Here is a 55,679-nt window from a genome sequence, read left to right on the forward strand (position 1 = left end):
GAACAGCCCAGTCGAGCACATTCCCCGCAAGCCGCCCGGCGCGACGAGGCGGTTTGCCTCCCGCCGCCGGTGGTAGCCCCTGGCCGATCGACCGGACCCAGCAGAGGTGGCGAAGCAGCATGACGGACAACGGCGTGGCCCAGACCACCGACCCGGAGGAGTTCGCCGACGAGGCCGGGGTGGACCCCACCCCGCAGCAGGTCGACCAGTACGTGGAGCTCGCGCAGGAACAGCCTCCGTGGTCGGACCCGGACGAGCGCTGAGCGAGGAGGACGTCCTGGGTCCGGACCACCGGGCGCAGGGGCGACGAAGAGGCCGGGCCGGGCGGGAACCGCGGCGGCTGAGCCGGGTTTGCCGCGGGGAAATCTTGGTACTCCCTCGCGCATGAGATCCTCCGGCCCGCTGTCCGTCGCGATCATCGGCCTGGGGCCACGAGGTCTTTCGGTCCTGGAGCGACTGATCCTCCGGCTCCGGGCCCGCGGCGGTGCGAACCCGGTGACGATCTGGGCGGTGGACACCGACGAGCACGGATCCGGGCGGGTGTGGCGGTCGGGCCAGCCACTGTGGCTCGCGGCGAACGCGACGGCGAGCGAACTCACCGCCCACTCCCCGGACAACCCCCTGCTCGACGGCGACGGGCCGTACGCGCTGAGCCACTGGTCCGCCGGCGACCCGGCCGGGCCCGCGCTGGCTCCGGACGAGTACCCCGGCCGGGCCCGCTACGGGGCCTACCTGCACGAGTTCTTCAAGCAGCTCTGCGCTCTCGCACCCGAAGGCGTGCGGATCCGCCCGATCCTCGGCCGCGCGATCGGGCTGTTCCGCGCCGTGCACGGCCTGCGCCTGCGCGTCGACGACGGCGGCCCCGACCTGCACGTCGACAAAGCCGTACTGACGACAGGGCACAGCGCGCTCGAACCCACCGAGGAGGAGCTGGCGTTCCAGCGGCACGCCGACCGGCACCCCGGGCTGCGCTACCTCGGCCGCGGGATCGCCGCCGAGCAGCCCCTGGACACCATCCCCGCCGGAGCCACCGTCGCGGTGCGCGGGCTCGGCCTGACCTTCTACGACGTCGTGCGCTCGCTCACGATCGGGCGCGGCGGCCGGTTCGAACGGGACTCCGGAGGCCGGCTGCGGTACCTGGCCGGCGGGCGGGAGCCGCGGATCGTCGCCGGGTCCCGCAGCGGGCTGCCGTTTCTGGCGCGGGCCCAGGTGCACGAGCCGGAACTGGCCCCGCGGCCGGTGGTCCTCACCGACGAGCGGGTCGAGCGGCTGCGCGAGCGGGCCCGTGCCGAGCGCGGCACACCGAAGCTCGACTTCGCCGCGGAGGTCGAGCCGTTGCTGTGGGCGGAGGTCGAGCACGCCTACTACCGCTGCACCGTGCGGTTGCGCGACGGCGACCAGGCCGCGCGCGAGTTCACCGCGGCCTTCGGCGGGATCGTCGACGCGCAGACCGGGATCGACGTCCGCCGCAAGGACAAGGTGCTCGCGGCGTACGGCCTCGGCGACGTGCCCGCGCTGCGGGCGGACCTGCTCGCCCAGCCCTTCGCCGGCAGCACCTTCGCCGATCCCGCGGCGTTTCGCCGGCGCCTGCTGGAAGTCCTGACCCAGGACGTCGAGTCCGCGCTGCTCGGTCCGGAGGGCAGCCCGGTCAAGGCGGCTTTGGAGATGATGCGGACGCTACGGCCCGCGCTGCCCGGGATCGTCGACTTCGGCGGCCTGCTGCCCAAGTCGCACGAGGACTTCCTGACCCGCTTCGCGCCGATGAACTTCCTGCTCTCGGCGGGACCGCCTGCCGAGCACGGCGCACAGCTGGCGTCCCTTGTGGACGCCGGGATCGTGGACGTGGTGGGCCCGCAGGCCTGCTACGGCCGGGGCGAGGGCTGTTTCCTCGTCGAGTCGCCGGTCGTCGCCGGTTCCCGGCGGGAGGCGCGGGTACTGCTCGACGCCCGGGCGCCCGCCCCCGACCTGCACCGCGAGCGGGATCCCCTGCTGCGGCAGCTGCTCGCCGACGGCATGATCAGCGAGTACGTCAACACCGACCCCGGCACCGGCGAGCGCTTCGCCACCGGCGGTCTCGCCGTCACCGACGCCCCGTTCCACGTCCTCGGCGCGGACGGCGAGCCGGATCCGGACCTCTACGCCCTGGGCGTGGTCACCCAGAACACGCGATGGTTCACGCAGGTCGGCACGGGGCGGCCGGGCCAGGACAGCCCGTTCCGGCGGGACGCGGACGCGATCGCGGAGGCTGTGCTGGGACCGGAGGCGGCATGAGCGAGGAGCACACCTTCGGCGTCGAGGAGGAGTTCCTCCTCGTGGACGCCGACGGCAGACCGGCGGCCGCGGCGCCGGCCGTTCTGCGCGACTCGCCCGAGGAGCTGCAGCCGGAGATGGTGACCTGCCAGGTCGAGTCGGTGACGCCGGTGTGCGAGCAGGCCGACGAGCTGCTGGAGCACCTGCGGGCCCAGCGCGCCCAGCTGGTCGACGGCGCCCGCGCGCGTGGCCTGCGGCTGCTGGCCAGCGGCACCTCGCCGGTCGAGGACACCGCCCGGCTGACCCCGGGGGAGCGCTACCGCCGGATCGCGGACCACTTCCGCGGCCTGATGGACACGGTGAACGTCTGCGGCTGTCACGTCCACGTCGGCGTCCCGGACGCCTCGGTGGGCGTCGAGGTGCTCAACCACCTGCGGCCGTGGCTGCCGGTCCTGCTGGCGCTCAGCGCGAACTCGCCGTTCGCCGACGGCGCGGACACCGGGTACGCGAGCTGGCGGTACCTGTCGATGTCCCGCTGGCCCTCGGGCGGCCCGCCGCCGTACGTCGAGTCCGTGGCGCACTACGAGAGCCTGGTGGGGGAGCTGGCCGAGTCGGGCGCCGTGCTCGACGCGGCGAACCTCTACTGGGACATCCGGCTGTCGCCGCGCCATCCGACCGTGGAGGTCCGGGTGTGCGACGTCGCGGTGACGGCGGAGGAAGCCGCCCTGCTCGCCGTGCTCGTGCAGGGGCTCGCGGCGTCGGCCCGCAGCCGGATCGCCGCCGGGGAGGCGGCGGAGCCCGTGCCCCAGGAGGTCCTGCGGGCCGACCTGTGGCGGGCCGCGCGGGACGGGCTCGGAGGCCGGTGCGCCGACCCGCTGACCCGCACGCTCCGCCCGGCGCACGAGACGTTGCGGGGGCTGTTCGACGAGGTGCGGCCGCAGTTGCGCGACGGTGCCAAGGAGTTCGCCGAGCAGACCGTGGGCAAGGTGCTCGCCGACGGCGGGGGAGCGGCCCGGCAACGGGCGGCGTTCGCCCGCCGCGGCGACCTGTCGGAGGTCGTCGCTTTCCTCGCCGGGCAGACCGAGCCGTAGCCGGGCGTGTGCGGGGGGTGCGAGTGGGTACCTCCCGGCCGTCAGCTTCCGCTCGACGAAAGGGGAGAACACCATGGCGACCGGAGAAACCGGTTTCGACGACGTCAGCTTCGACCTGATCTCGGTGCAGTACCACGCACTCAAGGCCGGGCACGACTACGGCCAGTACGTCCGCGACGCGGACAACGCCGGACGCAAGGACATCGCCGACTTCTTCCGGCGGGTGATGGAGGAGGACTCGGCGCGGGCGAAGCAGTGTCACGAGTTCCTGAAGGAGCTGTCCGGCACCTCGCAGTCCGGTCCGGCCGTCAGCTGAGAGCGCTGCCGCGAGGCGCGCATCCGGGGTTCCGGATGCGCGCCTTTCCCGTGGTTGGCCGGGCAGTAACCGGGCATTCCAAGGACTTGGTCATGGGCAGGGCCACCGAGGAGATCGGCACGTGGAGATGCTCGCGAGGATGGTGGCGCGGTCGCTGGAGGGCGCGACGGCGACGGCGGAGTCCGGTGAAGGATCCGTGATGGCGGCGGTACTCAGGGCAGCAACGGCACGCCGTGGAACGGGAAGTACATCGTGGCCGGCGGGAACCTGCTGGCGGACTTCCGGGCGAACGCGGCGGCGGAGGCGAACTCGAAACCGACGGACCGGAGACCGAGGTGGCCCCGAGCGCGTTGTTCGACGAGGAGAACCAGGACCACAACCACACCATCTGGCACCTGTCCGACGGGCAGGACGGCGACAAGGGCGGCTGGACGCGGGAGCTCGACTATCTGATGGAACCCCCAGCCCCTCGGCGGCCCGGCGACGGCGCCGAAGCCGGACCCGGCCCTGTACGCGACGTATGCGCCCGCTACCCCGCAGACCGCGAAGGGTGACGTCGAGACGCTCTACCGGGACGGCCGATGGAAGAACCAGGTCGAGGGCAACAGCCGCGCTTCGAACACGAGCGACACCAAGGCCGAGGCGCAGGCGGAGGGCCGCCGGATGGCGATGGACCGCGGGGTGACGCACGTCGTGCGCAAGAAGGACGGCGAGATCGCCGAGACGCACGACTACTCGAACCGCTCCGGCGGCTGAGGACGCGCACCCTGGCTGCGCTCGGCCGCAGACCTTGACTTCCCGCAGCTGACATCTAACATGTCAGTTGTGCTCGAACCTGTCGGACGTCCGCTCCTGCGTGACACCGCCCACCGGCTGATCCGCGAGGCCATCGTGCGCGGGGACATCCCGCCCGGCACCGTCGTACGCGATGCCCAGCTCGCCGAGCAGCTCGGGCTCTCCCGCGCCCCCGTGCGCGACGCGCTCGCCCGGCTCGCCGACGAAGGGCTCGTGAAGACCAAGCCGCAGAGCCACACCCGGGTCACCCCGATCGACGCCGCCGAGGTGCGCGACGCCGCAGCCGTCGTGCGCGCGATGCACGAGCTCGCCGCGCGGACAGCCGTTCCCCTGCTCACCGCCGAGCAGCTGACCGCCATGACCGAGGCCAACCGGCGCTTCGCCGCCGCGGTCCGCGCGGCCGACGCCGACGCGGCGCTCGACGCGGACGACGAGCTGCACGACGTGCTGGTCCGCGCCTGCGGCAACCGCGCCGTGGCCGCCACCATCGGCCGCTACACCCCGCTGATCCGCCGCCTGGAGCGCCTGCGGTTCAGCGTCCCCGCCGCCCGGGACTCGGTGACGCTGCACGAGCGGCTCATCGAGGCGTGCCGGGCCGGTGCCGCGGACGAGGCCGTTCGGGTCACCACCGAGATCTGGCACGAGCTCGAACAGCTCGCCGACTGACGAACGGAGCCCCATGACCCTCGACAGCTTCCAGCGCTACCCGCTGCTGTTCGGCCCTTCGCCGGTCCACCCGCTCGAACGCCTCACCGCCCACCTCGGCGGCGCCGCCGTCTGGGCGAAGCGGGAGGATTGCAACTCCGGGATCGCCTTCGGCGGCAACAAGACCCGCAAGCTGGAGTACCTCGTCGCCGATGCGCTCGCCCAGGGCTGCGACACGCTGGTGTCGATCGGCGGCGTGCAGTCCAACCACACCCGCCAGGTCGCCGCCGTCGCCGCGCGCGCCGGGCTCAACTGCGTGCTCGTGCAGGAGAGCTGGGTCGACTGGCCCGACGCGGTCTACGACAAGGTCGGGAACATCCTGCTGAGCCGCCTCGCCGGTGCGGAGGTGCGGCTGGTCGAGGCGGGCTTCGGCATCGGCTTCAAGGAGAGCTGGGAGCGGGCGCTGCGCGAGATCACCGAGGGCGGCGGGAAGCCGTACGCCATCCCGGCCGGCGCCTCGGACCATCCGCTCGGCGGGCTCGGCTTCGCCCGCTGGGCCCGCGAGGTCGCCGAGCAGGAGCGCGAGCTGGACGTCTTCTTCGACACGGTCGTCGTGTGCTCGGTGACCGGCAGCACCCAGGCCGGCATGATCGCCGGGTTCGCCGCCCTGGACGGGCGGGCCCGGCGCGTGCTCGGCATCGACGCCTCCGCCGAGCCAGGCGAGACCCGTGCGCAGATCGCCCGCATCGCCCGGCGGACCGCGTTGAAGATCGGCGTGGACCGGGACCTGCGCGACGACGAGATCGAGCTGGACGAGCGCTACCACGCCGGGACGTACGGCATCCCCGACGAGTCCACATTGGACGCGATGCGGCTGGCCGCGCGCACCGAGGGGATGATCACCGACCCGGTGTACGAGGGCAAGTCGATGGCGGGCCTGGTCGACCTGGTGAGCCGGGGCGAGATCGGCCGCGACTCCACCGTGCTCTACGCCCATCTCGGTGGCCAGCCCGCGCTCAACGGCTACAGCGCGCTGTTCTCCTGATCCGCGGCCACGGCGTGGTGCGGATGTTTCAGATGCTGGACGGTTTTGACCGCGCTCGGGAGCCGTTGCTCTACTCGGCGGTATGCCGGACAACCCCTGGATCCACGAACCCCTGAAATTCGCCTACTGGGTGCCCAACGTGAGCGGTGGCCTGGTCACCAGCGACATCGAGCAGCGCACGGACTGGGGCTACGACTACAACAGGGAACTGGCCGTACTGGCCGAGAACAACGGTTTCGAGTACGCGCTGAGCCAGGTCCGCTACACCGCCAGCTACGGCGCCGCGTACCAGCACGAGTCCACCGGGTTCAGCCTCGCGCTGCTGCTCGCGACGCAACGGCTGAAGGTCATCGCCGCGATCCACCCCGGCCTGTGGCATCCGGGTGTGCTGGCGAAGTTCATCGCGAGCGCGGACGTCCTCTCCGGTGGCCGTGCCGCCGTCAACGTGGTGAGCGGCTGGTTCAAGGACGAGTTCACCAAGCTCGGCGAACCCTGGCTCGAGCACGACGAACGCTACCGCCGCTCGGAGGAGTTCATCCGCGTGCTCAAGCGGCTGTGGACGGACGACCACGCCGAGTTCGGCGGCGACTTCTACCGGATCCACGACTTCGACATCAAGCCCAAGCCCGAGCTCGCCCCGGGCCGCCCGCATCCCGAGATCTTCCAGGGCGGCAACTCCACCGCGGCCCGCAAGCTGGCCGGGCGTGTCTCGGACTGGTACTTCAGCAACGGCAAGGACTTCGACGGCTTCACCGAGCAGGTCGAGGAGGTCCGCGGCTACGCGGCGGAGAACGAGCACACCGTCCGCTTCGGGCTCAACGGCTTCGTGATCGCCCGGGACTCGGAGAGCGAGGCGAAGGACGTCCTGCGTGAGATCGTCGCGAAGGCGAACACCGACGCGGTGGAGGGCTTCCGCAGTGCGGTCGCGCAGGCGGGCAGGTCCACTTCGGACAGCAAGGGCATGTGGGCCGACTCGGAGTTCCACGACCTGGTGCAGTACAACGACGGGTTCCGGACCGGTCTCATCGGCACCCCCGAGCAGATCGCCGACCGGGCGATCGAGTACAAGCGGCGCGGCGCGAACCTGCTGTTGCTGGGCTTCCTGCACTACCTCGAGGACGTCGAGCACTTCGGCCGGCACGTGCTGCCGATCATCCGCGAGCGCGAGAAGGAGCTGGACGCGGGCTCCGCCACGCCCGAACCGATCGGCATCGTGTCCTGACCGCCACGACGGAATGCGCGGCTCGCCGATTCGCGTTGACACTGCTGTGGACGAGCGCACGGCGATCGAGTCGATAGAGCGGGCGCGGGCGGAGACCCTGCGGTTGGTCGACGCCCTGACGCGCCAGCGGGACGCGATCGTCGAGGCGTCGGCGTTCACCAGCAATGACGACGAGCATGATCCGGAGGGCGCCACGATCGCCTTCGAGCGGGCACAGGTGCTGGCCATGCTGCGGCAGGCGCAGGACGACCTGGCCGACCTGGATCGCGCCACGCAGCGGGTGCGCGCGGGCAGCTACGGGGAGTGCGAGCGCTGTGGCGGCCCGATCGCGGACGGCAGGCTGGCCGCCCGCCCGGCCGCGCGCACGTGCATCAAGTGCGCTCGCTGACCAGCTGCCGCGGCATCGTCGCATGCGGCCAACCGTCGGCGGCCGTCACGTACCGGGGTCCGCGATCCTGATCCAGTAACGTCGCACCGGCCCGTGCCGGGTGTGCCGGGCCTCCTCGCGCGAGGCCCCCGCTCGGCATGTGCTTCGAGCCAGGCGCTGTGCGGCCGTGCGGTGGGCGCGAGTGAACAACCAAAAGGTTGTGCAACGCTCTGGTTGTAGATAGGCTTCCCGCATGGTGGTTGTCGAAGACGAGTTGAGCCTGGTGTTCTCGGCACTGGCCGATCCCACCCGGCGCGCGATCCTGGCGCGGCTGGCCCTCGGCGAGGCGACGGTGAACCAGCTCGCGGAGCCGTTCGACATGACGCAGCAAGCGGTGTCGAAGCATCTGAAGGTGCTGGAGCAGGCGCGGCTGATTTCGCGCACGCGTGCGGCGCAGTCGCGACCGTGCGTGCTGGAGACGGTGCGCCTGGACGCGGCGGCGGAGTGGATCGAGCGTCATCGCCGGGTCTGGGCCGATCGGCACGACCGCCTGGCAGAGCACTTGGCCGCGCTGCGGCCCCGGGACGACGAGGAGAAGGCGGAATGACCGACACGGGCGAGCTGACCTACCGGCGGGTGCACGCCGCATCGCCGGAACTGCTGTTCGACTGCATGACCGACCCGGAGCACCTCGCGCACTTCTGGGGGCCGGCCGGGATGACCACGCCGGTCGAGAACATCGTCGTGGACCTGCGCCCCGGCGGAGTGTTCGAGACCACGATGGTCAACGACGCCGACGGCAGCACGCACACGATGCGCGCGGTGTACGGCGAGATCCGCCGCCCGTCGCTGCTGGAGTGGGTCGAAGCCGACGTCCAGGGCGGCATGCGCACGAGGGTCACGTTCACCGACCTCGGCGACGGCCGCACCGAGGTCGTCACCCACCAGACCAACGTGCCGGAGGCCTACCGCAGCGCCCAGGCGCGGGCCGGCTTCGCCACCAGCCTGGACCGGTTCGAGCACTATCTGTCCACGTTGGACAGCAAACGACGGTAGGGCGCTGGGAAATCTCCGCTCAGTAGGGGTTCTTGCGCAGCCCGAAGTGGACCTGGGCCAGTTTCGCCGCCGTCCACTGGTACTGCGCGGAGATGTGCCCGCGGTACATGGCGACGTCGCGGAAGTAGCGTTGCATCGGATGGCCGGCCTTGGCGGCCGACGAGCCCGCGGAGCGGTACAGCAGCTCGACGGCCTCGCTCGCGAGCTCGCCGGCCCGCTGGACGATCCCGTACAGGCGCACGTCCTTCTCCATGGTGAAGGGGACTCCGCGCTCGACAAGTTCGGTGCAGTGCTCCAGGTACTCGTCGCAGGCCCGCAGCACGATGGCCTCGGCGGCGTCGGTCATCGTCATGGCCATCCCCAGGTCCGCCTGGTGGTGCGGGTCGTCCCGGCGGGGACCGAAGGGCGGGAACAGCATGGGCCGGGTGCTGATGATGTCCTCGTACTCGTCCAGCGCCGCCCTGGCCGCCCCGATGATCGGGGTGACCAGCGCGAGGTGGAAGAAACACGCGACGGGGCCGAGGTACATCGGGTTGCCGTGCAGGGAGTTGCCGGCGGACGGGGTGTCGTAGTCGTGCTCCATCCAGTCGAACCGGCAGGTCAGGTGCCCGGGCACGAACACGTCCTCGAGCACGATCGTGTTCGAGCCGCTGCCGCGCAGGCCCAGGGTGCGCTCGCCGCCCCAGTCGTCGAGCACCTCGAACTCCGTGCGCGGCACGATGGCCGAGATGATCTCGGGTGCGCCGTCCGGGCCGGCGCTGTCCTTGACGATGGCGTTGACCGTGCCGTAGGTGGCGTAGGGAACCCCGGACTGGTACGGCGAGGACCCGGTGAGCCGGTACCCGTCGTCGGCGGGGACGGCCTCGACGGCGCCCGCGACACTGTGCGAGGCACGGAAGTATCCGGCGGGATGGGTGAACACCTCCTCCTGCGCCCGGACCGGCCAGTGCGAGGCGGTGGTCAGGTTGTGGTTGTGGCCGAGGCTGTAGCACCAGCCGGTCGACGGGTCACCGCGCGAGATCTCGATGACCACCCGGGCGTAGGTGGACAGGTCCAGTTCCAGGCCGCCGTAGCGCTTCGGGGTCAGGATCCGGTACAGGCCGGCGGCGACCAGGGCGTCGTGCACGTCCTCGCCGTAGTGCCCGCGCGCCTCCGCCGCGTCCTGCTGCGCACGCAACATCGGCCGCAGCGCGACCGCCCGCCGCACCAGCTCCCGCCCGTCCGGCTCGCTGTCCGCAAGGTCCACGCCGACCTCCTCGACTCGCCGGGCCCACCGCGAGGCCCGATTTCCCGCGCTGAACGGATCATAGGAGCCGCCCCGGCCGCTCGTCCCGAAGTCGCCGATCCTTTCGACATAGCGGAAATCGCGGCTACAGTGGCGGATTCGACGTGCGAATGCGTGCCCGACCAGTTTTCGGAGAAGGCCATGAAGCTTCCGATCGAGGCGAGTCACCTCCCGGTCCGGATCGTGACCGGTGCGTTCATTCTCAACTCGGGGCTCGACAAGCGGGTCGCCGACCAGCAGACCGCCGCCCGGCTGCACGGGTTCGCCGCGGGCACCTACCCCGTGGCCGGGAAGATCGCCCCGGAGAAGTTCGTGCGGCTGTTGTCGGCCGGTGAGATCACGCTGGGTGCGGCGTTGCTGCTGCCGGTCGTGCCGAGTCTCGCCGCCGGTGCGGGCCTGGCCGCGTTCTCGGCCGGGCTGCTCGGCCTGTACTTCCGCACGCCCGGTATGCGCCGTCCCGGCAGCGTGCGTCCCACCGAGCAGGGGGTGGCGCTCGCGAAGGACGTCTGGATGCTCGGCGCCGGGCTGGGACTGGTCGTCGACGCCCTGACCCGCAAGGGCCGCTGAGCTTCGCCGCGCCGACCCGCTGCCGCCGGCGCGTGTGCGGCGGCGGGGTCAGCCCAGTGCGGCGACCGCGCGTTCCAGGACGCTGACCGGGCTCGGCTGGATGGCCATCCCGGCGCTGACCTGCTGCGCAGCGGTGCGGAACGAGTCCTCGGCAAGCAGCCGCCCGACCAGGGCCCGGACCGTGGGGACATCGACGGTGGCCGGGTCGTGCGAGAGGCCGACACCGCGCTCGGCGACCCGTTGCGCCGAGAGCGGGTTGTCGGCGAAGGAGGGCAGCACGAGCTGCGGGACCCCGTAGAACAGCGGCGTCGCCGTGGTGCCGGATCCGCCGTGGTGCACGATCGCCGAGCAGGTCGGCAGGAACACCGACAGCGGCAGGAAGCCGACCGGGCGCACGTTGGGCGGCAGCTCGCCGAGATCGGTCAGGTCGGTCCTGCCCGCGGCGAGCACCACGTCGACGTCCATCCCGCCCAGCGCCTCGACCACGACGGTGAAGTTGCTGACCCCGGTCATCGCCGGCACGACCGTGCCGAGCGTGACCGCGATCCTGGGCCGCTCCGGGCGCTGCAGCGCCCACTCCGGGACCACGCTGCCGCCGTTGTAGGGCACGAACCGCATCGGCCACCACGGCGCGCCGTCGCGCTCGTCGGACTGTTCCTCGCCGGCGGCGAGCCCGCCCATGCTGGGTGCGCGCGGGTCGATCCTCGCAATCGTTTTCGCCCTGGCAGCGCCGATGCCGAGCTTGTCCCGCATGAGGTCGCTGATCTCGTCCTCGCCGAAGACGTGGTGCTCGGAGCGCCAGTCCACGTCCCGCACCGACCACGAGATCCGGTTGCCGACCTCCAGCGCGGGCGCACCGAGCGCCGCGGCGGCGAGCATGCCCGCGGCGTGGTCGGAGGTGTACACGACCAGCTCGGCACCGAACGCGCGGCCCGCCGCGATCGTCCCCTCGGTCATGGTGACGGTGAACAGCCCGAACGGGTTGCCGGTCCGGCCTGCCAGCCGGTACTCCTCCGGCAGGTCGTCTCGTGGGCCGTCCTTCGACGTGATCGAGGACATCAGGTCGCTCCACACGTCCCGCTGCGGGAACACGTCGTAGACCGGCAGCCCGGCTCGCGCGCCGACCTCGGTCATCTCCGACGTGGTCGCGAGCAGCACCTCGTGCCCGGCGGCCCGCGCCGCCCAGATCAGCGGTATCAGCGGCAGCGTGAGCCCGTACCCGGGCGCGGAGGCGAACAGGATCTTCACCGCCCGAGCCTTTCAGATCCCGTCCGCCCGCGCAGCCGAATTCCTGTCGCGCTCATTCACCTGGGCGGAGCGCCTCGAGAATCGTGTCGCGCAGCCAGCGTTGCGCCGGATCGGCATCGAGCCGGGCGTGCCAGAGCAGCCGCACCGCGACGTCCGGCAGGTCCGCGGCGACGGGAAACCAGCGGATGCCGAGAGTGCTGCCGTACTGCTCGGCCAGGCGTTGCGGGACGAGTCCGACGTAACGGCTCGACGCGACCAGCAGCGCGGCGACGGCGAAGGTGGGCACGACGGCGGCGACGTGACGGTGGAGGCCCGCGGCGGCGAGCGCGTCGTCGAGCGGCCCGCGCGCGCGGCCACGGCGGGAGGCCGAGACGTGGGGATGGCGGCACAGCTGCGCCAGGGTCGGCCGGCGGTGGCGGCCCAGTGAGCTGTCGGCGCGCACGATCCCGACCAGTCGTTCGCGGTACAGCACAGCGGCCCGGATGTCGGGAGCCGTGACGCCGCCGACGCCGATGTCGAGATCCACCGAGCCGTCGCGGAGGGCCTCGGTGCTTTCGCTGCCCTCCGCGACGAACCGCAGCGTCACGCCCGGGGCGGCCGCGGCGGTGGCTTCGACCGCCGCCGTCGCCAGGGTCGCGGCCACGCCGTCGTTGATGCGGATGGTGAAGGTGCGCTCCAGCTCGGCGATCGTGACCTGGCGGTCGGCGCTGATCAGTGCCGACGCCTCGTCGAGCAGCGACCGCACCCGCGGCGCGGTCCGCAGCGCGAACGGTGTCGGGGCCAGCCCGCGCCCGGCCCGCACCAGAATCGGGTCGTCCATCGCCCGCCGGAGCCGGCCCAGCGCCCGGCTGGTCGCCGGGATGGACAGGTGCAGCCGCTCGGACGCCGCGGTGACGCTGCCTTCCTGGAGCAGCGCGTCGAACACGCGCAGGAGGTTGAGGTCGAGCTGCTCGGGCATAGTTGCATCATACGCAAGGACCTCTTGTGAAAGTTGCGTGGAACGGAGGCCGTCGCCGTCCCTAACGTCGTCGCCATGCCATTCAACCTCCTGACCCGCGCCCCGGCTCCAAGCGTCTCGCAGCGCGGCCTGCTCGTGGTCATGTGCGCCTGCGTCGTGCTCGTCGTCGGGATGGTCGCCGCGATCAACCTCGCCGTCCCGATGCTCGCCGCGAGCGCACTGCACCCGTCCGCGTCGGCACTGGTCTGGATCGTCGACACCTATGTGATCTTCTTCGCCTGCCTGGTGATTCCCGGCGGGGCCGCGGGGGATCGGTTCGGGCGCAAGGGTGTCCTGCTGACCGGCCTGGCGCTGTTCGCCGCGGGGGCGCTGATGTCGGCGGTCGCGCCGGACCTCGTTCTCCTGCTCGCCGGCCGGGCGGTGACGGGCGTCGGCGCCGCCGCGGTGCTGCCCAACACGCTCGCCGTCCTGCTGCACGCCGTCCCCGCCGAACGCAAGGGCGCGACGATCGCGGCCTGGGCGTCGATGACCGGTATCGGCGGGGTCGTCGGCAACGCCGGCGGCGGGGCGGTCCTCTCCGGCGGTTCGTGGCGCTGGTTGTTCGCCGCCACAGTCCCGGTTTCGCTGGTTCTCGCCGCGCTCGCCGGACGCTTCGCGCCGGTGTCGCCGCGCCATGACCGCCGCCTCGACCCGCTCGGCGCGGTGCTGTTCGTCGCCGCGTCGGTCGCGCTGCTGCTCGGCATCGTGCAGGGCCCGGAGGCCGGCTGGGGCAGCGTGCTGGTGGTCGCCGGGTTCGCCTGCTCCGCCGTGCTGTTCGCGGTGTGGACGTTCGTCGAGCTGCGGGCCGAACACCCGCTGCTCGATCCCCGGCTGTTCCGGGTCGCGGGCCTGCGCGGCGCCTGTCTCGGCATGACCGCGGTGTTCTTCGGCATGTTCGCGCTGTTCTACGTCAACGCGTCGTTCCTGCAGTACGGCAAGGGATTCGGCGTACTGTGGACGGGCCTCGGGATCATCCCGCTGACCGTCCCGGTCGTCCTGGGCGCACGACACGTCGGGCGTCTCTCACAGCGAATCGGCCTCGACGCCACCATCGCCCTCGCGTTCGTGTTCGTCGGCGGCGGTTTGCTCGGACTGTCCACAAGCGACACGCAGACGCCGTACCCCGGATACGCCGCGTGGCTCGTCGTGACCGGAGCCGGGGTGACGCTGGCGCTGCCGACGCTCTCCGGCGTCATCGCGGGCTCGCTGCCGCCGGCCCAGGCCGGGGTCGGCACCGGCCGCAGGCGACCACCCGCGAGTTCGGCAGCGCACTCGGTGTCGCGGTCATCGGCAGCGTGCTCACCGCACGGTTCGCCGCCGCGCTGCCACCGGACATCCGCTCCGGTTGCGATCCGCACACCGTGGCCCAGGCACTCGCCGCGCCCACCCCCGGCCGCGCCCAGGACGTCGTGACGGCGTTCGTCTCGGGCACGGACGCCGGACTGCGGGTGGTGGGCGTGACCGTGCTCGTGCTCGGCGGGCTCGTCGTACTGCAGTCACTGCTGTCCCGCGCATCCCGTGGCGGAACTGGCAGAGACCGGGATTTCGGTAGGTGAGTACTGACCTCGGCAGCCTGGCGGGGCGCGCGACGCGGACAGTCAGCGGCCGCCGGCCGGCCTTCTGCCGCGCTCGGCCAGTCGCACGTGGTCGCGGCGACCTCGGCCGCGGGTCAACCGGCCCCGGCGACCGCGGAGGGCCATGGCGGGCACCAGTTCTTCGTCGAAGACGCCGGGCACGATCCGCTCCGCGGACAGCTGCCCCGCGGCGACACCGGCGAGCGCCTCCGCGGCCGCCAGCTGGATCCCGGTCGTGACGGTGGGGGCCCCGGAGTCGAGCAGGCCACGGAACACGCCGGGGAACGCGAGCACGTTGTTGATCTGGTTGGGATGGTCGCTGCGGCCCGTCGCGACGACCTCCGCGTGCTCGGCCGCGGCGCGCGGATCGACTTCGGGCTCGGGATTGGCCAGTGCGAACACGATCGCCCGGTCCGCCATCCGCGCGAGGTCGGCGCCGTCGAGGATGCCGCCCACGCTGACCCCGACGAACACGTCGGCGCCCTCGAGCGCGTCGCGCAGCTCACCGCTGCGGCGCCCGGTGTTCGCGTGCTCGGCCAGCCACCGCTTCTCGCCGTCGAGATCGCGATCCGGATGCAGCACGCCGGAGCTGTCGCACACCACGATCCCGTCGTCCCGGTATCCGGCTTCGAGCAGCAGGCGGGCGATGGCGCTGCCCGCGGCACCGGCGCCGGAGATCACCACGGTGGTGTTCGCCGGCTTGCGTTCGGTGAGCCGTAGCGCACCGTGCAGGGCGCCGAGCACCACGATCGCGATGCCGTGCTGGTCGTCGTGGAAGACCGGCACGTCCAGCTCGTCCCGCAGCCGTCGTTCGATCTCGAAGCAGCGCGGCGCGGCGATGTCCTCCAGGTTGATCGCGCCGAACGAGGTGGCGAGGTCGCGCACCGTCCGGATGAGATCCTCCGGGTCGCGGCTGAGCGGGCAGATCGGCCACGCGTCGACGTCGGCGAACCGCTTGAGCAGAGCCGCCTTGCCCTCCATCACCGGCAGGGCCGCGGCAGGCCCCTGGTCGCCCAGCCCGAGCAGCGCCGAACCATCGGACACGATGGCCACCGAGTTCGCCTTCACCGTCTCGCGGCGCAGTGCGGCGGGATCCTCTGCCACGCGCTGGGCCTGCTCCGCCACGCCTGGCGTGTAATGCCGTGACAGGTCGTCCGGATTGTCCAGACCGACCCGGACCGCGGTCTCGATCTTGCCCCGACTGTGCTGCGCCATGACATCCGGCTACCCACGGTGCGGGCCGCCGTAACCCCGGGGGCCCACGACGACGTCGCGTGGGCCCCTGAGGACGCTCCCTAGCCCTTGTGCTTGCTCAGCGCGTCCCGCAGGCGGTCGATCAGGCCGGCACCGGGGTCGAGGATCAGGTTGGCCGGGGGCCGGTCGGGGGCCCCGGGGTGCGGGCGCGTCGGCGCGATCTTCTTGGCGCGCGTCACCTTCTCGCCCAGATCGCGCAGCTCCTCCGGGCTGCAGGCCTGCTGGAGCTTCGGCAGCAGGTCTTCCTCCTCGTCCTTGATGTGGTGACGGATGTCCCGCATCAGCTCGCCCAGCAACCGGTCGAACTCCGGATCGGTCGCGGGCACGCCCTCGAGCTGCTTCATCACCTGTTCGGCTTCGGCGTGCTCCTCGATCTCGTGGTCGGCCAGCTCGTCGCCGTCGTCGAGGTGGCGGCGGGCGGCCGGGTACATGAACTGCTCCTCGGCGACCGAGTGGCGCACCAGCTCGGTGATGACGTGGTCGGCGAGGTCGCGCCGGTGCTCGGGGGTGCCCCGGCCGGACTCCAGCTCGGTGAACATCTGCTCGACCTCGCGGTGGTCCTTGGTGATGACGGCGATGAGGTCGGTCTGCTCGGTGGTGGTCATGGCAGCTCCGTTCGCGGGAATGGGACGCACTCGTGCTACCCGCTCGGCGCCGCGTCAACCGGCCATGGTCAGCTCAGCTTGACGGCCGCAGCGTGGAACTCGCGTCGTACCCGCTCGATGCCGGTGCCGGTGCGGACCGGGTGCACGCGGTTGGTCAGCAGCACGAAGTAGCGCCCGGCATCGGGATCGACCCACAGGCTGGTGCCGGTGAACCCGGTGTGCCCGTAGGAGCGCGGGCCGAGGTCGGTGCCGACGGGGGAGCCGGGCACGTCCAACCCCTGCCAGGCCAGGCCGCGCCGAAGGGCCAGGCCTTCGGTCTGCGTCGCCGTCATCGCCTCGTGGGTCCGCGGTTTCAGCAGCGGCGCCGCGCCGCCCGTGAGCACGCTGCCGAGCTTCTCCAGGTCGGCGAGCGTGCCGAACAGCCCCGCGTGCCCGCAGATCCCGCCGAGCACCACGGCGTTCTCGTCGTGCACCTGCCCGCGCACGACCCGGCCGCGCCACGGGCAGTTCTCGGTGGCGACCGCTCGTTCGGTGTCGGCGGGGGTGAAGCCGGTGGCGGTCATCCCGGCCGGCCCGGTGACGAGCCCGGCGACGAGCCGGTCGAGCGGGGCGCCCCCGGCGGCCTCGGCGATCAGGCCGAGCACGATGAAGCCCTGCGAGGAGTACTCCACCCGGGTGCCCGGCATCGTCCTCAGTGGACCGACGCGAATCGCGTCCAGGAGCGCTTCCCTGGTCGGATGCTCACGGTAGAGCGGCGTCCCGCCGGGGAGCCCGGACGTGTGGGTGAGCAGCTGCCGGACGGTGATGCCCGCCTTCTCCCGCCACGCGGGGAGGTAGTCGGTCACCCGCGCGTCGATCTCGATCGCGCCGCGGTCGGCGAGTGCCATCACCGCGAGCCCGATGATCGGCTTGGTCACCGAGGCCAGGTCCCACAGGGAGTCCTCCCCGACGGGCGGGCCTTCCCAGGCGCGGGTGCCGAGCAGGCCGCGGTCGAGCACTCCGTCGGCGGTGCCCACCGACCAGGCGGCGGCCGAGAAGACCCTGTCCTCGCGCGCGTTCGCCAGCAGGGCCGCCGGTTCACCCGCCACCTGTCACCAGCCGCATCGCCGGGGCACCGTCGACGAGCGAGGCGGAGACCCGATTCGCCGCCTCGGCGACCAGCGGGCCGAGCACCTTGGTGTTCTCCAGGCTGAGGGTGAACGTCAGCCCGGACACGCTGATCGCACCGGCGACCTGGCCGAGCCCGTCCAGCACGGGAGCGGCGACACAGCGCACGTGCGGCTCGTTCTGCTCGTCGTCCACGAGATAGCCCTGCTTGTCCAGTTTGGCCAGTTCCCGGCGGATCTTCGCGGGATCGGTGAGCGTGCGCGGCGTCCGGGCCGCCAGCGGGCCGGCGAGGATCGCGGCGACCTCGGCCTCGGGCAGCCGGGCGAGCATCGCGCGGCCGACGCCGGTGCAGTGCAACGGCACCTCGCCGCCGACGTGGGAGTTCATCCGGTACGCCTGCTCGGGCTCGACCTTCTCGACGTAGACCGCGTGGTCGTCGTGGCGGACGGCGTAGTGCACGGTGTGCCCGGTCCGCCGCTGCAGCTCCGCGAGCACGGGTCGGGTGAAGCGGGTGGCGTGGCTGCCGGACAGCACGGCGGCCGACAGGCCCAGCAGCCGCGGGCCCACGTCGTACTGGCCGCTCCCGGCGCCGACCGCGAAACCCGCCTCCGCCATGGTCTGCAGCATCCGGTGCGCGGTGGGTTTCGGCAGCTCGCACTGCTTCGCGAGATCCGCGAGCCGATGCGGGCCCCCGGGCCGCGACAGGGCTGTGAGCACCTCGAGCGCCTTGCCGACCGCGCCGCGGGCGTCGGTGTTACGCGCCTGTTTCGGTCCCTCCGGACCGTTGACAGCCCTTTCCATGCGGCCTAGCTTAGCGCAATCAGATTCCATGTGGCGGAACTCTATGTCATATGGCGAAACGTCAGGAAGGAGCCGAGGGCCTTGGCCAGATCCCGCCTGTCGCGCCGGGACGCGGGCGACCTCACCGGTCGACAGCAGGGTGTATAACGTCCTATTCGGTGCCGCCTCCTCGCGGTCGGCCACGTGCACGGCTCGGCCGTCCTGGTAGACGGCGAGGACCCGCTTTCCCAGGTCCCGCACGTCGAGCGGGTCGCCGTCGACGATGACGAGGTCCGCGCGTTTGCCCGGGGTCAGCGAACCCAGGCTGCTCTCCAGGCCCATCAGCTCGGCGGCCGACAGGGTGGCGGCGTGCAGGGCGTCGGCGGGGGTCAGGCCCTGCTCGACGAGGAGCTCCAGCTCCAGGAGGTTCTCCCCGTGCGGGTAGAGCGGCGCGTCGGTGCCCATCGCGATCCGGACCCCGGCCTCGACGGCCCGCCGCACGCTGTCGTCGGTGCGTTCCTGATCTTCTCGACGATGTGCCCGGGTAGCCGGCTCCGGCTTCGACCGCCTGGCGCAGGCCGACTCCCGCGCTGAGCGCGGCACCAGCCAGGTGCCGCGCTCGGCCATCATCGCCAGCGTCTCGTCGTCCAGGAAATGACCGTGCTCGATCGAGCGGACTCCGTTGCGCACGGCCGCTTTCGCGCCGTCGCCGTGTGCGTGCGCCATCACGTGCAGTCCCGCCGCCGACGCCTCGGCGACCATCATCGCGATCTCGTCATCCCGGAAGTGCGGGATCTTCGGCCCGGCACCGCTGGAGACGACGCCACCGCCGGTGGCGACCTTGATGACGTCGGCGCCGGCCCGCACGAGCTCCCGGATCTTGCGGCGGATCTCCTCCGGGCCGTCGACGATCACCGGCGGGCGGCCGGGATGCGGTGGCAGCAGGTCCACCACACAGGTCGAGGGCCACCACGGGTCGCCGTGGCCCCCGGTCTGACTCAGCATGTTCAGCGAGATCTGCATGCGCGGCCCCGGGATGAGCCCGCGTTCCTGCGCGACCCGCATGCCGAGGTCCGCACCCGCCGCGTCGCGGACCGTCGTGATGCCGGCGGCGAGGGTTTTCGCCATGTTCAGGGCACCTTCGTAGAACTGCAGCGAAAACGGCTGCTGCGCGCTCTCGAACAGGTCCGACCCGGTCATGGTCAGGTGCACGTGGCAGTCGATCAGCCCGGGCAGCACGCCGCGGCCGGTGCAGTCGACCTCCTCGTCGCCGTCGAGGCCGGTGCCGACGTCGGCGACCCGGCCGTCTTCGACCACCACGTCGGCGGGACCGGCGGACCGGGACGCCGGGTCGAACACGACGCCGCCACGGAAGACGGTGCGCTTCATCGCCGACCTCCGATCGCGGCTTCCAGCCCCGTGTCCACAGTGGACTTGTCTCGATCGGCCTGCCTGCGGATGAGCGGGGCGAAGGTGAACAGGATCAGGGCGATGACGACGGCACCCCCGCCGAGCGCGCCGAAGTAGCCTGCTGCCGAGTCCGCGTTGTAGAACTTCACCAGCTGGGCGCCGATTCCCTGTCCCGCGGCGTTGGAGGACAGCCACAGCCCCATCGTCTGGGTGGCGAACGCGGCGGGCGCCAGCCGCGCCGTCGCGGACAGCCCGATGGGGGACAGGCACATCTCGCCGACGGTGACCACCGCGAGGCTGCCGGCCAGCCAGAGCGGGTTGGTCTGGCCCGGATGCAGCGCCGGCGCCACGAGCATCAGGTACGACAGCCCCGCGATCGCCAGCCCGGCCGCGAACTTGTGGGCCGTCGAAGGCGAGCGGGGCGAGCGGTCGAGCCGCAGCCAGATGACCGCGAACAACGGGGTCAGGATGATCAGCACCAGCGACCCGACCGACTGGAACCAGGAGGCCGGCATGGTGAACCCGAAGGCGTTGAGGTCGGTGCTCTCGTCCGCGTACTGCGCGTTGACCGTCGCGCCCTGTTCCTGGATGCACCAGAACGCGACGGCGGCGACGAACATCGGGATGTAGCCACGGACCCTGGCGCGTTCGGCCGCGGTCGTGCGCTTGCTGTGCAGCATGACGGTGAAGTAGCCGATGGGCAGCGCGATCGCGAGCACGCTGATGGCGTTCACGATCCCGCCCCCGTCGAGGAGCCCCGTGCCGACGGTCACCGCGACGACCGCGATGAGAACGGCGATGCCGGCGAGGACCGCGATCAGCCGCGACCGCGGAACTTCGCTCAACCGCAACGGGTTCTTGAGCTTGCCGCTGAGCGGGCTGAGGTGGCGCTGGGTGCGGACGTAGACGACGAGGCCGAGCACCATGCCGACCGCGGCGATGCCGAACCCCAGGTGGTAGTCGTACTTCTGCCCCACGGTGCCGACGACGAGCGGTGCGAGCACCGCGCCGACGCTGATGCCCATGTAGTAGATGCTGAACCCGGAGTCGCGCCGCGGGTCGTCCTTGGCGTAGAGGTCGCCCACCGACGACGAGATCGTGGGCTTGAGCAGGCCCGTGCCGATGGCAATGAAGATCATCGACGCGAACAGCGCGCCGGCACCGGCCGGGATCGCCAGGCAGGACGCCGCCGAGCTGCGCACCGCCGACGTCGAGGCGTTCGCCCGCGGCCTCGCGCGCGTCCAGGCCGTGCCGGGTATCCGCGCGGTCCAGGCGATGACCTACCTGCGCATCTGGAAGGACCCGTACTTCCCGCCCGGCCCGCTGGAGAGCCCCGGCCCGCTCGCCCGCATCGAGCTCGATGCCTCCGACCACGCGCTGCTCGCACACCTGCGGGTCGACGGCCGCGCCTCGTTCGCCGAGCTCGCCAGCGTGACGGGGCTTTCCCCCGGCGCGACCCGTGTCCGGGTGCTGCGCCTGCTCGACGCCGGCGTGGTCCACGTCGGTGCGCTGGTCCGGCTCAACCCGCTGAGCCGGACCTACACGATGGGCTTCGCGCTGAACTTCACCGGCGACGCCGAGCCGGTCGCCAGGAAGGTCGTCGCCCTGGACGAGGTCGACTGCCTCGCGACCGGGGTCGGCTGGTGCAACGGGATCGGCACCATCCGGGCCGGTTCGCTCGACGACGTGCTCGCCACGCTGGAACGGCTGCGCGGCCTGCCGGGCGTGCGGACCGTCGAGGCGTGGACGCACCTGCGGGCGATCAAGGAGGAGAACGACCGCGCGATGCCGCTGGCCGGGTAAGGCGCTTTTCCGCGCGCTGTCGAATCGGCCGGTGCCCACTCGACGTGTCGGTGACAGAGGCGAGTGGGAGGACAGAGCGATGAACACCAACCTGCTGACCCGGATCGCGCTGACCGACGCGCTCGTGGCCGAGGACAACGCCGAGGAGAGCGGCTTCCTGGACGCGCTCGACCGGATCACCTGCCCGCTGCACCGGCGGTGGGTACACCAGTGCTGCCACAGCGACTCGCACGTCAGCCGGGTGAGCGGGCACCGCTGGTGCCGTCCCTGCGGGCGCGTGCTGGAGGTCGCCGTCGACGAGGTTCGCGCCACGGTGGCACTGCGCTGTCCCAAATGCCACCGCGGCGCGCGCACCCGCGCGGACGCGCAGCTGGTCGCGGCCTGCGAAGCCAGCCTCGCGGCGGCGCGCCACCCGCTTCGCCGCGCCGCCTGAACCCGGCCTGGTGCCTCCGGCCCGCACGCTCATCGGCCGGTCCTCCAGAAACGTGTCCTGAAAACCAGCACGCTTCCGGATGTCGAGAACGTGCAGCCGGCTCCGTCCCAGCGACACCAGCGACCACGACGGGCCGCGCGGGGCATCGGTCGCGTCACGTTCGCGAAAACGACTCAGGAGGGACCACCATGCACCAGAACGAGATCACCGAGGTTCTGAACCGCCCGCTCAGCCGGGAACTGCTGGCCCGCGACCTGACCCGCCTGGCCTATGTCGCCAAGGACGGCACACCCCGCAACGTCCCGATCGGGTTCACCTGGAACGGCGCGGAGATCGTCATGTGCACCACGAAGAACGCCCCGAAACTGCCGGCTCTGCGCGAGAACCCGGCGGTCGCGCTGACGATCGACACCGAGGTGCACCCGCCGAAGATCCTGCTCATCCGCGGCCGGGCCGAGCTGGACGTCGTCGACGGCATCCCGGACGAGTACCTCCAGCTGAACGGCAGCTATGAGATGACGCCCGAACAACGGGTCGAGTGGGAGGCGGAGGTGCGTTCGCTCTACGACGGCATGGTCCGGATCGTGGTGACCCCGGCGTGGGCGAAGCTCATCGACTTCGAGACGACGCTGCCGAGCCCGGTCGAGGAGCTGGTCCGGCAGCGGGACGAGCGCCAGCGCGCCTGAGCGCCTGCAAGCCCGCCGGAAAAAGTCGCGGTGGGATGTCGAGATCCCGAGCGCGGCCCGGTCCCCCCAGTGAACAATCACCCGTACCACACCAAGGAGAACACGATGGCCAAGTACCTGTTGCTCAAGCACTACCGCGGCGCGCCGGCCTCGGTCAACGACGTCCCCATGGACCAGTGGACGCCGGAGGAGCTCACGGCCCACGTCCAGTACATGCGGGACTTCGCCGCCCGGCTGGAGAGCACCGGCGAGTTCGTCGAGCATCAGCCGCTCTCCCCGGAGGGCACGTTCGTCCGTTCCGATGGCGAGGGGCGCCCGCCCGTCACCGATGGCCCGTTCGCGGAAACCAAGGACCTGATCGCCGGGTGGACGGTCATCGACGTCGACAGCTACGAGCGGGCGCTCGAGCTGGCCGCCGAGCTGTCCGCCGCGCCGGGTGCGGGTGGTAAGCCGATCCACGAGTGGCTCGAGCTGCGCCCGTTCCTGACCCCGCCCCCGACCATCACGGAGTGACGCACGGTGGACGAAGCCCTGCTGCGGACCCTCACCCCCACCGTGATCGGCGTCCTCGTCCGCCGCGGAGCCGACTTCGCGGCTGCCGAGGACGCCGTGCAGGACGGCCTGGTCGAGGCCCTGCGAGTGTGGCCGGACGCCCCGCCGCGGGACCCCCGGGGCTGGCTGGTCACGGTGGCCTGGCGCAAGTTCCTCGACGCCGCCCGCGCCGACACCTCCCGACGGCACCGGGAGGTGCGCGTCGAGGAGGAGCCCCCGCCGGGCACGGGCGAAATGGTGGACGACACGCTCCAGCTGTACTTCCTGTGCGCGCACCCGTCCCTGACACCGGCCTCGGCCGTCGCGCTCACGCTGCGCGCGGTCGGCGGCCTGACCACGCGGCAGATCGCGCAGGCCTACCTCGTGCCGGAGGCGACCATGGCCCAGCGGATCAGCAGGGCCAAGCGGACCGTTTCGGGCGTCCGGTTCACCCAGCCCGGTGACGTCGCCACGGTGCTGCGCGTGCTCTACCTCGTCTTCAACGAGGGCTACTCCGGCGAGGTCGACCTCGCTGCCGAGGCGATCCGGCTCACTCGGCAGCTGGCGGTCAGGACCCACCACGAGGAGGTAGCGGGCCTGCTCGCGCTCATGCTGCTCCACCACGCCCGGCGCCCGGCACGGACCGGCCCCGACGGCACGCTGGTGCCTCTTGCCGAGCAGGACCGCGGCCTGTGGAACACCCGCCTGATCGCCGAGGGCGTCGACGTGCTCCAGGCAGCCCTCGCCCGCGACCGCCTTGGCGAGTTCCAGGCCCAGGCCGCCATCGCCGCGCTCCACGCCGATGCCCGGACGGCCGCGGAGACCGACTGGGTGCAGATCGTCGAGTGGTACGACGAACTGGTGCGCCTCACCGACAGCCCGGTGGTCCGCCTCAACCGGGCCGTCGCGGTCGGCGAGGCCGACGGCGCGCGGGCCGGCCTGGCCGCCCTGGCGGCGCTCGACCCCGCCCTGCCCCGCCACACCGCCGTCGCGGCGTACCTGCACGAGCGCGACGGTGACCCGGTCACCGCGGCGCGGCTCTACGCCGACGCTGCCCGGTCGGCGCCCAACCTCCCCGAACGCGACCACCTCACGCGACAGGCCGCACGGCTCAACGCGCAGCTGCGCAGTTGAGCGGCCCCACCGGAGTTGTCAGCTGCCGCGCCGGGTTCTCGCGACGAGCTGGGTTTCGATCCGCCGAAGGGTCGAGTTCACGGCGTCGATCTCTTCGGGGCCGGACACGATGCCGTCGAGCAGGCGGCTCCAGACCTCACGTAGTCGGTGCAGGTTGTCCTGTGCTCGCGCGGTGGGGTACAGGCGGATCCGGCGAGCGTCGTGCTGATCGACGTCGCGGCGCACCAGGCCCTTCTTCTCCAGTCCCCGCACCGCCCTGCTGAAGTTGCTGGAGATCAGCTGGGTCGCCTCCGCCGCCGCACTGGCCGACGTGCCCGGGTTCCGGTCGATGAACCGCATCACCGCGCTCTCCAGCGGCGTCCACGACTCGGCGCCGAACTCCTTGGACGCGTGGAGCTGCCTGCCGACCGCCAGTATCAGGTCGGCGAGCTCGAACAGCCGCGACGTTTGCTCCTCATCCACCCCGTCATGCTATCTTTTCTGTCAGATGATAGCTATCATGCGATAGGAGACCTGGTGAGCACTCCGTTGCGCGGCAACACTCTCATCGCCATCGAAGAACACTGGATCATGCCGGACCTGACGGCCGCCCTCGGCGCCGTGCCGCGGGAGGTTCGCGACGAAAGCCTCGCCTTCAACGAGATGGGCGACAACCAGCAGCGCCTGGAGGACCTGGGCGCGGGCCGGATCGCGGCCATGGACGCCCAGGGCATCGACGTGTCGATCCTCGCCCTGACGCCGCCGGGAACCCAGCCGCTGCCGCCCGAGGATGCCCTCCGGCTGAGCCGCACCGCGAACGACGTCGCCGCGGCGGCCGTCAGCCGCAATCCGTCCCGGTTCCGATCGTTGTCCACTCTGCCCATGTCGTCACCGCGCGATGTCGCGGGCGAGCTCGAACGAGCCGCGGGCCTGGGCCACGTGGGCACCATGGTCTACGGCCGGTCCGGCGACCTCCTCCTCGACGACCCGGTCTACGACGACTTTTTCGCTGCCGCCACGGAACTCGGCCAACCGGTGTTCATCCATCCCCAACTGCCCTCGCCCGCCGTTCGCGACGCGTCATACCGCGGCTTCGACCCCATGACCGATCTCGCCCTCGCCACCTTCGGCTGGGGCTGGCACCTGGACACCGCGACAGCCGCACTGCGGCTGATACTCCGGGGCACCTTCGACCGGCATCCGGACCTGCAGGTCGTGCTCGGCCACTGGGGGGAGATGCTGCTGTTCTGGTTGGACCGGGCCAACAGTCTCTCTCGCGTCGCCGGCCTGCGCCGATCGATCTCGGACTACCTACGGTCGAACTTCTTCATCACCACCTCCGGCATGCTCAACCCGGCGCTCCTGCACCACGCCCTGTCGGTGACCTCCGTCGACCGGCTGATCTTCTCGACGGACTACCCGTTCCAGCAGCCGACCCGGGAGGAGATCGATTCCTTCCTGGGGCAGTTCTCCTCCGATGCGGAACGCCGGAAGTTCTCCTCGGCCAACGCGGCATCTCTGTACGGCCTCGACAGCTGACACGAGGGGCAACGTAGGTGACGGCCCCCGTCTTCACCGGCACTTGACGGTTGTTACGACTTTCCGGCGTCGTCCCGAACTGGTGCCGTCAGGTGGCAGAGTGGCGCCATCCGGACTGGCTGGGAGTGGACATGAAACGATGGGTGCTGCTTGTGGTCGGGGTCGTCCTCGGCCTGCTCGGCCTGCTGTGGACGCTGCAGGGCGGTGGCGTGATCACCGGCAGCGGTATGTCGGGACAGCGTCAGTGGTTTCTGATCGGCCTGATCGCACTGGTCGTGGGAATCGCGTTGGTGGTGAGCCAGGCGCGGCGCCGGGCCGGGCGCCGATCCGGCTGAAGTACGGGTACCGGCTGATCACCTGTCGGTAGGATGCGGGCAGGGGGGTGCCCGCAGGTGCTGACGCTGACCATCGGCGAGGACGAGGTGGTCCTTCACATGGGGGGCGAGGCCGTCCGCCACGTTCCGGACGGTGTCGACGACCGCCTCCGGGAGCTGGCCTGGCGGCTGGGGAACCGGCCCTCGGCCGGGGTGGCGCGCGAGCTCGGCGTCATGCTCGGGCGCAGGTTCCTCTCCGGTGCGGCGGGGACCGCGCTGGCCCGCGCGCTCGAACCGGCCGGCCGGGCCGCGCTGGCGATCGAGGCCGCCGACGAGGAACTCGCCGACCTGCCCTGGGAAGCCGCCATCCTGCCCGGGGAACAAGTACCGCTCGCGCTGGACAGCCGGTTCGACGTGTGCCGCGCCGTGCGTGCGCCCGGCCAGATCCCGGCGCCGCGGGTGCCGGGGCCGTTGCGCATCCTCGCCGCGATCGGCAGCCCGGACACCGACAGCGGCGAACTGCTGGACTACGAACGGGAACTGGCCCGGATCCTCGACTCCGTCGACCCCAGCCGGAACCGGCACGCCGGTGTCCGGGTCCTGGAATGGGGCAGCACCACCGCGATTCGCGCGGCGCTCGCCGACGGGCCCTGCGACGTCCTGCACATCTCCTGCCACGGCCGCCCCGGCGAGCTGCTGCTCGAGACGGAGTCGGGAGAACCGGACCACGTCGACGCGCGGCGGTTCCTCGCCGAGGCGCTGCCGCCGGGCGTGCGGGTTCCGCTGGTGGTGCTGACCGGGTGCGCCACCGCGCTCGCGACGCCGTTCGACGTCGCCGGCCTCGCGCGCGGACTGGTGCGCGCGGGCACGCCCGCCGTGCTGGCGATGCGCGGCCCGGTCGCCGACCACTACGCGATCTCCCTGTGTGCCGCGCTGTACGAGCGGCTGGCCGGTCGCGGCGACCTCGATCTACGAGCGGCGGTGGCGGCGGTGCGGCGCGGGCTCGCGAGCGACGGCGCCGAGTGGACGGTGCCGGTGTTGTTCCTGGCGAACGGCAACGCGCCCGCGCTCGCGCCGGACGATCTGCGCGAACCCGCCGGGGAGAGGCACGAACCCGCCAGTGTGCTCGCCTGGCACGACCGTTCCGCCGGCTACTTCGTCGGCCGCCGCGCCGCGCTGCGGCGGCTGAGCCAGGAGCCGAACGGCGTGCTGCTGCACGGCATCGGCGGCGCCGGCAAGACGAGCCTGGCCGCCGAGCTCGCGAGCCGGGCCGAGCGGGCCGGCGCCGTCGTCGTCGCGCTGACCGGCCGGGTGCCGGTCGACGCCATCCTCGACGCGGTACGGGCGGCGCTCAGCCGGCACTGCACCGATCACGGCCTCGCCGAGGACCACCCGGCCCGGCGCGCGGTGTGCGCACTGTCCGAACCGGACGCCGCGTGGCGGGATCTGCTCCCGCTCGTCCGGGAAGCCGCCGTTCCGGTCCTGCTCGTCCTCGACAACGCCGAGGACAACCTCGAGTCCACGATGGACACCGGGCTGGCCGCCTTCCTCGCCGCGTGGCTCGACTGCGGCCGGCTGCTGATCACGTCCCGGTACCCGTTCGAGGTGCCCGGCCTGCCGTCCTGTCACGTCGGCCCGCTGAGCTGGCCCGAGACGCGCAAGCTGATGTGGCGGCTGCCCGGGCTGGACGCGCTCACGACTCACCAGCGGCGGCTCGTCTGGCACCAGCTGGGCGGGCACCCCCGGGCGCTGGAGTACCTCGACGCGCTGCTGCGGGACGGCCGGGCCCGGTTCGACGACGTGACCGCGAGGTTGGCGGCCGCGCGGGCGCGGCTGCCCGCGGGGTTCGACGACGCGGTGAGCGAGGCCGGCGCGCTGGTCGCCGACGACGTGCTGCTGCCGGAGCTGCTGGCGAGCCTCGACGAACAGCCACTCGCCCGCAGGCTGCTGTCCGGCGCGTCGGTGTACCGGAAACCCGTGGACCGCAACGGCCTGGCCTGGCAGGTCGCGCAGGTCCACGACGTGCCGCCGGAGGCGCACACCGACGTGCCACCGCTGACCGTCCCGGCGGGACTCGACGCGGCGACCGCCGTGCTGGCGCGGCTCGGTCTGCTCGCGCCGGCGGAGGACGGGCACCTGGTGCACCCGTGGACCGCGAGCGCACTGCACGGGCTGGCGGAGCCCGGCGTGCTCGCCGACGCCCACCTGCGTGCCGCCGGGTACTGGATGTGGCACCTGCGCCAGCGCGGCCTCGACGAGCTCGTCGACATCAGCCAGCTCGTCGAGGCCGGCTACCACTACTTCGCGGGCGGTGACCTGAACGCCGCCGCCGGGGTCATCCTGCTGGCCTGTGACGAGCTGGACACCCGGGGGCGCTGGTCGTGGGCGGAACAGCTCTGCGCGGAGGCGCGCGAGTGGCTCCCGCAGTCCGGCATCGCCGCCGAGCTCACCCTGCGGCTCGCGTCGCTGCGCTTCGCGCGCGGCGACACCGATGGGGCCGAACGGTTCGCCGGCGAGGCGTTGCGCCAGTTCGAGGACCAGGGGGAGCGGGCGAACATCGCGGCCGCGCTGCACCGGCTCGGCATGATCGCGCACCACCGCGGCGACAACGCCAAGGCGGGCGAGCTCTACCGGCGGAGCCTCGCGATCTACGAAGAGCTGGGCGACCACAACGCGATCGGGATCAGCTACCACCAGCTCGGCCTGCTCGCCGAGCGCGACCGCGACACCGCCCTCGCCGAGGAGTACTACGAGCGGTCCCTCGCCGCGGCGCGCTCCGCCGGCGACCTGTCCGGCGTCGCGAGCGCCACCCACCAGCTCGGCATCATGGCCGAAAAACGGGGCGACCACGTCAAGGCGGAGACGTGCTACCTGGCGTCCCGGGACGCCTTCGCCCGGCTCGGCGATCGTGGTCTGGTGGCCAACGCCGACGTCAGCCTGTCCGAGATCGCGCGGAAGCAGTGGCGGCTCGATCGCGCGATCGAGCACGTCCGGTCGGCACTGGGCGTCTTCGAGGAGATCGGTTCGGTGGCGCGCATCGCCGAGTGCCACCTGCAGCTCGGCACCATCGCCCGCGACCGCGAGGACACCCGGTGGGCGGCGTCCTGCCTTGCCAGAGCCGGCGAGCTGTTCGAGCAGATCGGGTCGGCGCGGCAGGCCGCATACGCGAAGGGCCTGCTCGGCCAGGTGCTCACGCTGGGTGGGGAGCATCCGGCCGCGGTCGCCGCGACACTGCAATCCCTTGTGCTGCGCGAAGAAGTGGGCATGTCGCCGGACAACCTCCATTCCTGGCTCGCGATCCAGTACGTGGAGCTGGGCGAGCCCGCGTTCGCGGCGGCGGTGCGCGGGGTGCACGGGCCGGCCGAGGCCGGGCTCGTCGTCGACCAGGCCCGGCAGTACTACGAGACGTTCATGACGAGGAAGAACCAGGACAGGGCGGCAGGGACGTACCACGGCTTCGGGCTCGAGGCGAGCAGGAACGGCGAGCCCGATGCGGCGCGGGTGTACTTCCGCGCCGCGCTGGCCCGCTACGAGGCGGCCCGCAACCTGCCCGGCGTCGCCAACACCCACGAACAGCTGGGGCTCCTCGCGGTCGACGCCGGCGAGCTCGACGAAGCCGAGTGGCACTTCCACCGCGCGCTGGAGCTCCACCAGCGTTCGGAGAACCCGGCCAACGTGGCCATCAGCTACCACCAGCTCGGCCAGCTCCACCAGAAGCGGCAGTCGTGGGACACCGCGGCGGAGTACTTCCACGCCTCCATCGACGTCAAGCGGCGGCTCGGCAACCGGGCCGGCGTGGTCAACAGCCTCTTCCACCTGGGGCGGGTCGCGGAGGAGCAACGCGACCTCGACGAGGCCGAGCGGATCTACCACGAATGCCTCGCGATCGACCGGGAGCTGGGCGACCGCGGCGGCCTCGCCATCACCCAGGCACAGATCGGCATCGTGCTCGGCGTACGGGGCCGGCACGCGGAAGCGGTGCCCTGGCTGCTGTACGCGCTGCTGGCCAACCTGGACCTGAAGTCCCGCAACGCCGTGAAGAACATCAGTGAGCTGCGCGACCGCCGGCGTGACCTCGGCGAGCGCGAGTTCGGTGCGATCCTGCGGCAGTATGTCGACGAGGCCACGGCAGTCCAGGTGCTGCGGCTCACCGACGTACTGCCGACTGCGGGCATGGAGGACGCGGATGTCTGAACCCGGGGACGAGCCCTACCCCTCGATGTCCGTGGTGCGCGCCGAACTCGACGTCGAGCTCGGCCTGCTGGAACGGCGCTCGGCCGCCGTGGACACGAAAGCCGGGCTGGTGCTCGGGTTCGCCGGCGTGCTCGTCGGCTTGACCAAGGACGTCCAGACGTGGATCACCGTGGCCGGGCAGGTCGTGGCGGTACTGGCCGCGGTCGTGGCCATCAGCGCGTTCCTGCCCCGGTACGGCGGCGCGGTGAACCCCATGACGCTGCGGCGCAAGTACCTCACCACGGACAAGGCGGTGACCGAGCTGTCGGTGCTGGACACCCGGCTCGTCATCAAGGAGCGCGACGAGGCCACCCTGCGGGTCAAGGCGCGCCGCGTGCGCACGGCCGTCGTGATCCTCGTGCTGGCCATCGCCGTGATCGTCGCGAACTCCGTCGTGCACCTGATCCAGGGAAGTGGTTGACGTGACCGAGGAAGACGCCCGCCCGCCGGTGCCCCCGGTGCCCCCGGTGCGTCCCGACCCCGATCTGGTCTGGCAGGTGGAGGGCGACGAGCCGACCATCGAGCAGTACCGGGCCGAGTCGAGCAGAGCGGCCGAACGATCCCGCCAGGAGGACGAAGAATGAGCGACGACAAGGATTCGCGGCCCGAGCAGCCCGAGCCTGCACCGGAGTCCGCGCCGGTGCGAGTACCGCCGGCGCTGCTCGGCGACCCGGAGCTGATCGTCGAAGTGGTCCGCGACGCGCCGCCACGAGACGACCGGGACCGGTAGCCGCCGTGTCGGACCACCACCGGACCCCGTCGGGCGCCGTGCGGTCCACGTTCGAGCTGAGCCTGTCCCCGGACAAGGTGGACGAGCTCCTCGCGATCTGGCGAGCCACCCACGCCGAGCGGGCCAGGGCGCTCGGGGAAAACCACCCCGAGACGCTCAAGGCGGCGCTCCCCGTGGCGATCTTCGAGCTGATGGCCGGTCGCGCCGGCGAAGCCGAGACGGTCCTGCGGTCACTGCGCAAGAAGCACACCCAGCTCGTCGGCCCGGAACATCCGGACACCCTCAACGTCCAGCGCCATCTGGGCACGGCCCTGCGTCAGCTGGGCCGCGACGCCGAGGCCGAGGAGGCCTACCGGGCCGTGCTGGCGGCGGGGGAGCGGGTCGGCGGCGCACCGTCGCAGTTCGGCGACGAGGTGCGCCATGCGCTGATCGGGCTGCTGGCCGACCAGAACCGGTACGACGAGGTGGTCCCACTCCAGCGGGAGGTGGTCTCGTTCGCGGAGCGGAACTTCGGTCCCCAGCACGCGGACACGGCGACCGAACGAGCCACGCTCGCCGAGGCGTTGGAGGCCGCGGACCGTCCGGAGGAGGCCGTCGCCGCATACAAGGTCGCGCTCGCCGACGCGGAACGAATCCACGGCGCCGACGACCTGCGCACCAGGAACTTGCGCACTCTGCTCGCCCAGCTGGCGTGCCGGATCGGCGATCCGCACGCGGAACAGGCCCAGCGCGGCGTGGTCGCCGACATGGAACGGCACAACGGCCGGGACGACCCAGGCACCCTCGTCGCGCGGGCCAACCTGGCCGGGCTGCTGCGTGAGCTGGGCCGGCACGAGGAGGCGGTGGCGCTGTACCGGGAGGTGATCGACGACCACGAGCGAGTCCTCGGGCCCGACGCGCCCGGCACCCTGTTCACGATGGCCAACTACGGCAAACTGCTCCGCCGACTGGGCCGCGACGCAGACGCCACCGCGCTGTACCTGGACCTCTTCCCCAAGGCGGAGGCCGTGTTCGGCCCCGACCACGCGGTCACCGCAGACGCGCGCGCGGCCCTGTCGGAGTTCGGCTTCGGTTGACCGCGGGGAGGGCCTTGCCGGGCAGACCTCGAACCACGTCGACCGTCCCCACGCCGGGCTCCGGCCATGCGCGTCGGCAGGCCCACCAGCTGCACCTTTTTCGTCCCTCCGTCCACGTTCGGAGGGGCGCTGTTCGGCCGAAGTCGAAACGACGCGGGGCCCGGCTCGCGCCGAGCCCCGCGTCGGTGTCAGGCGCGACGGGGAGGCACCGTAGGAACGACCGGCATCTCTGCGATCGCGGCCGGGTCGACCTTGAACGCCGCGGGGTACGTGGCTGGATCGGACACGTAGGCGGCTTCCGTGGAGCGCCAGCTGTAGGTGCACGTGCTACACGCGTACATCGTCCACGCCCCCGGGACCGGGGAAGTGGTCAGTACTCGGATCGTGCCGGTGCTGTCGCAGCGGGCGCAGGTCGTGGGCAGGTCGCTCATTTGATCAGTCCTTTGAGGAGGTCTTCCCATTTCTTGGTGTCGGCGGGGGCATCGACCGTCTGGGAGTAGTGGCCGCGCGTCTCCGGTGCGATCGGCGTGGTCGCGTCGAACACGACCTTGTGCGTGATACCCGCCGGATCCGAGCTCGGGTCCAGCGGTAGCACCGACGCGTTGGGCACGGTGACGATGTCGTGCTGCGGGTGGAACTTGACCGACATCGCCCACATCACCTGCGCGAGGTTGAACGGGTCGACGGTCTCGTCGACCATGATCATCACCTTGCAGTAGCCCAGGCCGTGCGGCGTGGTCATCGCCCGCATGCCCACGGCCTTGGCGAACCCGCCGTAGCGCTGCTTGACCGACACCACCGCCAGCAGCCCCTGCGTGTACATCGCGTTCACCGCGACGACCTCGGGGAAGTCCTTCTTCAGCTGCTGGTACAGCGGCACGCTCGTGTTGAGGGCGAGCGTGTAGTCCATCTCGGTCCACGGCATGCCCAGGTACAGGTGCTCGAAGATCGGGTCGGTGCGGTGGGAGACCTTGGTGATCCTGATGACCGGCTGACGGCGCCCGCCCGAGTAGTGCCCGGTGAACTCGCCGAACGGCCCCTCGATCTCGCGGACACCGGCGAGGATCTCGCCCTCCAGCACCACTTCCGCACCCCACGGCACGTCGAGCCCGGTCAGCGGCGCCTTCGCGATGCGGTAGGGCTCGCCCTGGATCGCGCCCGCCATCTCGTACTCGGACTGCTCATAGGTCAGCGGCATCCCACTGACCGTGGTCATCACCGGGTCGTTGCCGATCGCGATCGCGACCGGCAGGTTCTCCCCGCGCTCCTCCGCGGCGCGCAGGTGCAGGCCGATGTCGTGCGTCGGCAGCGGCTGGATGCCCAGCGTGGCCTTGTCCTTGACCTGGATCCGGTAGATCCCGGCGTTCTGCTTGCCGAAGTGATCGGGGTCGTCGGGGTCACGGCTGACCACGACGGCCTTGTCGATGTAGGTGCCCACGTCGTAGCGGTTGAGCCGGAACAGCGGGAGCAGCTGGAACAGGTCGATGCCCTCGTCGATGGTGTGCTCCTGCCACGGCGCGTCGTCGCGGCGCTCGGCGGGCACCGGGTAGTCGTCCCAGCGCCGGGCGAACTCGAAGAACTGCTCCTTCACCGGGGTGTCCTTGTCCATCCCCAGCATCAGTGCGTGGTTTGGCCACGAGCCGACGACGTTCAATGCGACGCGGCCGCGTCGGTAGCCGTGGATGTTGTCGAACAACAGCGCGGGACCGCGGTCGGTGAGGTTCGGCACGGCGCGTGCGGCCGCGCTCAGATCTGGCTCGGGGTGTACTGGGTCGGTGTGTTTGAGCAGCTGTCCCTCTTCTTCCAGAACAGACAGAAACTCGCGCAGATCGCGATAGGGCATGGTTCAGTTCCTTTCTGTTAGCCGGGCTCTCGCGTCGAACCCGGTCCACCGCCGGGCGGTGGGCAGCTCCAGGCCGAACTGGTCGAGGGTCCGCGCGACGATGTGGTCGACGATGTCGCCGACGTCGGCCGGCTCGTTGTAGAACGCCGGCATTGGCGGCAAGATGACGGCGCCCAGTCGGGCCAGGTCGAGCATGTTTTCGAGGTGAATGGGGGACAGCGGGGTCTCCCGGGCCAACAGGACCAGCGGTCGCCGCTCTTTGAGCGTGACGTCGGCGGCTCGGCCGACCAGGCCGTCGCCGTAACCGGTGCGGATACCCGCCAACGTTTTCATGCTGCACGGCGCCACGATCATGCCGTCGGTGCGGAAGGAACCGCTGGAGATGAGGGCCCCCTGATCGTCGGGGTTATACGCGGCTGTCGCCAGCTTTCCGACTTCCCGTGGTGTGTAGGGGGTTTCGTGCGCGATGGTGGCTCTGGCCCAGCGGCTGATCACCAGGTGGGTTTCCACGTCCAGCTCCCGGAGCACCTCGAGCAGCCGGATCCCGAACACGGCGCCGGTTGCGCCGGTCATCGCTACGACGAGCTTCACCTGATGCCTCCTCGATATAGGACGTGTACGTCCTTTCTCTTCGACGATATGCTCCGTGCACGTCCTGTTTCAAGGGGTGGAAGGGTGAAGAGAGTGGTGTCACAGGAACCTGTGCCGTCGGCGGTGGCGACCGCGGTAACCGGGCTCGGGCACTTGTCCCGACGACTGCACCAGGTCTACACCCGGCGCTGGCAAGAGCAGCTGGGCGACGAGGTGACCGGCCCACAGTTCAACGTCCTCGGCGTCCTGCACACTCAGGGGCCGATGGACCAACGCACGTTGAGTGAAATCTCGAGCCTCGACAAGTCGACGGCTGCGCCGGTGATCGAGCGGCTGCGCCGACGAGGGCTGCTGGAAGTCAGCAGGGACGACACCGATCGGCGGCGCAAGGTGCTCGTCCTCACCGATCAGGGCCGCGAACTCGTGGAACGGCTGGCACCGATCGTGGTGTCAGTCGCAGAAGGGATGCTGGCCGGCATCACCGCGGCGGAGCGTGCAAAGTTGTTGGAGCTGCTCGGAAGAGTCGCCCGCCCGAGCGGTTGACTGTGCCCGGGTCGCACGACACCGCATCCCCTGGGACGCGGGGCGTGATCGTTCACCAGGTGGCCGCTGCAGAAGCTCAATCTTCACGGGCTGGTCGCTCATCGGGAAACCACGCGTTCCTGACAGCTTCATGACGCCGGCTAATGGTGGCCGGTTTGCTACTCGCGGGGTTTGAGCGAAGCCCCACCTGTGCTACCTGCCCGCAAGCGCTACCCCTGCCTGAGGGAAAACACCAACGACAAAGTTGGTTCGCGTTCGCTCAAGACTACGGCGACAAGAAGTGGATCACGGCGGCCGCGAAGTCGTGGGCGGGCAACGCCGACGCGCCGGCCACCGCTAGACGGAGTGCTTTATTACGCAGGCTTGCGGTCAGACGAGGCGGCAATGCTGCGAAAGGGAGGTCTCGCTCTCCCCGGCACGGACGGACACCGGAACTCGGCGCGGTCGGCGGCAGCTCAACAGCGGGGAGGGGAGAATGTGCCGGGCCCGTGCGCGCCACAGCTCACTGCGCTTCTCCACAAGCATTTGGAGCGGTTCGGAACCGCGTCTGACGGCCGGTTGTTCCGCAGCCTGGCCGGGGGACTCGACAGTGCGGGCCTGCCGTTCACCCAGGTCGCGGAGTGGGCCGGGCATTTGGCCGCCAGGAGGCGGGCGCCCGAGAGCGCATCGAGCGGGCTGTCGACACTGACGAGCGGGACCGCGAATAGACCGCGGATGCTCGAAGACGGCCGTTGATGGCCGGACACTGCCGGACAATCAAGATCGCCCCTCGCCCTGTTCTTGCAGATGAGGGGCGATCAGAGGAGGTCAGATGCTGTGCCCCCGGTGAGATTCGAACTCACACTGGACGGGTTTTGAATCCGTTGCCTCTGCCGGTTGGGCTACGGGGGCGGCGCCGCCAGACTCTACGCGTACCGGGAGGGGCCTGGACGGGCGGGGGTAGCCCTCAGTAACGGGTGCTTACACCGGTTCGGCTGTTTACACCACGTGGTGAACGCCATCTCAGGTTCTGGATCGTTCCCGGTAGGCTCGTCTATGGCAGTACGCCGCAGTCCCATTCCGTCGAGCACGCAGGAGGACCCCGGTGACCGAACAGGCTACCGAGGCCAACGGTGTCGCCACCGAGCCGCAGCGTCGGGTGCTCGTCGCCGAAGACGAAGCACTCATCCGGCTTGACCTGGTCGAGATGTTGCGCGAAGAGGGTTACCAGGTGGTGGGTGAGGCAGGCGACGGCGAGGAGGCCATCAAGCTCGCCGCCGAGCTCAAGCCCGACTTGGTGATCCTGGACGTCAAGATGCCCAAGCTGGACGGCATCGAGGCGGCCGCGAAGATCACCGGCGACCGGGTCGCACCCGTTGTCATCCTCACCGCGTTCAGCCAGCGTGACCTGGTCGAACGCGCCCGCGACGCGGGCACCATGGCCTACCTGGTCAAACCCTTCGCCAAGCGGGACCTCGTCCCGGCCATCGAGCTCGCCATCAGCCGGTTCTCCGAGCTGCAGGCACTCGAGGCCGAGGTCGCGGGGCTCACCGACCGCCTGGAGACGCGCAAGATCATCGACCGGGCGAAGGGCCTGCTGATGAGCAGGCAGGGCCTCACCGAGCCCGACGCCTTCCGCTGGATCCAGCGCACCGCGATGGACCGGCGCACCACGATGAAGGCGGTCGCGGAGGCCGTGGTGGAGAGCATCGGCCAACGTTAGTCGATTAACCCGCTCGGACGAGCGGTTCATTACTGGTTGTTATCACCCGGTTGTCGCTATCCGGCAACCGGGTGTAAACCGTGCATGAATTCTTGCAGCGACCGTCACGATGTGGATACAAGACAGCGGGTGACGCTGTGCAACCCGATGCCGTGCGGCTACGTTTTGCGGCCAGTCAGGTTCCCGCGAAAGGGGACAGCCGCGCACCTGGGCGGCAGACCGGCATTGGGAGGAAACGAGTGTCAAGAGCACGACTCACCGGAGTCATCGTGCTGGCGGCCGCGGCATCGCTCGCCCTGGGCGCTTGCGCGGCGCGGGACAACAGCAGCTCGTCGGGTACCGCGACCGGATCGGCCGCAGCCCCGTCGCAGGCCGCCAACGCGGCCAACCCGGCCGGCGACGGCAAGGCCGTCTGCTCGGGCGTCTCCCTGGCGTACGCGGGCACGATCAACGGAGCGAGCGCGGCGCTGGGGCAGAACATCCTGCGTGGCGCCGACCTGGCCGTGAAGCAGCACAACCAGGCCAACCCGAACTGCCAGGTGACCCTCAAGCAGTTCGACACGCAGGGCAAGCCCGACCAGGCGCCCGGCATCGTGACCCAGGTCGTCAGCGAGGCCGACATCATCGGCGTCGTCGGCCTCCCGTTCTCGGGTGAGTCGAAGGCCGCGGGCAACCTGTTCAACCAGGCCGGCCTCGTCACGATCTCGCCGTCGGCGACCAACCCGGCGCTGGCCGACAACGGCTGGAAGACCTTCTTCCGGGGCATGGGCAACGACGCGGTGCAGGGCCCGGCCGCGGCCAAGTTCCTGACCGACACCCTCAAGGCCAACAAGGTCTGCGTCATCCAGGACGACTCCGACTACGGCACCGGGCTGGCCAGCCAGGTGAGCCAGGCGCTGGGCGCCAAGGCCACCTGCCAGGACAAGGTGAAGACAGGGCAGACCGACTTCTCCGCGGTGGTCAACAAGATCGCCACCGAGAGCCCGGACGCGGTCTTCTACGCCGGGTACTACCCCGAGGCGGGCCCGTTCGCCCAGCAGCTCAACGACAAGGGCGTGACGGCGAAGTTCGTCGGGCCGGACGGCGTGAAGGACCCCGAGTTCGTCAAGGGCGCCGGTTCGGGCGCGAACAACGCCTACTTCACCTGCCCCTGCGTCCCGGAGGACAACTTCAAGGACTTCACCGCCGCCTTCAAGTCGACCGAGGGCGCGGACCCTGGCACGTACTCGCCGGAAGGCTATGACGTCACGACGATCATGCTGAAGGGCATCGACTCGGGTATCAAGGACCGGGCCGGCCTGCTCAACTTCGTCAAGAACTACGACGGTCAGGGCCTGACCAAGAAGTTCAAGTGGAACGACAAGGGCGAGCTGTCCGACACTCCCGTCTGGAGCTACCGGGTGGAGAACGGGAAGATCGTGAACAACGGCCAGATCAGCTAGCCACATCCGACCGACGACGGGCATGCACGCGGCCGACCGCCGCGTGCATGCCTGATCCGTACCCGGGAATAGAGTGAATCCTTGAACCCCGCGATGACCGCAACATTCGTACACGCCCAGGGCTGGATCCAGTTCGACGTCCACGGGCTGGCCACGCAGTTCTGGAACAACACCATCGACGGCCTGGCGCAGGGTGGCATCTACGCCCTCATCGCGCTGGGCTACACGCTCGTCTACGGCGTGCTCAAGCTGATCAACTTCGCGCACTCCGAGGTGTTCGTGGTCGGCGCCTTCGCCACCTGGATCACCTTCTACCTGCTGGGCTTCCGCACCGGCGCGACCCCTGACCTGTCGGCGGTCGAGATCATCCTCTACCTGGCGATCGCCGGGATCGCGGCGATGGCGGTGTCGGGGGCGACCGCGGTGGCGCTCGAGCGCGTCGCCTACCGCCCGCTGCGCAACCGCAACGCGCCGCGCCTGGTCTTCCTGATCACCGCGATCGGTGCCTCGTTCGCGCTCCAGCAGACCCTGAAGCTGATCTTCGGCCTGAACCAGCAGCCGCAGATCCGGCTCCTGCAGCCGGAGCCGCTGTTCAAGCTCTTCGGCGCCTCGGTGACGAACATCCACGTCATCCTGGTCGTGGCCGCGGTGGTGCTGTGGTTCGTGGCGGACTACTTCGTCAACAAGACCCGCCTCGGCCGCGGTATCCGTGCCGTCGCGCAGGATCCGGACACCGCGACGCTGATGGGCGTGAACAAGGAGCGCGTCATCATCGTGACGTTCCTGGTGGGCGGGCTGCTCGCCGGCGCCGCCGCGATGTTCTACATGATGCGCATCCCGCAGGGCGCCATCTACAACGGTGGCTTCCTGCTGGGGATCAAGGCGTTCGCCGCGGCGGTGCTGGGCGGTATCGGCAACCTGCGCGGGGCGTTGCTGGGCGGGCTGGTGCTCGGCCTGGTCGAGAACTACGGGCAGTCGCTGTTCGGCGGCGGCTGGAAGGACGTGGTCGCCTTCGTGGTGCTCGTGATCGTGCTGATGTTCCGGCCGACCGGGATTCTGGGCGAGTCGCTGGGGAAGGCACGGGTATGAACAACCTCCGCGAGCGCTGGAGCAGTCTGTCCCGCCCTGCCCAGTGGGGCATCCTCATCCCCGTCCTGGTGCTGATCTACTTCCTGCCGGTGATCGACCCGCCGCTCATCGCGACCACGGGCACCGACTTCCCGACCGCGATGTTCGACGTGGCCCGCTACGCGCTGGTCGCCGTCGGGCTCAACGTCGTGGTCGGCCAGGCGGGCCTGCTCGACCTGGGCTACGTCGGCTTCTTCGCCGTCGGCGCCTACGTCGCGGCGCTGTTCACCAGCCCGGACTCGTCGCTGCACAAGCTGCCGTACCTGTGGACGCTGCCGCTGGCGATGGCGATCACGATGATCTTCGGGATCATCCTGGGCACGCCGACGCTGCGGCTGCGCGGGGACTACCTCGCGATCGTGACGCTCGGGTTCGGTGAGATCATCCGGCTGCTCGCCGACAACGTGGGCCCGCTGCGCGGCCAGATCGGCTTCCAGGCGGTCGGCACGGTCGGCGGCAAGCCGCTGCTGGCGAACGCGACGCAGTGGTACTGGCTCACGGTGACGATCATCGTGGCGGTGCTGCTGCTGGTCGGCAACCTCGAGCGCTCGCGCGTCGGCCGCGCGTGGGTCGCGATCCGCGAGGACGAGGACGTCGCCGAGATCATGGGCGTGGCGACTTACAAGTTCAAGATCTGGGCCTTCGTCATCGGCGCGGCGATCGGCGGGCTGTCCGGGGCGCTGTACGCGGGCAAGGTCGGCTTCGTGAACAACCAGTCCTTCGACGTGGTCACCTCGATGCTGTTCCTCGCCGCCGTGGTGCTCGGCGGGGCGGGCAACAAGGTCGGCGTGCTGCTGGGCGCCGTCGTGGTGGCGTACCTGCCGCTGCGGTTCGTGCAGATCGCGCAGTACAACTACCTGATCTTCGGCATCGCGCTGATCGTGCTGATGATCTTCCGCCCGCAGGGCCTGCTCGGTGCCCGCCAGCGCCTGCTCGCCAAGGGCCGCCAGGCCTACCAGCGACTCATCGGCCGCGGCGAGCAGCTCAGCGGTGACAGCGCGCTCGCGACCGAGCCCGGAGGGGGGAACTGATGACGAACCCGAACGAACCGGCGCCCGTCGAAGGCGGGATCGTCGCCGAGGTCGCCCACATGAGCGCGGAGAAACGCGCTGAGCACGAGGCCGAGGTCGCCGAGGCGGTGGCGTCGGACCGGGAGGTCGGCGTCGAGGTCGGTGAGACGCTGCTCGAACTGCGGGACCTCACGCTGAAGTTCGGCGGCCTGACCGCGCTCGACTCGGTCTCCTTCGGCATCCGTCGCGGCGAGATCCTCGGCCTGATCGGGCCGAACGGCGCGGGCAAGACCACCTGCTTCAACGCGATGACCGGGGTCTACCGGCCCACCTCGGGGCAGGTGCTGCTGGAGAACAAGCCGCTGGGCAAGTCACCGCGGCACCGGATCACCCAGAAGGGCATCGCCCGCACCTTCCAGAACATCCGGCTCTTCGCCGAGATGACGGCGCTGGAGAACGTCGTCGTCGGCGCCGACGCGCGGGCGAAGACCAGCGTGCTCGGGGCATTGCTGCGGCTGCCGCGACACCACCACGAGGAGCAGCACGCGGTGGACAGGGCGATGGCGCTGCTGGAGTTCGTCGGCATCGCCGACCGGGCGGCGGACAAGGCGAAGAACCTGCCCTACGGCTACCAGCGGCGGCTGGAGATCGCCCGCGCGCTGGCGACCGAGCCGAAGCTGCTGTGCCTGGACGAGCCCGCCGCGGGCTTCAACCCGGCGGAGAAGGAGGAGCTGATGGCGCTGATCCGCAAGATCCGCGCCGACGGCTACACCGTCCTGCTGATCGAGCACGACATGCGGCTGGTCATGGGCGTCACCGACCGGATCGTGGTGCTCGAGTTCGGAAAGAAGATCGCCGAAGGACTGCCGGCGCAGATCCGGGAGAACCCCGCGGTCATCGCCGCCTACTTGGGGGTGCCCGAAGATGACGCTGCTTGAGCTGTCCGGGGTCGCCGTGCACTACGGCCGCATCCAGGCCGTGTCGGAACTGTCCATCTCCGTCGGCGAGGGCGAGATCGTCGCGCTGATCGGCGCCAACGGTGCCGGCAAGTCCACGACCATGCGGGCGATCTCCGGGATCCGGCCGCTGTCGGCGGGATCGATCACCTTCGCGGGCGAGGACATCAGCAAGCTGCGGGCGGACCTGCGCGTGGTGCGCGGGATCTCCCAGGTCCCCGAGGGCCGGGGCGTGTTCCCCGGGATGACGGTGGCGGAGAACCTGGACATGGGCGCCTACGCCCGCAAGGACCGCAAGAACCTGCGGGCGGACCTGGACCGGGTGTTCGAGCTGTTCCCGCGCCTGCTCGAACGCCGCACCCAGCCGGGCGGGACGCTCTCGGGCGGGGAGCAGCAGATGCTCGCGATCGGCAGGGCGCTGATGGCCAAGCCGAAGCTGCTGCTGCTCGACGAGCCCTCGATGGGGCTCGCGCCGCAGTTCATCGCGCAGATCTTCCGGATCATCACCGAGATCAACCAGCAGGGCACCACCGTCCTGCTCGTCGAGCAGAACGCCCAGCAGGCACTCTCGCGTGCGCACCGGGCGTACGTGCTGGAGACCGGCCGGATCACCCGGCACGGTGAAGGCAGGGAGCTGCTCGCCGACGCCTCCATCAAGGAGGCCTACCTCGGCGTCGCCTGATCGGGTGGACGGCCGGCCGTGCGCGGGCCGTCCGCCCTCACGCGCCCGGGCGGTCGCGGACGATGCAGGTGAGGCGGGCGGTGCAGGTGCGGCGGCCCGACTCGTCGGTCAGCACGATCTCGGTCGTGATCGTGCTCCGGCCGACGTGCAGCGGGACGGCCGTGCCGGTGACGACGCCGGCCCGGACGCCGCGGTGGTGCGTGCAGGACAGCTCGAAGCCGACGGTCATCTTGTCCGGGCCCGCGTTGAGCGCCGCGACCGTGGAGCCGAGCGCTTCCGCCAGCACCGCGTTGGCCCCGCCGTGCAGCAGCCCGTACGGCTGGCGGTTGCCGTCCACCGGCATCGTGCCCACCACTCGCTGCGCGCCCACCTCGAGGAGGCTCAGCCCGATCTTGTCGTTGAGCTGCTGGCCGGCGGCGGCCGGGTCGATCCCGGCGAACTGCTCGTGGAAGTCCTCCGACAGGTGTTCGGTCACGCACGGCTCCTCAATCCAGACTGTCAGACCCTCACCCTAGACTCGCTTCCGTGAGCCCCAGTCAGAACCAATCCGTAGCGAACACCACAGCGACGGCGGCGGCCGAACGGCCGCGGCTGTTGCTGATCGACGGCCACTCCATGGCCTACCGGGCCTTCTTCGCCCTGCCGGCGGAGAACTTCAGGACGAAGACCGGGCAGGTCACCAACGCCGTCTTCGGGTTCACCTCGATGCTGATCAACCTGTTGCGCGACGAGCAGCCGACGCACCTGGCCGTGGCGTTCGACGTGTCGCGCCAGACGTTCCGCTCGGAGACCTACGCCGAGTACAAGGCGGGCCGCTCCGCCACCCCCGACGACTTCAAGGGCCAGGTCGACCTGGTCAAGGAGGTGCTGGGGGTGCTCGGCATCCCGGCGCTGGCCAAGGAGGGCTTCGAGGCCGACGACCTGATCGCCACGCTCACCACGCAGGCGGTGGCCGAGGGCTACGACGTGCTGATCTGTACCGGCGACAGGGATGCGCTGCAGCTGGTCAACGAGTCGGTCACGGTGCTCTACCCGCGTAAGGGCGTCTCCGACCTGGTCCGCTACGACCCGGCGGGCGTCAACGGCAAGTACGGCCTGACGCCCGAGCAGTACCCGGACTTCGCCGCGCTGCGCGGCGACCCGTCGGACAACCTGCCCGGCATTCCCGGCGTGGGGGAGAAGACCGCCACCAAGTGGATTCAGCAGTTCGGCTCGCTCAACACCCTCATCGACCGCGTCGACGAGGTGAAGGGCAAGGTCGGGGACGCGCTGCGCGCCCACCTCGACGCCGTGATGCTCAACCGGCAGCTCACCGAGCTGGTGCGCGACGTGCCGCTGGACGCCACCCCGGACGACCTCGGGCTGCGCCCGTGGGACCGCGACGCCGTGCACCGGCTGTTCGACGAGCTGGAGTTCCGCGTCCTGCGGGACCGGCTGTTCGCGACACTGCAGAGCGCCGAGCCCGAGGCGGACCAGGGCTTCGAGGTCAGCGGCGCCGCGCTGCCCACCGGCGGGCTCGCCGCGTGGCTCGCCGAGCACACCGAGGCAGGCAAGCCGGTCGGGCTGTCCTTCCGCACCACCGGCGCCTCCGTGGCCGCGGACGCGCAGTCCCTCGCGTTCGCAGCGCCGGACGGCCAGGGCGCGTACGTCGATCTGTCCACATTGGACGAGTCCGACGAGAAGGCGCTCGCGGCCTGGCTGGGCGACCCGCGGATGCGCAAGGCGGGGCACTCGCTGAAGGTGCCGCTGCACGCGATGCTCGCGCGCGGCTGGACCTTCGCCGGGCTGCACCTGGACACCGAGCTGGCCGCGTACCTCGCCCGTCCCGGGCAGCGCTCGTTCGAGCTGGACGACCTGGTGCTGCGCTACCTCAAGCGCGAGCTGCGGTCCGAGACCGGCGAGAGCGACGGGCAGCTGTCGCTGCTGGACTCCGACGACGGCGACCAGAAGCTCGTGCAGGGCGAGCTGGTCCGGGCCCGCGCGGTCGCCGAGCTGGCCGACGCGCTGCTGGGGGAGCTGGACCAGATCGGCGGCGCGAAGCTGCTGCAGGAGATGGAGCTGCCGCTGCTGGAGGTCATCACCGAGCTGGAGGCCGCCGGGGTCGCGGTGGACGTCGAGCAGCTGACCGACCTGGAGGCACACTACGCGAGCCGGGTGCGCCAGGCCGAGGCCGACGCGTTCCGGGTGATCGGCAAGCAGATCAACCTCGGCTCGCCCAAGCAGCTGCAGGTCGTGCTGTTCGACGAGCTGCAGATGCCGAAGACCAAGCGCACCAAGACCGGCTACACCACCGACGCCGACGCGTTGCAGACGCTGTTCGAGAAGACCGAGCACCCGTTCCTGCAGCACCTGCTCGAGCACCGCGACGCGACCCGGCTGCGGGTCACCGTCGAGGGCCTGATCAAGTCGATCGCCGACGACGGGCGCATCCACACCACGCTGCACCAGACCATCGCGGCCACCGGGCGACTGTCCTCTGTGGACCCGAACCTGCAGAACATCCCGATCCGCACCGAAGAGGGCCGCCGCATCCGGGACGCGTTCGTGGTCGGCAGCGGCTACACCGAGCTGATGACCGCGGACTACAGCCAGATCGAGATGCGGATCATGGCGCACCTGTCGGAGGACGCCGCGCTCATCGAGGCGTTCCAGTCGGGGTTCGACTTCCACGCCGCCACCGCGGCCAAGGTGTTCGCCTGCGATCCCGCGGACGTCACCGGCGGGCAGCGGGCCAAGATCAAGGCGATGAACTACGGCCTCGCCTACGGGCTGTCCGCGTACGGGCTGTCGAACCAGCTGCGCATCACCACCGAAGAGGCGCGCGGGCTGATGGACGACTACTTCGAGCGGTTCGGCGGAGTGCGGGACTACCTGCAGAACATCGTCGCCGAGGCGGGCAAGGTCGGCTACACCGAGACGATCTTCGGTCGCCGCCGGTACCTGCCCGACCTCAACAGCGACAACCGCCAGCGCCGCGAGATGGCCGAGCGGATGGCGCTCAACGCGCCGATCCAGGGCAGCGCCGCGGACATCATCAAGGTCGCGATGCTGGGTGTGCAGCGCGCGCTCAAGGAGTCGGAGCTGGGCAGCCGGCTGCTGCTGCAGGTGCACGACGAGCTCGTGCTCGAGGTCGCCGACGGCGAGCACGCCGAGGTGGAGGCCTTGGTGCGCAAGCAGATGGGCGCGGCGTGCGAGCTGGCGGTGCCGCTGGAGGTGTCGGTCGGGTTCGGCCGCTCCTGGAACGACGCGGCCCACTGATGACGGACGCGACGGCCGCCGGGACGCGCTCGCGGCGTGCCCCGGCGGTGCCGTCGCGCACCGGGCGCCAGCCCGCGGTCGCGCACCTGCGCCGTGCGAAGGACTGGATGGACGCGCACTACGCGGAGGCGCTGGACGTCGAGCGGCTCGCCGCCGTCGCCGGCTGGTCGCGGTATCACTTCATCCGCTCGTTCGCGGCGGCCTACGGCGAGACGCCGAAGGCGTACCTGACGCGGCGGCGGATCGAGCGCGCCCAGGACCTGCTGCGCTCGGCCAACCTCACGGTCACCGAGGTCTGCCTGGCCGTCGGGTTCACCAGCCTCGGCACGTTCAGCCGCCGCTTCACCGAGCTGACCGGGCAGTCCCCGTCGCAGTACCGCGCCCGCACCGGCCCGCCCGCGATCCCCGGCTGCTACGTCATGATGTGGACCAGGCCCAGCACTTTCGGATAAGCCCTCGCGGTGCCGCGCCGATTACGGTCGGGGGACCACCGACGAGGGAGCAAGTGATGATCAAAAGGTTGTCGCACGCGAGCATCTACGTGCTGGACCAGGACTCGGCGAAGGAGTTCTACACCGGGAAGCTGGGTTTCGAGGTCCGCAACGACATGCGGGTCGGCGACTTCCGGTGGCTGACCGTGGGGCCGCCGGACCAGCCGGACTTCGAGTTCATCCTGATGCGTCCCGGCCCGCCGCAGCACGACCCGGAGACCGAAAAGGTGGTGCGCGAGCTGGTCGCCAAGGGCGCGGTGGGCTCGGGCGTGTGGGCCACCGACGACTGCCGCAAGACCTACGAGGAGCTCTCGGCCCGCGGCGTGACCTTCCTGCAGGAGCCGGCGGAGCGGCCGTACGGGATCGAGGCGGTGTTCCGGGACGACTCGGGCAACTGGTTCAGCCTCACCGAGCGGCACGACCTCGACGAGAGCAAGGACTGGGGCTGAAGGGGCGTGAACAGCGTGTTTCCAACAGAAAAAGGCCCGGTTGGCGCCCTGCGACCGGACTGATGCGGCGGTAGCGTGGCGTCATGACGGGCCGGAGAGCGCTGATCCTGGGAGGCACCGGCATGCTGTCCGGACCTGCGGAGGCGCTGGTCCGGGACGGCTGGCACGTGGTCCTGCCGTGCCGTCGCTACAGCCCGATCGCGGTGCCGGAACCCAAGCAGGGCATCGCCGCGCTGAAGGCGCTGCGCCCGCGCGGGCACCGGCCCAACGGCACCGGGGGCCGCAAGGCGGGTCGCGCGCTGTGGGTCGAGGCGCACTGGGACCGGCCGCGGGAGCTGTCCACGAAGGCCGGGGCCGCGCTCGGCGGCCCGGCCGACCTCATGGTGGCCTGGGTGCACGAGCAGTACCGGCGCGCGGTGCTCGGCGCGTGCGAGTGGCTGCTCGCGCCGGGCGCACCGGTCGTCGAGGTGCGTGGGGCCGGCGGGCCGCCGGTGGAGCCGGAACCGGTACTCGCCGCGCACCCCACCCAGCTGATCATGGTCGGCGCGCTCTCCGAGCTCGACGACACCCGCCCGCTCGCGCACGGCGAGCTCACCGGCGCGATCCTCGATGCCGTGCACCGGGCGGTCGAAGGACGCGCCGCCTCGCTGCACCAGGTCGGGCAGTCACGTCCGCTCGTGCGCTGAGCTCAGCGGGCGAACCCGCGCAGCAACAGCAGCACCGCGTCCCGCACCTCCGCGCGGGTGCGCTGCGGCTGGAACACCTGCCAGTCCAGCGCGACCACCAGCATCGTGCCGAACAGGCCCGCGGCGGCGGTCGAAATCTGCACGTCCTCGGGCAGCCTGCCCGCGTCGGCGACCCGCTGCAGCTGGTCCTTCACGATGGACACGACCTCCTCGCGCATCAGCGTCAGCGTCTCGTGCCACTGGCCGGGGGTCCGCCACATCTCGCTCACCAGGATCTGGGAGAAGCCCCGGTACTCCGCGATGAACGCGAGTGCCTCGTCCACCAGGGACTCCAGCCCGTCCACCGGGTCGGGCCCGCCGGTACGCGCCCGCAGCCGCCCGGCGAGCTGACCCACCCCGTAGCGCAGCAGGGCGTCGATCAGCCCGTCCTTGCTGCCGAAGTTGTAGTACACCGTGCCCTTGGCGACCCCGGCCTCGGCGGCGATGTCGTCGACCGTGAGCCCGACCAGCCCGTGGCTGCCTGCCAGCTTCAGCGTCGCCTCGAACAAGCGCTGTTTCGTGCGGTCGGCCCTGGCGGTCACAGGCTCAGCTCCGGGCGCAGCTTCGACACCGTCCACACGCGTTGCCTGCGCGCGGCGAGCACGGACACGGCGATCGCGGCGGCCAGCCACCCGCAGAGCACGCCGATGTCGAGCAGGCTCTGCAGCGACGCTCCGGTGTAGAGCAGGTGCCGCAGCCCGTCGACGACGTAGCCCATCGGCAGCACCAGGTGCAGCGGGTACAGCGCGTCCGGCAGGGTCTGCCACGGGAACGTGCCGCCCGCGCTGACCAGCTGGAGCACCAGCAGCACCAGCCCGAGGAACTTGCCGACCGCGCCGAACATCGCGTTCAGCGCGTGCACGATCGCGGTGAACGTCAGCGACGCCAGGATGGCGAACCCGATCGCGCCGAGCGGATGCGCGACGTGGATGCCGACCAGCCAGGTCACCGCGCCGAACAGCACGAGCACCTGCGCGACGCCCAGCACCGCCGAGGCGAGCCAGCCGCCGACCGCCACCCGCAGCGGCGACACCCCGGCCGCGAGCGCGCGGGCCGAGAGCGGGCGCAGCAGCAGGAACAGCACGAACGCACCGATCCAGGTGGCCAGCGAGACGAAGAACGGGGCGAGCCCGGCGCCGTAGGTGCCCGCGTTCGCGACCCCCGCCGAGTCGACCGTCACCGGGTCGGCGATCGTGTCCGCGGTCGCCGTGCGGGTCGGGTCGTCCGGGTTCGGGATCTGTTTCAGGCCCTCGTTGAGCCCGTCCCGCAACTGGCCGACGGCGGTGGAGAGCTGTCGGGTGCCCTCGAGCGCGGTGTTCTCGCCGTCGTTCAGCTTCGCCGCGCCTGTCGAAAGCGCGCTGGCGCCGTCCGCGGCCTGGGAGATGCCGCCGGTGAGCTGCGGGGCCGACGCCGCGAGCGCGGCCGCACCGGCCGCGACCCGGCGCGAGCCGTCCGCGAGCTGATCGAGCTGCGAGGACGCGGTCTGGATCTTCGTGTTCGCCTGGTCGACGGGGGCGCGCAGGTCCCGCAGCACCGTGAGGACCTGCTGGACCTGCGCCTCCGGCAGGCCGGTCGCGCGCAGCCGCTGCGCCACCTGGCCGTCGACGGAGTCCAGGTTGCTGCGCAGGTCCGCCGAACCGCTCGCGAGCAGCGCCCCGGCGGCGGCGACCTGCGCGTTGCCCGACGACACCTGCGCGGCGCCGTCGGCCAGCTGCCGGGTCTGGCCGGGCAGGGCCGCGGTACTGCTCCGGAGTGTGTCCAGCCCGGCCGACAGCTGGGTGCTGCCGGTGGTCAGCTGGGACGCACCGTCGGCGAGCTGCTGCTGCCCGCCGAGCAGGCGCCCGGCGCCGTCGGCCAGCTGGGTGGCGCCGTCGGCGGCCTCCTGCGTCTTGCCGTAGATGGTGGAGAACCCGATGAGGAACCGGTTCGCGGCCTCCGCGCCGACTTTCTCCGCGATGGTGCTGCGGATCTGCTCGGCGACCTGGTTGGCGATGGTGTGCGACAGGTAGTTGTCGGCGTCGTTGGTGGTGAGCCGGATCGTCGCCTGCTGCGGGGTGAAGTTCCCGCTGGAGAGCAGCGCGGCCGAGAAGTCCTTCGGGATCGTGATGGCGAAGGAGTACTTGTCCTCGCGTACGCCCTGCTGGGCTTCGGCCGCCGAGACCTCGTGCCAGCCGAAGGTGCCCGAGCCGACCACGTCGCCGGTCACCTCGCGGCCGACGTCGCGCTCCTGTGTGCCCGCGTCCTCGTTGACGATGGCGGCGGGCAGCTTGCTCAGCCTGCCGTAGGGGTCGTAGTTGGCGTAGAGGTAGAACGACGCGTACAGCAGGGGCACCAGGACGAGCGCGGCCATCGCGAGCTTGGGCAGCGTGCCCGCGGTGAGCCGGCGCAGCTCGTTGAGGGCGATCCGGAAGCTGGTCACGAGGGCTCTCCGAGCCGGGCCGGGGCGCCGGGCAGGGACGCCAGGGGAGTGGTGGCGGTCAGCACGACGACCGCCAGCCCGCGCGCGGCGTGCTCGCGGGCGAGCGCGGACCAGCCCGCCACGTCGCTGGTGTGCCGGTCCGGGGTGTCGAGCACGAGCATCCGGACGCCCTTGCGGTGCGCGGCCAGCTCGGTGAGCAGGCGGGTCCGCACGGCGGGTTCGAGGTTTTCGAACCGCACGTTCGCCAGCCCGGCCGCGTCGTGCCCGGCGAGCCAGGCGGCGACGTCCTGCTTGCCCGCGGGATGCCCGCCCAGGGCTAGCTCCTCGCCGACCACGACGCGCACGGGCAGCGCGCCCTCGGGCTCGCTGACCCCGGGCGCGTCCACGACCGCGGTGCGGCCGCGCAGCTTCGCCTCGTCGGCCGCGCCGTCGACCGTCACCACCCCGGTGCTGGGTTTCATCCGCCCGGTGAGGGTCAGCCCGAAGGCGGTGACGCCGGGCCCCGGTTCCCCGTGCACGAGCGCGAGTTCGCCGTCCTCGACGGTCAGCGAGGTCGGTGCCAGCACCGCGCCGTGCGGCCCGGCGACGGTCACGCGGTCAGCGCTCACCCGCACGAGGTCTCCTTTTTGAACTGACTGGTCAGTGCAAAAACTACGACGTGCGGAAGCGGCCCGCAACCTCGGGCGGCCGGATTGTGGTCAGCGCAACGCCGACGCGGGCTGGACCTCCCAGAACGTCCACAGTGGACGGTAGCCCTGTCGGGGCCAGAACACCGAGGACAACGGGTTGGTCGGGTTGTAGTAGAGGTAGCTGCCGGTGGCCCGGTGGCCGGCGAAGTCGCGGTGCACGGCCGCCATCAGCGCCTGGCCGATCCCGTTCCCGCGCGCGCCGGGCGTGGTCGCGACGTTGTTCACGTAGCCCCACCGCCCCGGCGGCAGCAGCTCCGCCGCCCACGTGCCGGGCGCGGACTCGATCCAGCCGCAGTCCGCGATCGCGGTCGCGACACCCCCGGTCTCGGCGAGCCAGACCGGCGCCCCGGCGGCGAGGTTGCGCCGCAGCTGCGGGGTCATCAGCTCCACGGCTTCCGGCCGCCCGCGCGAGGTGACCAGCTCCGTGTAGTCGAAGGTCTCCTTCGTCAGCGCCCGCACCTCCTCGAAGTCCTCGGGGCGGGCGAGGCGCACCGTGACGTCGCCGGGCGGCGGCTGCGCCGGCGGCGGGCCGGTGCGGATCGCGAGCACGGAGATCGGCACCATCCCGTGCTGCAGGAACGCCCGGATCGCCGGCGCGTCGCGGCTCGGCCAGGTCACCGTGCACGCGGAGTCCGGTCCGGGGGACTCGGCGTCCATCCGGTGCCGCCACGCGCGCAGCAGCGCGTCCATGCCCTCGGTGCCGCTCTCGCCGGGGTACGGGAAGAGCTGCCAGACCCGCTGTGCCGACCACAGCAGGTCGAGCGTGCCGGGTGCGTAGGTCCGGGTCTGCAGGACGCCGGCGACCCGCTCGCCGGACGCGGTCGCGGCGGTCAGCAGCTCGCCGTCCGGCGTCCCCGGCGGCACGGGCACGACAGGGTCGGCGGCGGTGAAGCGAGCGCGCTGCGCCGCGAGCAGGCGCTCGCCGATCACCGCGGCGCCCGGCGCGTCACGAAGATCGCGGTGCCGGGGAAGAGCTTGCCGCGCAAGGGGCTCCACTGGCCCCAGCACCGGGTGTGCCCGGCGGGCCACTCCGGCTCGACGAGGTCCTCGAGCACGAAACCGCCCGCGGTCAGCGCCCGCACCCAATCGCCCAGCGTCCGGTGGTACTCGACGTAGGTGGCGCGGCCCTCGGCGTCGACCTCGACGTAGGGCGTGCGGTCGAAGTACGGCTGGGTCGCGGTCAGCCCGTTGGGCCCCGGGTCGTCGGGAAAGACCCAGCGCATCGGATGGGTCACCGCGAACACCCAGCGCCCGCCCGGCCGCAGCACCCGGTGCAGTTCGCCGAACACCGTCTCCGGGGAGGCGACGAACGGCAGCGCACCGAAGGCCGAGCACGCCAGGTCCATGCCGGCCGTCGCCAGCGGCAGCTCCTCGGCGCTCGCCTGGAGCAGGGGAATATCGATCCCGGTCCTGATGTTGGCCTCTTTTGCATGACGAAGCATTCCACCGGACAGGTCCAGGGCCACCGGGTGCGCGCCCGCCTCGGCGAGCCAGCGCGCGCACGCGGCCTGACCGCAGCCGATCTCTACGACGCGCTTTCCTCGCACGTCGCCCAGCAGGGCGGCGTCGGCCTCGCGCACACCTTCGGGACACCAGACGAAGTCGGCGTCCCCGAGGAACTCGCCGTGGGTGGCCTGGTAGTCGTCGGCATCGGCGTCCCACCAGGCCAGATTGGCCGCCGTGGCCTCCCGCCGTCCCACGGGCCGGTGGGCGATGCCGACGGTGCCCAGCCGGTGCTCGGCCGAGTCATGCCTGTCCTGCGGAGTCACGAGCGCATTCTCGCCCAGGCCGGGCCACGTCCGGCAGAGGTGACCCTGTTTGTGTCGCACACTCCCGGCCGCGTAGGCTATCTCCAGCGCAGTGGGTTCGCGCTACCTTCCTCCCGGCACAGCTCGAGCCGGGGTCCGGGTCGCGCACACCTCGGCGGTGATGCTCGCGGCCGTTCGCATGGACGTTTGCTCTGCAGTCTGCCGCCGTCTCGCTCGCCGCGCCAGCAAACTGCACACCCACTATTCCCAAGCCGTTACCGGAGCAACCCACCTAATGACCACCGACACCACCACCGTCCCGACGACCGAGCCGCAGGCCCAGCAGGTCGCGATCAATGACATCGGGTCGGAGGAAGACTTCCTCGCGGCGATCGACAAGACGATCAAGTACTTCAACGACGGCGACATCGTTGAAGGCACCATCGTCAAGGTCGATCGTGACGAGGTGCTGCTCGACATCGGGTACAAGACCGAGGGCGTCATCCCCTCGCGCGAGCTGTCGATCAAACACGATGTCGATCCCGGCGAGGTCGTCAGCGTCGGTGACGAGGTCGAGGCCCTTGTCCTCCAGAAGGAGGACAAGGAGGGCCGGCTGATCCTGTCCAAGAAGCGCGCCCAGTACGAGCGCGCCTGGGGCACGATCGAGGAGCTCAAGGAGAAGGACGAGCCTGTCAAGGGCACCGTCATCGAGGTCGTCAAGGGCGGCCTGATCCTCGACATCGGCCTGCGCGGCTTCCTGCCCGCGTCGCTGGTCGAGATGCGCCGGGTGCGCGACCTGCAGCCCTACGTCGGCCGCGAGCTCGAGGCGAAGATCATCGAGCTGGACAAGAACCGCAACAACGTGGTCCTGTCGCGGCGGGCCTACCTGGAGCAGACCCAGTCCGAGGTGCGCAGCGAGTTCCTCAACGCGCTCGCCAAGGGCCAGGTCCGCAAGGGTGTCGTCTCCTCGATCGTCAACTTCGGTGCGTTCGTGGACCTCGGCGGCGTCGACGGCCTGGTGCACGTCTCGGAGCTGTCCTGGAAGCACATCGACCACCCGTCGGAGGTCGTCGAGGTCGGCCAGGAGGTCACCGTCGAGGTGCTCGACGTGGACATGGACCGCGAGCGCGTGTCCCTGTCGCTGAAGGCGACCCAGGAAGACCCGTGGCGCCAGTTCGCCCGCACCCACGCCATCGGCCAGATCGTGCCGGGCAAGGTCACCAAGCTCGTCCCGTTCGGCGCGTTCGTCCGCGTCGAGGAGGGCATCGAGGGCCTGGTGCACATCTCCGAGCTGGCCGAGCGCCACGTGGAGATCCCGGAGCAGGTCGTCCAGGTCGGCGGCGAGGTCATGGTCAAGGTCATCGACATCGACCTTGAGCGGCGCCGCATCTCGCTGTCGCTGAAGCAGGCGAACGAGGGTGTCACGCCCGACACCGAGTTCGACCCGACCCAGTACGGCATGGCTGCCGAGTACGACGAGCAGGGCAACTACATCTACCCCGAGGGCTTCGACCCTGACACCCAGGAGTGGCAGGAAGGCTTCGAGAAGCAGCGTGAGGAGTGGGAGCGCCAGTACGCCGAGGCGCAGACCCGCTACGAGGCTCACATGCGTCAGGTCGCGAAGGCCGCCGAGGCCGACGCCGCCGCCGCGGCGGACGCCGCGACCGGTGTCGTCGAGGGTGGCGAGCAGAGCTACAGCTCCACGGCCTCGGACAGCGGTCCGAAGTCCAGCGGTGGCACCCTCGCGTCCGACGAGCAGCTCGCCGCGCTGCGGGAGAAGCTCTCCGGCGGTGCGTGAGCAGCCCTAGGCAGCTGACGAAGCGGCCCCTGGCTCCGATGGGAGCCGGGGGCCGCTTTGCGTGGTGCGGGGGTTGACTGGATCTGGTCGGCCGACGCCGCTCATGCGGCTAAGGACCGCAGCCGATGGGGAGTCAGCGGCCGAAGAGGGCGTCGCGGCGAGGGGTGTAGGCCCTCAGGCCCGCCAGGATCGTCGTGATGCCCTCGTGGAAGATCTCCGCGTAGGAGTCGTTGCCCGGCTTGAGGAACCAGTCCGGCGGCGGCGTCCGCGCGCGGTGCGTCAGCTCCAGGCTCACCAGCCCGTGCATCGCGGTCCACACGATGTACCCCGCGCCGTCGGCGTCCTCCGGGACCCGCACCGCCGCCCGCACCCGCTCCACGAGCAGGTCATAGGTGTTGCGCTGGGCGAGCATCCGCAGGTCCGGATCGGGGTCGTAGCCGGGTACCGCGCGTTCGAACATGAACGCGTAGCGAGCCGGGCTCTCCAGCGCGAACTCGCGGTACGCGCGGGCGAACGCGAGCACGTCGGGCAACGGGTCGCCGGAGATCGGGGGGAGCTGCGTCAGTTCGTGGCGCAGCAGCTCGAACGTGCGCTCGTACAGGGCGTCCAGCACGCCCGCCCGGCCACCGAAGCGCGTGTAGATCCCGATGGTCGAACTGCCGGCGGCACCCGCGAGCCCGCGCACGGTGAGCCCGGCGACGCCCTGCTCGACGAGGACGGTCAGGGCGGCCTCGAGAAAGCGCTCCCTGCTGTCGGTTTCGGCTGGTCCGGGGTGACCGTGACGAGTGGCCATCACACGCGCTCCCCCCTTCGGGTCTCTTCACGAGAAACTTAGGCTATAACGGCCGTTCTCGCGCCGTGGGCGGGCAGGCATGATGGAACCGTGCCTTTGGTCCGACTCGAATTCCGCGGCCGACCCCTGGTCCGCGACCGCGCGCTCGTGATGGCGATCGTCAACCGCACCCCCGACTCCTTCTACGACCGGGGGGCGTCCTTCGAAGACGACAAGGCCCTGGCGACCGTGGACCGCGTCGTCGCCGAGGGCGCCGACATCGTCGACGTGGGCGGGGTGAAGGCCGGCCCCGGCACCGACGTGGACGCGGACGAGGAGATCCGCCGCGTGGTGCCGTTCGTGGCCGAGATCCGGCGCCGCCACCCGGATCTGGTGATCAGCGTGGACACCTGGCGGCACGAGGTCGGCCGGCTGGCCTGCGAGGCCGGCGCGGACCTGCTCAACGACACCTGGGCGGGCGCCGACCCGAAGCTCGCCGAGGTCGCCGCGGAGTTCGGTGCCGGCTACGTCTGTTCCCACACCGGGGGAGCGGTGCCGCGCACCCGCCCGTTCCGCGTGCGCTACGAGGACCTCGTGCCCGATGTCGTCGAGGAGACGACCCGCCGGGCGGAGGAGGTGGTCGCGCTCGGGGTGCCGCGGGCCGGTGTGCTCATCGACCCGACGCACGACTTCGGCAAGAACACCTGGCACAGCCTGGCCCTGCTGCGGCACGCGGGCACGCTGGCCGCCACCGGCTGGCCGGTGCTGATGGCACTGTCCAACAAGGACTTCGTCGGGGAGGCGCTCGGCGTGCCGCTGGAGGAGCGGCTGGACGGCACGCTCGCCGCCACGGCGCTGGCTGCCCGCGACGGGGCGCAGGTCTTCCGGGCGCACGAGGTGCGCCAGACGCGGCGGGTGCTGGAGATGGTGGCCGCCATCGACGGCGACCGGCCACCGGCCCGCGCGGTCCGCGGGCTCGCCTGACCGTCCTGGCGGGACGGGTCAGCCGCCGCCGTTGCCGCGGTTGAGTCCGTAGAGGACGCGCTGCAGGATCTGGGAGTCCGCGTCCACCCGGGGCTGCTCGGAGGTGTGCTCGACAGGCGGCGTGCGGTTGCGGGAGCGCTGCGGCAGCGGCACCGCGGCCGCGGACATGCCGGTCGGCAGCGGCAGTTCCGACCACACGTTGCGCCGCGCGCCGGGCAGGGTGACCGCGTTGATCTGCGCGCCGGGCAGCTCCGGCGGCTCGCCGGTCAGGTCGTCGTCCAGCTCGATCACCAGCGCGTCGCCGTGCACTCGCAGGCGCACGGTCAGGAACCGCGGCGCGCCGGTCTTCGAGCCCTCGACCGAGGACGACACCAGGT

Annotated in this window: 56 protein-coding genes, 1 tRNA gene and 2 pseudogenes (1 of these 59 cut by a window edge); 38 read left to right on the forward strand and 21 right to left on the reverse strand. The window is 71.1% G+C overall.

From position 1 onward, the window contains the following. Positions 1 to 119: 119 nt before the first annotated feature. From LWP59_RS14535 to LWP59_RS14585, 11 genes and pseudogenes are all read left to right on the forward strand, one after another. Entirely contained in the window at positions 120 to 263 is a 144-nt protein-coding gene (locus LWP59_RS14535; RefSeq protein WP_186383076.1) for a hypothetical protein, read from the forward strand. 121 nt (positions 264 to 384) lie between these two features. Next, on the forward strand, positions 385 to 2,271 hold the full coding sequence (locus LWP59_RS14540) for an FAD/NAD(P)-binding protein (RefSeq protein WP_144634408.1): 1,887 nt from the start codon (positions 385 to 387) through the stop codon (positions 2,269 to 2,271). Further along, the gene (locus LWP59_RS14545) at positions 2,268 to 3,341 is read left to right on the forward strand and encodes a carboxylate-amine ligase (protein ID WP_144634411.1); all 1,074 of its coding nucleotides are present in this window, start codon (positions 2,268 to 2,270) and stop codon (positions 3,339 to 3,341) included. Before LWP59_RS14540 ends, LWP59_RS14545 begins: the two co-directional genes overlap by 4 nt. A 73-nt stretch (positions 3,342 to 3,414) precedes the next feature. Continuing rightward, entirely contained in the window at positions 3,415 to 3,657 is a 243-nt protein-coding gene (locus LWP59_RS14550) for an acyl carrier protein (protein WP_144634414.1), read from the forward strand. A 65-nt stretch (positions 3,658 to 3,722) separates the two neighbouring features. Beyond that, a pseudogene (locus LWP59_RS14555) lies at positions 3,723 to 4,413 on the forward strand (manganese catalase family protein); the annotation flags it as partial. Positions 4,414 to 4,482: 69 nt separating this feature from the next. Next, positions 4,483 to 5,118: a GntR family transcriptional regulator gene (locus LWP59_RS14560; protein ID WP_373299420.1), complete on the forward strand. Its 636-nt coding sequence runs from the start codon at positions 4,483 to 4,485 to the stop codon at positions 5,116 to 5,118. Between the two features lie 13 nt (positions 5,119 to 5,131). Further along, on the forward strand, positions 5,132 to 6,142 hold the full coding sequence (locus LWP59_RS14565; RefSeq protein WP_144634420.1) for a 1-aminocyclopropane-1-carboxylate deaminase: 1,011 nt from the start codon (positions 5,132 to 5,134) through the stop codon (positions 6,140 to 6,142). Positions 6,143 to 6,224: 82 nt separating this feature from the next. Continuing rightward, positions 6,225 to 7,364, forward strand: coding sequence for a dimethylsulfone monooxygenase SfnG (gene sfnG / locus LWP59_RS14570; protein ID WP_144634423.1), 1,140 nt, complete (start codon positions 6,225 to 6,227; stop codon positions 7,362 to 7,364). A gap of 46 nt (positions 7,365 to 7,410) precedes the next feature. Continuing rightward, positions 7,411 to 7,752 carry a TraR/DksA family transcriptional regulator gene (locus LWP59_RS14575; RefSeq protein WP_229857410.1) on the forward strand — a complete coding sequence of 114 codons (342 nt, stop codon included), beginning with the start codon at positions 7,411 to 7,413 and terminating at the stop codon, positions 7,750 to 7,752. 232 nt (positions 7,753 to 7,984) lie between these two features. Continuing rightward, positions 7,985 to 8,338: an ArsR/SmtB family transcription factor gene (locus tag LWP59_RS14580; RefSeq protein WP_144634429.1), complete on the forward strand. Its 354-nt coding sequence runs from the start codon at positions 7,985 to 7,987 to the stop codon at positions 8,336 to 8,338. Next, entirely contained in the window at positions 8,335 to 8,787 is a 453-nt protein-coding gene (locus LWP59_RS14585) for an SRPBCC family protein (RefSeq protein ID WP_144634432.1), read from the forward strand. The genes LWP59_RS14580 and LWP59_RS14585 overlap by 4 nt, the downstream gene beginning before the upstream one ends. Before the next feature lie 19 nt (positions 8,788 to 8,806). On the opposite strand, the gene LWP59_RS14590 is transcribed toward LWP59_RS14585, so the two are convergent. After that, a complete protein-coding gene (locus LWP59_RS14590; RefSeq protein WP_144634435.1) occupies positions 8,807 to 10,033 on the reverse strand; it encodes an acyl-CoA dehydrogenase family protein in 1,227 nt (408 codons plus the stop codon). Between the two features lie 180 nt (positions 10,034 to 10,213). Between LWP59_RS14590 and LWP59_RS14595 the strand changes: the two genes are divergently transcribed. Next, the gene (locus LWP59_RS14595; RefSeq protein ID WP_144634438.1) at positions 10,214 to 10,639 is read left to right on the forward strand and encodes a hypothetical protein; all 426 of its coding nucleotides are present in this window, start codon (positions 10,214 to 10,216) and stop codon (positions 10,637 to 10,639) included. A gap of 48 nt (positions 10,640 to 10,687) precedes the next feature. Here the strand turns inward: LWP59_RS14595 and LWP59_RS14600 are convergent, their stop codons facing one another. Together LWP59_RS14600 and LWP59_RS14605 are read right to left on the reverse strand one after the other, a co-directional pair. Beyond that, positions 10,688 to 11,887: a nucleotide disphospho-sugar-binding domain-containing protein gene (locus LWP59_RS14600; RefSeq protein ID WP_186383077.1), complete on the reverse strand. Its 1,200-nt coding sequence runs from the start codon at positions 11,885 to 11,887 to the stop codon at positions 10,688 to 10,690. Positions 11,888 to 11,939: 52 nt separating this feature from the next. After that, complete coding sequence (locus tag LWP59_RS14605) at positions 11,940 to 12,845, reverse strand: LysR family transcriptional regulator (RefSeq protein WP_144634441.1); 906 nt, start codon at positions 12,843 to 12,845, stop codon at positions 11,940 to 11,942. A 141-nt stretch (positions 12,846 to 12,986) separates the two neighbouring features. Between LWP59_RS14605 and LWP59_RS14610 the strand changes: the two are divergent. After that, a pseudogene (locus LWP59_RS14610) lies at positions 12,987 to 14,440 on the forward strand (MFS transporter). 42 nt (positions 14,441 to 14,482) lie between these two features. On the opposite strand, the gene LWP59_RS14615 reads toward LWP59_RS14610, so the two are convergent. The 5 genes from LWP59_RS14615 to LWP59_RS14635 form a co-directional block, all read right to left on the reverse strand. Continuing rightward, positions 14,483 to 15,673, reverse strand: coding sequence for an NAD(P)-dependent malic enzyme (locus LWP59_RS14615; RefSeq protein ID WP_144634444.1), 1,191 nt, complete (start codon positions 15,671 to 15,673; stop codon positions 14,483 to 14,485). A gap of 80 nt (positions 15,674 to 15,753) precedes the next feature. Beyond that, positions 15,754 to 16,317: a hemerythrin domain-containing protein gene (locus LWP59_RS14620; protein WP_144634447.1), complete on the reverse strand. Its 564-nt coding sequence runs from the start codon at positions 16,315 to 16,317 to the stop codon at positions 15,754 to 15,756. 68 nt (positions 16,318 to 16,385) lie between these two features. Beyond that, the gene (locus tag LWP59_RS14625; RefSeq protein ID WP_222425440.1) at positions 16,386 to 17,405 is read right to left on the reverse strand and encodes a serine hydrolase domain-containing protein; all 1,020 of its coding nucleotides are present in this window, start codon (positions 17,403 to 17,405) and stop codon (positions 16,386 to 16,388) included. Next, positions 17,395 to 19,593, reverse strand: coding sequence for an amidohydrolase family protein (locus LWP59_RS14630; RefSeq protein WP_229857414.1), 2,199 nt, complete (start codon positions 19,591 to 19,593; stop codon positions 17,395 to 17,397). Before LWP59_RS14630 ends, LWP59_RS14625 begins: the two co-directional genes overlap by 11 nt. After that, positions 19,590 to 20,816: a peptide MFS transporter gene (locus LWP59_RS14635; RefSeq protein WP_229857415.1), complete on the reverse strand. Its 1,227-nt coding sequence runs from the start codon at positions 20,814 to 20,816 to the stop codon at positions 19,590 to 19,592. The genes LWP59_RS14630 and LWP59_RS14635 overlap by 4 nt, the downstream gene beginning before the upstream one ends. Here LWP59_RS14635 and LWP59_RS14640 point away from each other — a divergent pair. From LWP59_RS14640 to LWP59_RS14660, 5 genes are all read left to right on the forward strand, one after another. Then, the gene (locus tag LWP59_RS14640) at positions 20,737 to 21,417 is read left to right on the forward strand and encodes an Lrp/AsnC family transcriptional regulator (protein ID WP_229857416.1); all 681 of its coding nucleotides are present in this window, start codon (positions 20,737 to 20,739) and stop codon (positions 21,415 to 21,417) included. The two genes, LWP59_RS14635 and LWP59_RS14640, sit on opposite strands and share 80 nt — an antisense overlap. A gap of 79 nt (positions 21,418 to 21,496) precedes the next feature. After that, entirely contained in the window at positions 21,497 to 21,850 is a 354-nt protein-coding gene (locus LWP59_RS14645; protein ID WP_144634450.1) for a hypothetical protein, read from the forward strand. 188 nt (positions 21,851 to 22,038) lie between these two features. Continuing rightward, positions 22,039 to 22,536, forward strand: coding sequence for a pyridoxamine 5'-phosphate oxidase family protein (locus LWP59_RS14650; protein WP_144634453.1), 498 nt, complete (start codon positions 22,039 to 22,041; stop codon positions 22,534 to 22,536). A gap of 105 nt (positions 22,537 to 22,641) precedes the next feature. Beyond that, the gene (locus tag LWP59_RS14655; RefSeq protein WP_144634623.1) at positions 22,642 to 23,049 is read left to right on the forward strand and encodes a YciI family protein; all 408 of its coding nucleotides are present in this window, start codon (positions 22,642 to 22,644) and stop codon (positions 23,047 to 23,049) included. Positions 23,050 to 23,055: 6 nt separating this feature from the next. Beyond that, positions 23,056 to 24,201, forward strand: a complete 1,146-nt coding sequence (locus tag LWP59_RS14660; protein ID WP_144634456.1) for an RNA polymerase sigma factor — start codon at positions 23,056 to 23,058, stop codon at positions 24,199 to 24,201. Positions 24,202 to 24,219: 18 nt separating this feature from the next. On the opposite strand, the gene LWP59_RS14665 is transcribed toward LWP59_RS14660, so the two are convergent. Then, positions 24,220 to 24,663: a MarR family winged helix-turn-helix transcriptional regulator gene (locus LWP59_RS14665; RefSeq protein WP_144634459.1), complete on the reverse strand. Its 444-nt coding sequence runs from the start codon at positions 24,661 to 24,663 to the stop codon at positions 24,220 to 24,222. 54 nt (positions 24,664 to 24,717) lie between these two features. On the opposite strand from LWP59_RS14665, the gene LWP59_RS14670 reads away from it, so the two are divergent. From LWP59_RS14670 to LWP59_RS14700, 7 genes are all read left to right on the forward strand, one after another. Then, the gene (locus LWP59_RS14670) at positions 24,718 to 25,719 is read left to right on the forward strand and encodes an amidohydrolase family protein (RefSeq protein ID WP_229857417.1); all 1,002 of its coding nucleotides are present in this window, start codon (positions 24,718 to 24,720) and stop codon (positions 25,717 to 25,719) included. A 131-nt stretch (positions 25,720 to 25,850) separates the two neighbouring features. Beyond that, entirely contained in the window at positions 25,851 to 26,054 is a 204-nt protein-coding gene (locus LWP59_RS14675; RefSeq protein WP_144634626.1) for a hypothetical protein, read from the forward strand. A 57-nt stretch (positions 26,055 to 26,111) separates the two neighbouring features. Beyond that, the gene (locus LWP59_RS14680) at positions 26,112 to 30,227 is read left to right on the forward strand and encodes a tetratricopeptide repeat protein (protein WP_186383078.1); all 4,116 of its coding nucleotides are present in this window, start codon (positions 26,112 to 26,114) and stop codon (positions 30,225 to 30,227) included. After that, positions 30,220 to 30,687 carry a hypothetical protein gene (locus tag LWP59_RS14685; RefSeq protein WP_144634468.1) on the forward strand — a complete coding sequence of 156 codons (468 nt, stop codon included), beginning with the start codon at positions 30,220 to 30,222 and terminating at the stop codon, positions 30,685 to 30,687. Before LWP59_RS14680 ends, LWP59_RS14685 begins: the two co-directional genes overlap by 8 nt. Position 30,688: 1 nt before the next feature. Next, entirely contained in the window at positions 30,689 to 30,850 is a 162-nt protein-coding gene (locus LWP59_RS14690) for a hypothetical protein (protein WP_186383079.1), read from the forward strand. Continuing rightward, on the forward strand, positions 30,847 to 30,996 hold the full coding sequence (locus tag LWP59_RS14695) for a hypothetical protein (RefSeq protein WP_186383080.1): 150 nt from the start codon (positions 30,847 to 30,849) through the stop codon (positions 30,994 to 30,996). The genes LWP59_RS14690 and LWP59_RS14695 overlap by 4 nt, the downstream gene beginning before the upstream one ends. Positions 30,997 to 31,001: 5 nt before the next feature. Continuing rightward, complete coding sequence (locus tag LWP59_RS14700; RefSeq protein WP_144634471.1) at positions 31,002 to 32,072, forward strand: tetratricopeptide repeat protein; 1,071 nt, start codon at positions 31,002 to 31,004, stop codon at positions 32,070 to 32,072. Positions 32,073 to 32,260: 188 nt separating this feature from the next. Here LWP59_RS14700 and LWP59_RS40995 read toward each other — a convergent pair whose 3' ends face one another. From LWP59_RS40995 to LWP59_RS14710, 3 genes are read right to left on the reverse strand one after another with little or no spacing between them, the layout of a single operon-like run. Continuing rightward, positions 32,261 to 32,533: a non-oxidative hydroxyarylic acid decarboxylases subunit D gene (locus LWP59_RS40995; protein WP_373299421.1), complete on the reverse strand. Its 273-nt coding sequence runs from the start codon at positions 32,531 to 32,533 to the stop codon at positions 32,261 to 32,263. Then, positions 32,500 to 33,915, reverse strand: a complete 1,416-nt coding sequence (locus tag LWP59_RS14705; protein ID WP_144634477.1) for a non-oxidative hydroxyarylic acid decarboxylases subunit C — start codon at positions 33,913 to 33,915, stop codon at positions 32,500 to 32,502. Before LWP59_RS14705 ends, LWP59_RS40995 begins: the two co-directional genes overlap by 34 nt. Before the next feature lie 3 nt (positions 33,916 to 33,918). Then, a complete protein-coding gene (locus tag LWP59_RS14710) occupies positions 33,919 to 34,506 on the reverse strand; it encodes a UbiX family flavin prenyltransferase (protein ID WP_222425441.1) in 588 nt (195 codons plus the stop codon). Between the two features lie 93 nt (positions 34,507 to 34,599). On the opposite strand from LWP59_RS14710, the gene LWP59_RS14715 reads away from it, so the two are divergent. Continuing rightward, the gene (locus LWP59_RS14715) at positions 34,600 to 35,049 is read left to right on the forward strand and encodes a MarR family winged helix-turn-helix transcriptional regulator (protein ID WP_222425442.1); all 450 of its coding nucleotides are present in this window, start codon (positions 34,600 to 34,602) and stop codon (positions 35,047 to 35,049) included. Between the two features lie 817 nt (positions 35,050 to 35,866). Here the strand turns inward: LWP59_RS14715 and LWP59_RS14720 are convergent. Then, positions 35,867 to 35,940, reverse strand: a tRNA-Leu gene (locus tag LWP59_RS14720). 193 nt (positions 35,941 to 36,133) lie between these two features. Here LWP59_RS14720 and LWP59_RS14725 point away from each other — a divergent pair. From LWP59_RS14725 to LWP59_RS14750, 6 genes are all read left to right on the forward strand, one after another. Further along, positions 36,134 to 36,751, forward strand: a complete 618-nt coding sequence (locus LWP59_RS14725; protein WP_144634482.1) for an ANTAR domain-containing response regulator — start codon at positions 36,134 to 36,136, stop codon at positions 36,749 to 36,751. 269 nt (positions 36,752 to 37,020) lie between these two features. Next, the gene (locus tag LWP59_RS14730; RefSeq protein WP_144634632.1) at positions 37,021 to 38,193 is read left to right on the forward strand and encodes a branched-chain amino acid ABC transporter substrate-binding protein; all 1,173 of its coding nucleotides are present in this window, start codon (positions 37,021 to 37,023) and stop codon (positions 38,191 to 38,193) included. Positions 38,194 to 38,286: 93 nt separating this feature from the next. Continuing rightward, positions 38,287 to 39,282: a branched-chain amino acid ABC transporter permease gene (locus tag LWP59_RS14735; protein ID WP_144634485.1), complete on the forward strand. Its 996-nt coding sequence runs from the start codon at positions 38,287 to 38,289 to the stop codon at positions 39,280 to 39,282. Then, the gene (locus tag LWP59_RS14740) at positions 39,279 to 40,352 is read left to right on the forward strand and encodes a branched-chain amino acid ABC transporter permease (protein WP_144634488.1); all 1,074 of its coding nucleotides are present in this window, start codon (positions 39,279 to 39,281) and stop codon (positions 40,350 to 40,352) included. The genes LWP59_RS14735 and LWP59_RS14740 overlap by 4 nt, the downstream gene beginning before the upstream one ends. After that, positions 40,352 to 41,269 (forward strand): ABC transporter ATP-binding protein, encoded by a 918-nt coding sequence (locus LWP59_RS14745; protein ID WP_144634491.1) that lies wholly within the window; start codon positions 40,352 to 40,354, stop codon positions 41,267 to 41,269. The genes LWP59_RS14740 and LWP59_RS14745 overlap by 1 nt, the downstream gene beginning before the upstream one ends. Beyond that, the gene (locus LWP59_RS14750) at positions 41,256 to 41,969 is read left to right on the forward strand and encodes an ABC transporter ATP-binding protein (RefSeq protein WP_144634494.1); all 714 of its coding nucleotides are present in this window, start codon (positions 41,256 to 41,258) and stop codon (positions 41,967 to 41,969) included. The genes LWP59_RS14745 and LWP59_RS14750 overlap by 14 nt, the downstream gene beginning before the upstream one ends. Positions 41,970 to 42,006: 37 nt before the next feature. On the opposite strand, the gene LWP59_RS14755 is transcribed toward LWP59_RS14750, so the two are convergent. Continuing rightward, positions 42,007 to 42,444, reverse strand: coding sequence for a hotdog fold thioesterase (locus LWP59_RS14755; RefSeq protein ID WP_144634497.1), 438 nt, complete (start codon positions 42,442 to 42,444; stop codon positions 42,007 to 42,009). Positions 42,445 to 42,494: 50 nt separating this feature from the next. Here LWP59_RS14755 and polA point away from each other — a divergent pair, with 50 nt between their 5' ends. The 4 genes from polA (at position 42,495) to LWP59_RS14775 (ending at position 46,853) form a co-directional block, all read left to right on the forward strand. After that, positions 42,495 to 45,227 (forward strand): DNA polymerase I, encoded by a 2,733-nt coding sequence (polA, locus tag LWP59_RS14760; RefSeq protein ID WP_144634500.1) that lies wholly within the window; start codon positions 42,495 to 42,497, stop codon positions 45,225 to 45,227. Positions 45,228 to 45,334: 107 nt separating this feature from the next. Continuing rightward, complete coding sequence (locus tag LWP59_RS14765; RefSeq protein ID WP_229857476.1) at positions 45,335 to 45,679, forward strand: helix-turn-helix domain-containing protein; 345 nt, start codon at positions 45,335 to 45,337, stop codon at positions 45,677 to 45,679. 56 nt (positions 45,680 to 45,735) lie between these two features. Next, positions 45,736 to 46,167, forward strand: coding sequence for a VOC family protein (locus LWP59_RS14770; RefSeq protein WP_144634506.1), 432 nt, complete (start codon positions 45,736 to 45,738; stop codon positions 46,165 to 46,167). Positions 46,168 to 46,250: 83 nt separating this feature from the next. Then, the gene (locus tag LWP59_RS14775) at positions 46,251 to 46,853 is read left to right on the forward strand and encodes a Rossmann-fold NAD(P)-binding domain-containing protein (RefSeq protein ID WP_229857420.1); all 603 of its coding nucleotides are present in this window, start codon (positions 46,251 to 46,253) and stop codon (positions 46,851 to 46,853) included. A 2-nt stretch (positions 46,854 to 46,855) separates the two neighbouring features. On the opposite strand, the gene LWP59_RS14780 is transcribed toward LWP59_RS14775, so the two are convergent. The 5 genes from LWP59_RS14780 to LWP59_RS14800 all read right to left on the reverse strand — a co-directional run bounded on the left by LWP59_RS14780 (position 46,856) and on the right by LWP59_RS14800 (position 51,769). Continuing rightward, positions 46,856 to 47,434, reverse strand: coding sequence for a TetR/AcrR family transcriptional regulator (locus LWP59_RS14780; protein WP_144634509.1), 579 nt, complete (start codon positions 47,432 to 47,434; stop codon positions 46,856 to 46,858). Further along, a complete protein-coding gene (locus LWP59_RS14785) occupies positions 47,431 to 49,311 on the reverse strand; it encodes a YhgE/Pip domain-containing protein (protein ID WP_144634512.1) in 1,881 nt (626 codons plus the stop codon). The genes LWP59_RS14780 and LWP59_RS14785 overlap by 4 nt, the downstream gene beginning before the upstream one ends. Then, positions 49,308 to 49,925: an ABC transporter ATP-binding protein gene (locus LWP59_RS14790; protein ID WP_144634515.1), complete on the reverse strand. Its 618-nt coding sequence runs from the start codon at positions 49,923 to 49,925 to the stop codon at positions 49,308 to 49,310. Before LWP59_RS14790 ends, LWP59_RS14785 begins: the two co-directional genes overlap by 4 nt. Positions 49,926 to 50,009: 84 nt before the next feature. After that, entirely contained in the window at positions 50,010 to 50,930 is a 921-nt protein-coding gene (locus LWP59_RS14795) for a GNAT family N-acetyltransferase (protein WP_144634518.1), read from the reverse strand. Further along, a complete protein-coding gene (locus LWP59_RS14800) occupies positions 50,927 to 51,769 on the reverse strand; it encodes a class I SAM-dependent methyltransferase (protein ID WP_144634521.1) in 843 nt (280 codons plus the stop codon). The genes LWP59_RS14795 and LWP59_RS14800 overlap by 4 nt, the downstream gene beginning before the upstream one ends. Positions 51,770 to 52,043: 274 nt before the next feature. Between LWP59_RS14800 and rpsA the strand changes: the two genes are divergently transcribed. Beyond that, on the forward strand, positions 52,044 to 53,546 hold the full coding sequence (rpsA, locus tag LWP59_RS14805) for a 30S ribosomal protein S1 (RefSeq protein WP_144634524.1): 1,503 nt from the start codon (positions 52,044 to 52,046) through the stop codon (positions 53,544 to 53,546). Between the two features lie 133 nt (positions 53,547 to 53,679). Here the strand turns inward: rpsA and LWP59_RS14810 are convergent, their stop codons facing one another. Beyond that, entirely contained in the window at positions 53,680 to 54,339 is a 660-nt protein-coding gene (locus LWP59_RS14810) for a TetR/AcrR family transcriptional regulator (RefSeq protein WP_144634527.1), read from the reverse strand. 96 nt (positions 54,340 to 54,435) lie between these two features. On the opposite strand from LWP59_RS14810, the gene folP reads away from it, so the two are divergent. After that, positions 54,436 to 55,302: a dihydropteroate synthase gene (folP, locus tag LWP59_RS14815; RefSeq protein WP_144634637.1), complete on the forward strand. Its 867-nt coding sequence runs from the start codon at positions 54,436 to 54,438 to the stop codon at positions 55,300 to 55,302. Positions 55,303 to 55,320: 18 nt separating this feature from the next. On the opposite strand, the gene LWP59_RS14820 is transcribed toward folP, so the two are convergent. Further along, positions 55,321 to 55,679, reverse strand: partial view of a hypothetical protein gene (locus LWP59_RS14820; RefSeq protein WP_144634530.1) — the 3' portion only. The gene runs 145 nt beyond the window's last position; the window shows 359 of its 504 coding nt (coding positions 146-504); its start codon lies beyond the right edge, outside the window; it ends in the stop codon at positions 55,321 to 55,323.

Source organism: Amycolatopsis acidiphila, assembly GCF_021391495.1.
Classification (GTDB): Bacteria; Actinomycetota; Actinomycetes; order Mycobacteriales; family Pseudonocardiaceae; genus Amycolatopsis_E; species Amycolatopsis_E acidiphila.

What these genes read in the sequence shown, in the direction of transcription:
- LWP59_RS14535 (WP_186383076.1), top strand. Translation starts at nt 120, where the DNA reads ATGACGGACAACGGCGTGGCCCAGACCACCGACCCGGAGGAGTTCGCC.
- LWP59_RS14540 (WP_144634408.1), top strand. Translation starts at nt 385, where the DNA reads ATGAGATCCTCCGGCCCGCTGTCCGTCGCGATCATCGGCCTGGGGCCA.
- LWP59_RS14545 (WP_144634411.1), top strand. Translation starts at nt 2,268, where the DNA reads ATGAGCGAGGAGCACACCTTCGGCGTCGAGGAGGAGTTCCTCCTCGTG.
- LWP59_RS14550 (WP_144634414.1), top strand. Translation starts at nt 3,415, where the DNA reads ATGGCGACCGGAGAAACCGGTTTCGACGACGTCAGCTTCGACCTGATC.
- LWP59_RS14565 (WP_144634420.1), top strand. Translation starts at nt 5,132, where the DNA reads ATGACCCTCGACAGCTTCCAGCGCTACCCGCTGCTGTTCGGCCCTTCG.
- sfnG (WP_144634423.1), top strand. Translation starts at nt 6,225, where the DNA reads ATGCCGGACAACCCCTGGATCCACGAACCCCTGAAATTCGCCTACTGG.
- LWP59_RS14580 (WP_144634429.1), top strand. Translation starts at nt 7,985, where the DNA reads ATGGTGGTTGTCGAAGACGAGTTGAGCCTGGTGTTCTCGGCACTGGCC.
- LWP59_RS14585 (WP_144634432.1), top strand. Translation starts at nt 8,335, where the DNA reads ATGACCGACACGGGCGAGCTGACCTACCGGCGGGTGCACGCCGCATCG.
- LWP59_RS14595 (WP_144634438.1), top strand. Translation starts at nt 10,214, where the DNA reads ATGAAGCTTCCGATCGAGGCGAGTCACCTCCCGGTCCGGATCGTGACC.
- LWP59_RS14605 (WP_144634441.1), bottom strand. Translation starts at nt 12,845, where the DNA reads ATGCCCGAGCAGCTCGACCTCAACCTCCTGCGCGTGTTCGACGCGCTG.
- LWP59_RS14615 (WP_144634444.1), bottom strand. Translation starts at nt 15,673, where the DNA reads ATGGCGCAGCACAGTCGGGGCAAGATCGAGACCGCGGTCCGGGTCGGT.
- LWP59_RS14620 (WP_144634447.1), bottom strand. Translation starts at nt 16,317, where the DNA reads ATGACCACCACCGAGCAGACCGACCTCATCGCCGTCATCACCAAGGAC.
- LWP59_RS14630 (WP_229857414.1), bottom strand. Translation starts at nt 19,593, where the DNA reads ATGAAGCGCACCGTCTTCCGTGGCGGCGTCGTGTTCGACCCGGCGTCC.
- LWP59_RS14640 (WP_229857416.1), top strand. Translation starts at nt 20,737, where the DNA reads ATGGCAATGAAGATCATCGACGCGAACAGCGCGCCGGCACCGGCCGGG.
- LWP59_RS14645 (WP_144634450.1), top strand. Translation starts at nt 21,497, where the DNA reads ATGAACACCAACCTGCTGACCCGGATCGCGCTGACCGACGCGCTCGTG.
- LWP59_RS14650 (WP_144634453.1), top strand. Translation starts at nt 22,039, where the DNA reads ATGCACCAGAACGAGATCACCGAGGTTCTGAACCGCCCGCTCAGCCGG.
- LWP59_RS14655 (WP_144634623.1), top strand. Translation starts at nt 22,642, where the DNA reads ATGGCCAAGTACCTGTTGCTCAAGCACTACCGCGGCGCGCCGGCCTCG.
- LWP59_RS14675 (WP_144634626.1), top strand. Translation starts at nt 25,851, where the DNA reads ATGAAACGATGGGTGCTGCTTGTGGTCGGGGTCGTCCTCGGCCTGCTC.
- LWP59_RS14685 (WP_144634468.1), top strand. Translation starts at nt 30,220, where the DNA reads ATGTCTGAACCCGGGGACGAGCCCTACCCCTCGATGTCCGTGGTGCGC.
- LWP59_RS14695 (WP_186383080.1), top strand. Translation starts at nt 30,847, where the DNA reads ATGAGCGACGACAAGGATTCGCGGCCCGAGCAGCCCGAGCCTGCACCG.
- LWP59_RS40995 (WP_373299421.1), bottom strand. Translation starts at nt 32,533, where the DNA reads ATGGGAAGACCTCCTCAAAGGACTGATCAAATGAGCGACCTGCCCACG.
- LWP59_RS14705 (WP_144634477.1), bottom strand. Translation starts at nt 33,915, where the DNA reads ATGCCCTATCGCGATCTGCGCGAGTTTCTGTCTGTTCTGGAAGAAGAG.
- LWP59_RS14735 (WP_144634485.1), top strand. Translation starts at nt 38,287, where the DNA reads ATGACCGCAACATTCGTACACGCCCAGGGCTGGATCCAGTTCGACGTC.
- LWP59_RS14740 (WP_144634488.1), top strand. Translation starts at nt 39,279, where the DNA reads ATGAACAACCTCCGCGAGCGCTGGAGCAGTCTGTCCCGCCCTGCCCAG.
- LWP59_RS14745 (WP_144634491.1), top strand. Translation starts at nt 40,352, where the DNA reads ATGACGAACCCGAACGAACCGGCGCCCGTCGAAGGCGGGATCGTCGCC.
- LWP59_RS14750 (WP_144634494.1), top strand. Translation starts at nt 41,256, where the DNA reads ATGACGCTGCTTGAGCTGTCCGGGGTCGCCGTGCACTACGGCCGCATC.
- LWP59_RS14765 (WP_229857476.1), top strand. Translation starts at nt 45,335, where the DNA reads ATGGACGCGCACTACGCGGAGGCGCTGGACGTCGAGCGGCTCGCCGCC.
- LWP59_RS14770 (WP_144634506.1), top strand. Translation starts at nt 45,736, where the DNA reads ATGATCAAAAGGTTGTCGCACGCGAGCATCTACGTGCTGGACCAGGAC.
- LWP59_RS14775 (WP_229857420.1), top strand. Translation starts at nt 46,251, where the DNA reads ATGACGGGCCGGAGAGCGCTGATCCTGGGAGGCACCGGCATGCTGTCC.
- rpsA (WP_144634524.1), top strand. Translation starts at nt 52,044, where the DNA reads ATGACCACCGACACCACCACCGTCCCGACGACCGAGCCGCAGGCCCAG.
- LWP59_RS14810 (WP_144634527.1), bottom strand. Translation starts at nt 54,339, where the DNA reads ATGGCCACTCGTCACGGTCACCCCGGACCAGCCGAAACCGACAGCAGG.